This window comes from Actinomadura montaniterrae (genome assembly GCF_008923365.1).
In the GTDB taxonomy this organism is placed as follows: domain Bacteria; phylum Actinomycetota; class Actinomycetes; order Streptosporangiales; family Streptosporangiaceae; genus Spirillospora; species Spirillospora montaniterrae.
In genome coordinates this window covers 1,724-58,617 of record NZ_WBMR01000006.1, presented here as the reverse complement: position 1 = coordinate 58,617, position 56,894 = coordinate 1,724, and the positions used below count along the sequence as shown (strand labels likewise).

The window sequence follows — 56,894 nt, the reverse complement described above, 5'->3', positions numbered from 1 at the left end:
GTTGACGCCGCCGCGGTACCAGAACGGCGCGTCGCGGGACTCGTCGCTCAGGGCCCGGCCGTCGTAGCGGTTGCGGCGCAGCAGGATGTCGGCGGCGTAGATGGCCATGGCGGGGCCGAGCAGCGCGACCATCAGCTGGAGCATGTTGTTGACGGTGTCGAGGAAGTTGGAGACGAGCAGCGCGTACAGGGTGAGCGCGACGCCGAGGGTGCCGTCGAGGGCGACGCTGCGCGAGCGGCGGAGGCGGACGCCGACGGCCTGGAGGGCGAGGCCGGAGCTGTAGGCGGTCATGGCGTTGTTGGCGATGGTGCCGAGCACCACCGACAGCAGGAACACCGGCGTGAACCAGGACGGCAGGATCGTCGCGAGCGCGGTCTGCGGGTCGGACATGTCGAGGACGGTCCCGGCGAGGGCGCCGAGCGCGGTGAACACGACGCTGGGGATGAACGCGCCGAGCGCGGTCCATCCGGCGATGGCCTTCGGCGAGGCGCCGGACGGCAGGTACCGGGAGAAGTCGGCGCTGTTGGTGTAGGAGAGCGGGCCGGACGCGACGAGGGCAAGGCCCGCGGACAGGGCGGCCCACAGCGCGGCCCCGTGCAGGGCGTGCTGCGGCCGGTAGTCCCACTGCGCGTGCGTGGCGACGTACCCGGACAGGACGACGAACGCCACGGTGAGCACGCAGGTCAGCGGCCCGTACAGCTTCACGATGGTGGCGTGCCCGTAGACGCTGATGGCGAGCGTCGCGGCGGCGATCGCGACGATGGTGACGACCTTGACGGGCGTGCCCGGGTGGACGCCGAGCTCCTCCAGCAGCCCGAACGCGGCGAGCGAGGCCGCCGCCCAGTTGAGCGCGAGGTAGCAGACGGAGACGAACCAGCCGTTCACCGCGATGTTGACCCGGTTCCCGCGGATCCCGTACATCGCCCTCATGATCACTTCGCTGGGCGCGCCGGCCGCGGGGCCGCTCACCGCGAGCAGCCCGACGAGGATCCAGAACAGGTTCCCGAGCACGGTGAGGACGAGCGCCTGCGCGAGGTCCAGGCCCATGAGGACGAGGGCGCCGCCGATGACGAGGGCGAGGTAGCTGACGTTCGGCGCGGCCCAGACGGCGAACAGCTCGCGCGGCCGGCCGTGCCGTTCGGTCTCGGGGATGAAGTCGATGCCGCGCGCCTCGACGCGGCCGGCCCGGTCGGCGGCGTGCGGGGGCGCGGGGGCCTGCCCCTGGGGGTCTGGAATCGTGGACGCCATGCGTGTCCTCCGGAGGGTGGAGCACCGGAACCTTGTCTATTGGTCGCATAACCAATAACGTGGAGGCGATGTTGTCAAGAGCCGCACCGAAACGGGTCCGCAAGACGCCGGAGGCCCGCCGCGCCGAGATCGTCGCGGCGGCGTCCGCGCTCGCCCTGACGGAGGGCCTGGAGTGCGTCACGCTGCGCCGGGTCGCCGACGAGCTCGCCGTCCGCCCGGGCCTGATCAGCCACTACTTCCCCGCGGTGGAGGACCTGGTCGCCGAGGCGTTCGGCGCCGCGGCGACCGCCGAGCTGGACGACCTGATCCCCGCCGACCGGCCCGCCGGGAGCCCGCTGGAGCACCTCGCCCGCTTCTTCGTGCTCACGACCGGCGCCGGATACGACGGGGTCAGCCGGCTGTGGCTGAACGCCTGGCACCTCAGCCGCTACCGCCCGGCGCTGCGCGAGCGCGTCGACCGGCAGGAGACGCTGTGGCGCGAGCGGCTGGCCGGGCTCGTCCGGGACGGCGTGGAGGCCGGCGTCTTCCAGGCCCGCGACCCCGACGTGACCGCCCGGCGGATCCTGGTCGTCCTCGACGGGCTCGGCTCCCATGCCAACACCGACCGATCGGACCGCCCGCCCGAGGTGACGCACCTCGCCGTCGTCATCGCCGAGCGGGAGCTCGACCTGCCGGAGGGGAGCCTCGTCGCCCGGGTGACCGCGGCGCACGTGCCCCGCCCGGCCCGCGACGAAGGAGCCCCCTGTGCCCGCTGACCTGGTGCTGCTGTCCGCCCGGCTGCTCGATCCCGTGGACGGGCGGCCGTCGCCGCACACCGCGCTGGCCGCCGCCGGCGGCCGGATCACCGCCCTCGGCGACGACCGCGAGATCCGCGCGCTCGCCGGGCCGGGGACGGCGGTGCTCGACCTGCGCGGCGCCGTCGTCACGCCCGGGCTGGTGGACGGCCACATGCACCCGGTCGCGGGCGCCGAGCGGACGATGGGCGTCGACCTGTCCGGCTGCCGCGACCTGCCGGCCGTCCGGGACGCGCTCGCCCGCGCGGCGCGCGAGCTGCCGCCCGGCGGATGGCTGCGCGGCTGGGGCCTCGACCCCAACGTGTTCGGCGGCGAGGCCATCACCGCCGCCGCGCTCGGCCCCGCCTTCCAGGACGTCCCCGCCGCCGTCGACCTGTTCGACGCGCACTCCATGCTGGCCGGCCCGCGCGCGCTGGAGCTCGCCGGGATCGACGGGCCGCGCCGGTTCGAGCAGGGCGCCGAGATCGTCGTCGACGGCGACGGCCGCCCCACCGGCCTGCTGCTGGAGGACGCCGCCTGCGCGCTGGTGGAGGACGTCGCGCCCCGACCGACGCCCGCCGAGCAGCGCGAACGCACCGCCGCGGTGCTGCGCGGCATGGCCGCCGCGGGCCTCACCGGCGGCCACGTCATGGACGGCCACGGCCTGGACGTCCTCGCCGGCCTCGACGCTGACGGCGCGCTGCCGCTGCGCCTGCGCGTCGCGCCGTGGTGCCAGCCGGGCGGTGACGCCGGCGGCCTCGCGCGGCTCATCGCCGAGCAGGGCACCGGCGGACGGCTGTGGACGGTCGCCGGCGTGAAGCTGTTCATGGACGGCACCATCGACAACGGCACCGCCTGGCTGGAGCGCCCCGACTGCCACGGCGAGTCCACGCACGCCTTCTGGCCCGACCCCGACGCCTACACCCGCGTGATCGGCGAGCTGCACCGCGCGGGCGTCCCGACCGCCACGCACGCCATCGGCGACGCGGCCGTCCGGCACGTCCTCGACTCCGTGGAGAAGGCGGCGGGCGGGGAGGGCTCACCGGTCCGGCACCGCGTCGAGCACATCGAGACCGTGCCCGACGACACCGTCCGGCGCTTCGCCGCGCTCGGCGTCACCGCGTCCATGCAGCCGACGCACTGCTGCGAGTACACCCGCGCCGACCACACCGACAACTGGTCGCGCCGGCTCGGCGAGGAGCGGGCGTCCCGCGCGTTCCGCTGCCGGGACCTGTGGGACGCGGGCGCCACGGTCGTGCTCGGCTCGGACTGGCCGATCGCGCCGTTCCCGCCGCTCGCCGTCATGGCCGGGGCGCGGCACCGCCGGCCGGGCCGCGACCTGACCGAGCCGCCGCACGGCCCCGCGCAGGCCCTCACCCCGCTGCAGGCGTTGCAGGGCTGCACGGTCAACCCGGCGCGGGCCGCGGGCGAGGAGGCGGTGGCGGGCCGGATCGCGCTCGGGTACCGCGCCGACCTCACCGTCCTCGCCGACGACCCGCTCTCCGTCGCCGACACCGACCTCGCCGCGCTGCCGGTGCTGCTCACCGTCCTGGACGGGCGCATCACCCACCGCGACCCGGCGCTGTGAGCCTCTCGCCGGTCAGGCCCCGTCCTCGGGGGTGACGCCGTCGGGCAGGACGTTCGGGCGCGCCTTCTCCACCAGGGCGGGGATCACGTCGTCCAGCTCGTGCGGGTCCCAGCGCGCGCCCTTGTCGACGACCGGCCCGGCGCGCCAGCCCTCCGCGACGCTGATCCGCCCGCCGCGCACGTTGAACACCCGGCCGGTGATCCCGCGCGCCCCCGGGCTCGCCAGCCACACCACCAGCGGCGCGATGTTCGACGGGTCCGCCGGGTCGAACCCCTCGGCGGGGCGCTCGCGGCCCGGCACCAGGTTCTCGGTCATCCGGGTCAGCGCGGCGGGCGCCACCGCGTTCACGGTCACGCCGTAGCGCCGCAGCTCGCGGGCCGCGATCACGGTCAGCGCGGCGATGCCCGCCTTGGCCGCGCCGTAGTTGCCCTGCCCGGCGTTGCCGTAGATGCCCGACGACGAGCTGGTGTTGATGACGCGCGCGTCGACCTCGTGCCCGGCCTTGTGCCGCTCCCGCCAGTACGCGGCGGCGTGCCGCAGCGGCCCGAACGTCCCGCGCAGGTGGACGGCGATCACCGCGTCCCACTCCTCCGCGGACATGTTGACCAGCATCCGGTCACGCAGGATGCCCGCGTTGTTCACCAGGACGTGCAGGTCGCCGAACCGCTCGACGGTCGAGGCGACGAGCCGGCGGGCGCCCTCGAAGTCGGACACGTCGGTGCCGTCGGCGACGGCCTCGCCGCCCATCGCGCGGATCTCGTCCACCACCTCGCCCGCCGGGCCGTCGGACGAGCCCGTCCCGTCGACCTGCGCGCCCAGGTCGTTGACGACCACGCGGGCGCCGTGCCGGGCGAACTCCAGCGCGTGCTCGCGGCCGATGCCCCGGGCCGCCCCGGTCACGATGACCACCCGTCCGTCGGCGATCGCGGTCATGGTCGCTCCCTCCGTCCCGGGCGGCCGGGTGCCGGCACCGCCGCATGCTAGAAGCCATTTCTAGAATTGGCTTTCAAAACGATGCGACGGGAACCCTCTGATGTCAATGGGCTCCGGTCACGCGCCCGCGGCCCGGATCCGGATGAACGGGACACCGGCACCACGAAGGCCGATGAGATAGCTTTCCAACGGTGGAAAACGCTGGAGTGTCCGTCGGCGGGGCGCGGGGGCCCGGCCGGGGCGGCGGCACGGACGCCGGGGGCCCCGAGGGCGCCAGCGGCGCGGCGTCCTTCCGCGGGCGCCTGCTGGCCGGCCTCGCCGACTCGATCCGCGAGCGCGGCTACCGCGAGACCACCATCTCCGACATCGTCCGCCACGCCCGCACGTCCCGGCGCACCTTCTACGAGGAGTTCCCGACCAAGGACGCCTGCTTCGTCGAGCTGCTCCAGGTGACGAACCGGATGCTGCGCCGGCGCGTCGCCGAGGCGATCGACCCCGCCGCGCCGTGGGAGACCCAGATCCGGCAGGGCGTCGAGGCGTACGTCGACATGGTCGCCTCCGAACCCGAGATCACGCTGAGCTGGATCCGCGAGCTGCAGGCGCTCGGCGCCGGCACCGCCCGGCGGATGCAGCGCGAGGCGGTCGACACGCTGTTCCGGCTGCTGCGCGACGTGACCGGGAACCCGGAGATGGTCCGGGCCGGGGCGCATCCGATCACCCGCCCGTTCGCGCTGATGCTGATCGGCGGGCTCCGCGAGCTCACCGCCACCCTGGTGGAGGACGGCGCGGACGTCCGCGACATCACCGAGGTCGCCGTCGAGGCGACGATCGCGCTGTTCCGGCCGGTGCCGGAAAACCGCGGCGGCGCACCGTCCGCGGGCCGCTCCGGCGGTTTTCCGGATCCCCGGAACTGACCTTTCGGCCGCCGCTCGCGGCCCCGCCGAATTTCCCTTCTCCGGCACGGTAGGCGCGCGTACGGCACCGTGGTACCGTCCCGTACCACCATCTCCGTGCCCGTGGCACGCGAGGCCGCCATGCCGAGAGCATCGTCCAGAAGAGCGCGCGATGACCGACATTGACGAGGACGACTTCACCGATCACGCCGTCCACCTGGAATACACATGGCGGACCTGGCGGTACATGCTCACCAGCGCCGCCGCGCCGGCCCTGCTGTGCGTCAGCGCGAACGGCATCCTGCGGCTCGGCAGCTTCGTCGACTGCGCCGCCGCCGAGCGGGTGTTCTGGGACGTGGTCACGCTGGCCATCCAGGACGCCGGCGACCACCTCGCGGACATGCGCGTCAACAGCACCCGGGCCGCCGTCGTGCTGGAGGGCCCGCCGGACGGCCGCGCGCACCTCGCCGTCCGCTCGGCGTCCGGATTCAACCTCGCGCACTGCTACGACACCTCCTACGACGCGCTCGACGCGTGGGCGCAGATGGCGAGCGAACTGGCGCTCGGGCCGTGCGGATGATCGGCCCGGACCGCGCTTTCCGAAATGCGGGGAGAACGCCGGTGCCCGGGGAATTCGCCGCACCAGAAAAACGATCTCCGGAACGCGCGGTTCAGCGCCCCGAATCGCCGCTTCCCCACGGCCCGCTTCCGCTTGCTCCGCTTCCTCCGCTTCCTGACGGCCCGCTTGCCGATGGGCCGCGTCCCGCGGACACCAGTCCCGTCTCGTAGGCGAGCACCACGGCCTGCACCCGGTCGCGCAGGTCCAGCTTCGCCAGGATGCGCGCCACGTGCGTCTTGACCGTCGCCGCGCTGAGCGTGAGGCGGTCGGCGAGCTCGGCGTTCGACAGCCCGGTCGCGAGCAGCCCGAGCACCTCCAGCTCGCGGGGCGTCAGCCGGGACAGGTCGCGGTGCACGGCCGGACGCGTCCGGAGGTCGTCCTCCCGGGGCGCGAAGCGCTCGATGAGGCGGCGGGTGATGGCCGGCGCGAGCAGCGCGTCCCCGGCCCGGACGAGCCGGACCGACGCGGTCAGCCGCTCGGGCGTCACGTCCTTGAGCAGGAAGCCGCTCGCGCCCGCGGTGAGCGCCGCGTAGACGTAGTGGTCCAGGTCGTAGGTGGTGAGGATCAGCACGCGGGCGCCGCCGCCGGCCGCGGTGATCTCCCGGGTCGCCTCGATGCCGTTCATCTCCGGCATCCGGACGTCCATCAGCACGACGTCGGGACGGGTGCGGCGGACGGCGGCGACCGCCTCGAAGCCGTCCGCGGCCTCGGCGACCACGTCGATGCCGTCCGCGGCGAGGATCATCCGGAAGCCGGTGCGGACCAGCGCCTGGTCGTCGGCGATCACCACCCGCAGGGCCGCGCCGCGCGCCCCGCTCCCGCCGCCGGCGTCCGCGGCGGTCACGGCGTCCGCCAGGGGATCGTGGCGGCGACGCGGAACCCGCCGGCGAGGGTGCGGCCGGACTCCAGCGTCCCGCCGTAGACCGCGAGCCGCTCGCGCAGGTTGATCAGGCCGCGGCCGTCGCCCATCCGCGCGCCCGTCCCGGCGCCGGGCGCGCCGCCCGTGTCGGTGACCTCGATCCGCAGGTCGTCGCCGTCGCAGCGGACCGCCACCGCGGCGGACGCGCCCGACGCGTGCTTCATCGCGTTGGTCAGCGCCTCCTGCACCACCCGGTACGCGGTGAGGTCGACGCCCGGCGGCAGCGTCCCCGGCGGCGGGTCGATGTCGGCGGTGACGCGCAGGCCGGTGGCGCGGACCCGGTCGATGAGCGGGGCGAGCCGGTCCAGGCCCGGCTGCGGCACGGGCACGCCGCCGCCCGCCTCCCCGCCCCCGTCCCCGTCGCCCTCGCCGGACGGCGCCAGCAGGCCCATGACGTGCCGCAGCTCCGCCATCGCGGCGCGGCCGCTCGCCTCGACGTCCAGCATCGCCTTCTTCGACAGCTCGGGGTCGGCGTCCACCACCTTGCGGGCGGCGCCCGTCTGGATCACCATGACGCTCACGTTGTGGGTCACGACGTCGTGCAGCTCCGCCGCGATCCGGGCGCGCTCCACCTCGACCGCGCGGCGCGTCGCCTCCTGCTGCGCCCGCTCGATCTGGGCGAGCCGGCCCCGCCAGAACCGCACCGCCATCGCGAGGACGCCGGCGGCGAGCAGCACGAAGAACGGCGCCGACCAGTCCGGCAGGGAGGCGGCGGTGCCCCGGTAGGCGAGGCCGGCGAGGACGGCCGCGACGCCGAGGCTCGCGACGGCCTGCACGCGGTAGCGGCTGTAGGCGATCGCGCCGAACCCGGCGATCAGGCAGGCCAGCACCGTCACCCAGGTCATGCCGTGGCGCAGCGCCCACGCCGCCGTCAGCACCGCCCAGAACGCGGCGAGCGGGTACCGGCGCCGGAACGCCAGCGGCAGGGTCGTCAGCACGGTCAGGGTCCAGGACGGGTGGACGGGGTCGGGGTGCTCGCCGAACCCGGGCGGGACGGGGGCGTCGGGCGCGAGCGGCCCGCCGAAGTCCACCCTGTCGGGCTGGTCCCCGTTCCCCGTCTGCGCCGCCACGAGCAGCGCCACGGCGGTCACGGCGAGGGCGAACAGCGCGTCCGCGGCGAGGGCGCGGCGCGACGGCGGCTCCCCCGCCGGCTCCGGCCGGAGCAGGCCGCGCAGCCGCCCGCGCCCCTCGCGCGCCGTTTCCACGTGCATTTCCCCATTCTGTCCCCCGCCGCCCGGACCCGGTATCGGCTTCGCGGGCGGGGCGGTCGGCCGCGCGGCGTACATCGCGAGGATGACGCCCGGCGGGGTCGGCCGCGCGGTGTACGGAATGTCGGCGCGGCGGCGGACGACCCGGACGCCCCGCCGCGCATAGCTTCACGTCCGCTGACACCGGGCGGCCCGCACGCCGCCCGCACGCGGAGGGCGGGAGCCTCATGGGACATGTGATCGAGCTGGACGCCGCGGCGAAGGCCTACGGCGGCGCGGGCGCGCCGGCGCTCGGGCCGGTGTCGCTGGACGTGGCGGAGGGCGAGGCGCTCGCCGTCGTCGGGCCGTCGGGCAGCGGGAAGTCCACGCTGCTGAACCTGGTCGCCGGGCTGGACCGGCCGACCGCGGGGACGGTGACGGTGGACGGGCGGCGCGTCGACCGGCTCGGCGAGGCGGCCCTCGCCCGCTTCCGGCGCGAGCGGATCGGGTTCGTGTTCCAGTTCTTCAACCTGCTCGACGACCTCACCGTCGCCGACAACGTCCGGCTGCCCGCGCAGCTCGCGGGGACGCCGCGCCGGAAGGCCGCGGACCGCGCCGCCGAGCTGCTGGAGATCCTCGGCGTCCACCGGCACGCGGGCGCCTATCCGGGACGGCTGTCGGGCGGGGAACGGCAGCGCGTCGCGGTGGCGCGCGCGCTGGTGAACCGTCCGGCGCTGCTGCTCGCGGACGAGCCGACGGGCGCGCTGGACACCGCGTCCGGCCACGAGGTGCGCGAGCTGCTCGCCGAGGTGCACCGGGGCGGGCAGACGATCGTGCTGGTCACCCATGACATGGCGCTGGCGCGGTCGCTCGCGACCCGGACGGTCACGCTGGTCGACGGGACGATCGCGGCCGACGAGCGGGCGGGGGCGGCCCGATGAGCGCGCGGTTCGCCGGGTCGGTGCTGGGCCGGGTGGTCCGGTCGGGGGTGGGGCGGCGGCGCGTCCAGACGCTGGTGGTCGCGCTCGCCACGCTGATGGCGGTGGCGTCGGCGGTCGTCGCGGGGTCGCTGGTCGTCGCGTCGTCGGCGCCGTTCGACCACGCCTTCGCGCGCGCACACGGCGCGCACCTGACCGCGCAGATCGACGCGGGGAAGGCGACGGCGGCGCAGGCCGCGGCGACCGCGCACCTGCCGGGCGTCGCGGCGAGCGCCGGGCCGTTCCCGGTCACGGTCCTCTCGCCGACCGCGCAGCGCGGCGGCCCGCTGCCCGAGCTGACGGTCGCGGGGCGCTCCTCCCCCGGCGGTCCCGTGGACCGGCTGGAGGTCACGGCGGGACGGTGGCCGTCCGCCGGGAACGAGATCATGCTGCCGGCCGATCTCCCGCCGGACGTGGCGGAGACCGGGTCGGCGCTGACCCTGCCGGGCGGAGGGACCCTGACGGTCGTCGGCCGGGCCCGCTCGGTCACCGGCTCCGCCGACGCGTGGATGACGCCGGCCGGGGTGGCCGCGCTCCGTTCGGCGAAGGCGCCCGGGACGGACCAGATGCTGTACCGGTTCTCGGGGTCGCCGACGAAGTCGCGGCTGGCCGCCGACCGCGCGAAGGTCGCGGCGGCCCTGCCGAAGGGCGCGCTGGCCGGCACCCGGTCGTACCTGGACGCCAAGTACGTCGCCGACCGCGAGGCGGCCACGTTCGTGCCCTTCCTGATGGCGTTCGGCGCGCTCGGCCTGGGGATGTCGGTCATCGTCGTCGCCGGCGTCGTCGGCGGCATGGTCGGGGCGAACCTGCGCCGGATCGGGATCCTGAAGGCCATCGGCTGCACGCCCGCCGAGGTCGTCCGCGCCTATGTCGCGCAGGCGCTCGTCCCGGCCGCGGCGGGCACCGCGCTGGGCGTGGTGCTCGGGAACCTGATCGCGTACCCGCTGCTCGGCGACGTGCAGCAGGTGTACGGGACGACCGGCCTCTCGGTCGCCTGGTGGGTGGACGCCGCCGTCGCCGCGGGCGCGCTGCTGGTCGTGGCGGTCGCCGCGCTCGTCCCGGCGCTGCGGGCGGGACGGCTGCGGACCGTCGAGGCGATCGCGGTCGGCCGCGCGCCGGGCACGGGACGCGGCCGGTGGGCGCAGCGGTTCGCCGGGCGGCTGCCGCTGCCGCGCGCGGTGACGCTGGGGCTCGCGACCCCGTTCGCGCGTCCCGTCCGGTCGGCGTCGATGCTCGCGGCCGTGCTGTTCGGGACCGCCGCCGCGACGTTCGCGATCGGCCTCGCGGCGTCGCTGAACACGATCGGCGCCGCCCGCGACCCCGCCGCGAACGCCGCCGTCAGCGTGATGGGCGGAGGCCCCGCTCCGCAGGGACAGGAGCAGGCGCCCCCACAGGGACAGGGACCGGCGCAGGGACAGGGACCGGCGCAGGGGCCGGGGCAGGCGCCCGCGCAGGGGCCGGGGCAAGGGCCGGGCCCGTCTCCGGTGGACGGCGCGAAGGTGGAGGCCGCCATCGCCGCCCAGCCCGGCACGGCGTCCTACTACGGCGTGCGCAGGGCGCGGGTGACCGTGACGGGCGTCGTGGGCGGGGTCGACCTGCAGCTCTACCAGCACGATCTGCGGGCGGGCGCCTACGAGATCATCGCGGGGCACTGGATCACCGGCCCCGGCCAGGCCGTGGTGCCGACGCACTTCCTCGACGCGACCGGCCACCGCATCGGGGACACCATCACCGTGCAGGACCAGGGCGCCGCGGTCCGGCTGCGGATCGTGGGCGAGGCGTTCGACCTCGAGAACGACGGGATGCACGTACACGCTGCCGCCACCTCGTTCGCCGGAATCGAGAAGCGGGGCGCGGCCGACGAGTATCTCGTCCGGCTCAAGCCGGGGGTCTCGACGGCGTCCTACCTCAGCGGGCTGAACAGCGCGCTCAAACCGCTCGGCGCGCAGGCGACGGCCGCCGCCGACGACGTCAGCAGCACGATCGTCGTGCTGGACTCGCTGGCGGGGCTGCTCACGCTGATGCTGGTCACCGTCGCGGGCCTCGGCGTGCTCAATGCCGTCGTCCTGGACACCCGGGAGCGCGTCCACGACCTGGGCGTCTGCAAGGCGATCGGGATGTCGCCGCGGCAGACCGTCGCGATGGTGCTCGCGTCCGTCGCGGGCCTCGGCGCGGCCGGCGGGCTCGCGGGCCTGCCGGCGGGCGTCGCCCTGCACCACCTGGTGCTGCCGCTGATGGGGGACGCGGCGGGCACCCGGCTGACCGCGCACATGGTCGGGGTCTACCGCGTGCCGCTGGTCGTCCCGCTCGCGCTCGGCGGCATCGTGATCGCGGTGCTCGGCGCACTGCTGCCGGCCGGCTGGGCCGCGAAGGCCCGCACCGCCACCGCCCTCCGCACCGAGTGAACGCGCCGTCAGAGGGGACGGGTGTCGAGGACCTGGCGGAGCTTCTCCTGAGCGCGGGCGGCCTGGCGGGCGCGGTAGGCGATCGGCATGTAGCGGACGCGTTCCGGCAGCAGCGGCGTGCTGCGTCCGATGACCTGCCCGACGGCGCGCAGCCGCCGCTCGTCGGCCTTGCTCCAGGACAGGCCGAGCTTCTCGCGGGCCGCCGGAGGCAGGGTGCCGGTGGAGATGAACCGCCCGAGCCTCCCGGTCAGCCCGATCACGGGCGCGGCGACCGGACGCAGCGCGGCCGGCACACCGGGCGGGAGCTTGTCCATCCGGTCGAGGACCTCCAGGGCGACCTTGTGCGGGACGAGGGTGTTCTCCACCATGTCGTCGAAGTACGCCCAGTACTCGTCGATGGTCTTGGGCATCATCCGCTCGGGCACCTGCAGGATGCGGCCGAGGTTCATGAACTCGTCGAACACCTGCTGCTGCTCGTCCGCGTCCATCGGCTCGGGAGCGAAGTACTTCGACGCGGTGACGGCCGCGTAGAAGCCGGTGAGGTGTACCCACGCCCACGGCTCCGCCGACAGCGCGTGGTGGCTGCGGCCGTCCTCGTCCACCGCGCTGAGCGGCTTGTGCATCTGGCGGAGCCGCTTGCCCTCCTCGATCGCGGTCGTCCCGCCGTACACCCAGGTCTGCACGGACGCGAAGCTGCGCGCGGCGCGGCCGAGCGGGTCGCGGCGGAAACTGGACAGCCGGTCGACGACGGTGCCGATCGCCGGATGCATGGTCTGCAGGATGAACACGCTGTTGCCGGCGATCGCCGACGTGTAGAGCCCCATGGTGTCCCACAGGATCGAGCCGGGCTCGAACGGGACGGGCTCGGGGCGCGCGACGGCCCGTGCGGCGGGCGCGTTCTCGGTCACTGTCATGGTCTCGCCTCCCGATGGCGTCTCGGCTACAGTGAAACGCGAATAAGTAGTCGCTTACAAGTCGCGTCCGGGGAGGCCCCGCCGATGCCCCGCCCACCTGCCCTTTCACCGCGCAGGACGCCGCGCCAGGACCGGTCGCGGCACACCGTGGAACGGATCCTGGACGCCGCCACTCGCGTTCTGTCCGAGCGCGGGTACGACGGCGCGTCCACCAACCGCATCGCCCGCGCCGCCGGGATCAGCAACGGCTCGCTCTACCAGTACTTCCCGAACAAGGACGCCATCGTCATCACCGTCATCGACCGGTTCGCCGACCACCTCGCCGACCGGCTCGGCGCGCAGATCGAGTCGACCATGAACGACTCGTGGCAGGAGGCCGGCCGCGCGCTGCTCGACGTGCAGATGCGGCTGTTCGAGGAGCACGCCGACCTGCTGCGCGTCATCGTCGAGCAGATCCCGCGGCTCGGCCCGTTCGACAAGCTCGCCGCGCTGCAGCGCCGGCTGACCGACCTCGTCCGGGTGTACCTGCTGGTCAACCGGGACGCGTTCCGCGACGACCTGGACGTGGACGCGGCCCTGTGGATCCTCGCCGAGACCGTCGGCACGCTGTCGATCCGGTACGTGCTCGACCGGCCGCCGATCCCCCGCGAGCGGATGATCGACGAGCTCGCGGAGCTGGTGATCCGCTATATCCGCGGGTAGCGGCCCCGCACCGGCTCCCCCGCCCACAGCCGCCGGGTGAAGGGCTCCGCCGCCACCAGCCCGGCCAGCAGCACCGGGCCGAGCGCCAGGCTGAACAGCACGTCGGTCAGCCAGTGCTCGTCCGCCGCGGTCAGCGCCGCCCCGGTCAGGAACCCGGTGACCAGCGCGAAGTCGCGCCTGCCGCGCGCCGTCAGCCACCGGTCGAGGGCCGGGACGACGACGACCAGCAGCTCGATCCCGACCCAGACGAGCAGGAACCCGTTCAGCGTGTGCCCGGACGGGTAGGCGTCGCCGTGCTTCCACAGCACGTCGACGTCGCTGAGCGGATACGTCCGCGGGATCACCGACTTCACGCCCTCCTGCAGCAGCGACAGCAGGGCCACCACCACGATCGGCACCAGCACGGGACGCGCCGAGCGCGCGCGGACCGCCCCGAGGATCGCCAGAGGGACGAGGACGTACCCCGCGATGACGCCGCGCTGCCCGAGCTGGGTGAACACATGGACGGCCGACATCCACCCGCCCCGGACATGCGCGTCGCAGAACGTGTGGACCGTCCAGTCGAGACGCCGGAGCGGGCCGTCGGCGAGCACGTCCGCCGTGACACCGGCCATGACCGCGACGGCCACGAGGTACCAGCCCCACGACCGTCGGCGCATACACACGGTCTTCCCCGCTCACATCCCGTGACGCATGGGGTACGGAGCCATAACCGGGACGGGCAGGCATGGCCGCCCGGCACATTTCCCGCAGGACCCGGATCGGTTTGACTTCCGGATGGGCGCCCTCCTTCCCGATCTCCACCCCCGTTCGACCGATCCGGGAGAGCCCTTCATGCATCGACGATCCCCGCGCATTGTGCGGCGCCTCGCGAAACGGCTCGCGTCGTCCGCCGCCCTCGTCCTCCTCGCCGCCGCGTCCGGTGCGGCCGGCGCGGCCGCCACCGCCGCGCCCGCGCACGCCGAAACGGGCACCTACCGGCAGGTCACCGGTTTCGGGTCCAATCCCGGGAACCTGCAGATGTACGAGTACGTGCCGGCCGGGCTGCCGTCCGGCGCCCCGCTCGTCGTGGCCCTGCACGGCTGCACGCAGAGCGCCGACGACTACTACGGCCATTCCGGCTGGCCCAAGTACGCCGACCTGTGGAAGTTCGCGGTCGTGTTCCCGCAGACCAGCACGTCCAACAACATCCAGAAGTGCTTCCAGTGGTTCGATCCGGCGAAGGACGCGCGCGGCGGCACGGAGGCCTCGTCGATCGTCCAGATGGTGTCCTACGCCGAGCAGCAGCACGGCTCGGACCCGCACCGGGTGTTCCTCACCGGCCTTTCCGCGGGCGGCGGGATGACGGCGGATCTGCTCGCCGCCTACCCGGACGTGTTCGCCGGCGGCGCGGTCGACTCGGGACTTCCCGCGCAATGCGCGACCAGCCTCACCGCCGCCAGCGGCTGCCAGATGAACAACCAGAACCTGACGCCCGCGCAATGGGGCGACAAGGTCCGCAACTCCCATCCCGGATACACCGGCCCGTGGCCGCGCGTCGCCATCTGGCAGGGCACCGCCGATTACACCGTCTATCCGGTGAACGCCACGGAACTGCGCGACCAGTGGACGAACGTCTGGGGCATCTCGCAGACGCCGTCGAGCACGCAGAGCCTGCCGGGCGGCACCACGCAGAGCGTCTACAACGACGCGCACGGGAAACCCGCCGTCGAGGTCTACTCCATTTCGGGAATGGGCCACGGCCTCGCCGTCGACCCCGGATCGGGCGCCGACCAGTGCGGCAGCACGGGCGCGTACTTCCTCGACGCCATCTGCTCCACGTCCTACACGGCGAAGTTCTGGGGCCTCGACGGCTCGTCCGGCACCGACCCCGGCGATCCCGGTGACCCGGGCGATCCGGGCGGCTGGACGCCCCAGTGCTTCACCGCGACCAACTACGCGCAGGTGACGGCCGGACGGGCGCACACCAGCGGCGGCTACACGTACGCGAACGGCTCGAACCAGAACATGGGCCTCTACAACGTGTTCGTGACGCACACGCTGAAGGAGACGTCCGAGGGCTACTACGTCATCTCCGATTCCGGCTGCTGAACCGCGGGGCCGGGCCGTCCGCTCCGCGGCGGCCCGGCCTCGTGCCGGTCACGGCGTGATGACGAGCTTCCCGCGCGTGTGGCCGCTCCGGCTCTCGTCGAACGCGGCGCCGACGCCGTCGAGGGCGAACGTCTTCGCGACGTCAACGCGCAGCGCGCCGCGGTCGGCCATCGCCGCGAGGTCGGCGAGCTTGGCGCCGTCCGGGCGGACCCAGATCCAGTGGCCGCCGTGCTGCTCCACGCCGTTGTCGGCGACGGAGACATGCCGCCCGCCGGGCGCGAGCACGGCGAGCGTCGTGTCCAGCTGCCCGCCCACGAAGTCGGCGACCGCCGTGACGCCGTCCGGCGCGAGGTCGCGGACCCGCTCCACCAGCCCGTCCCCGTAGGAGACCGGTTCGGCGCCGAGCTCGCGCAGGTAGCCGTGGTTGGCCTCGGACGCGGTGCCGATGACGCGGGCGCCCCGGTCGACGCCGATCTGCACCGCGAAGCCCCCCACTCCCCCGGACGCCGCGTGTACCAGCAGCACGTCGCCCTTGCCGACCTCGAGCCGGTCGAGCGAGCGCTGCGCGGTCATCCCGGCGAGCGGCAGCCCGCCCGCCTGGTTCCAGTCGAGCGCCGCGGGCTTGCGCGCGCAGTGGACGGCGGGGACCGTGACGAGCTCCGCGAACGTCCCGCCGTGCACGACGCTCTTGCGGGCGTAGGCCATGACCTCGTCGCCGGGCGCGAACTCCGGGGTGTCCGGCCCGACCGCGCGGACGACCCCGGCGACGTCCCAGCCGGGGATCACCGGGAACACCGTGTCCATCATCCCGTCGAGCCCGCCGGACATCACCTTCCAGTCGACCGGGTTGACGCCCGCCGCGCGCACCTCGACCAGCACCTCGCTCGGGCCGAGCTTGGGGTCGGGCGCCTCGCCGGCGGTGAGGCGGGAGTTGTCGGAGGCATAGGAGTCGTAGGTGACGGCACGCATGCCCCTCAGCCTGCCTCCGGTCCCGCCCGCTAAACCCGCTGCGCGGCGGCCTCGCCGGGCGGCGCGGCGGGCCGGTCCCGCAGCCACGGCGCCAGCGCCGCGGTCACCGCGACCGACGCCGCCGCCATCACCGCCATCCCGGTCGCGGGCGAGGTGAGCTGGGCGGCGCCGCCCGCGAGCGCGGCGCCGACGCCCTGCATGCCGAGCATCCCGGACGAGTGCAGGCCGAGCGCGTGGCCGCTCAGCCCGTCCGGGGTCAGCCGCAGCAGCCGCTCCTGGAGCAGCAGCGTCGCGCAGTACCCGACGCTCGCCGCGGCGATCGCGGCCACCGCGACGGGCAGCGGCGGGCGCAGCGCGAAGACCAGGTACGGGACGGCCAGCAGCAGCCGCATCGGCGCGTCCAGCCGCCCGCGCCACCCGGGCGGGACGAACCGTCCGGCGAGGGCGTCCCCGGCGAGCATCCCGGCCGCGCCCGCCGCGAACAGCAGCCCCGCGTGCCCCGGCGCGTACGGGACGAACAGCGACTCGCAGCCGACGATCAGCCCGTTCGGCATCCACAGCGCGAGGAAGACGGCCCGGCGCCGCACCGACGACCACAGCCGCACGTTGTTGCGCCACGTCTCGCCCGCGGTCGCCCGGCCCGTGGCCCGCGGCGCGCGGCGGCTCAGCCCGAACCGTCCGGCGAGCGCCGCCGCGAGGTACAGGGCGGCGCCGGCGAGCAGCGTCCCGCGCGGCGACAGCGCGGAGACCATGACGCCGCCCGCCGCGAAACCCAGGATCTGCATGAGGCCGACGGACATGTTGAGCACCGACCGGCCCAGCACGTAGCCGTCCCGGTCGAGGATCTCGTTCAGCAGCCCGTACCGCACCCCGCCGCCCACGGCGTTCGCCGCCCCGAGCCCGAGGACGATCGCGAACACGCCCCACACCGGCAGGCCCGGGACGGCCTGCGCGGCGGTGCCCGCGGCGAACAGCAGCGACAGGCCCGCGAGCGCCGCGCGCGGCGGCAGCCGGTCCGCCGCCGACAGCAGCACGAGCGCCCCCGCCAGCTGGGCGAGCGCCGGACCGAACATCGCCAGCGACGACAGCAGCGGCGAGCCGGTCCGGGCGTAGACGAGCGTGGCGAGCGCGAGCCCGCTCACCGTCTGCGCCGCGACATTGCCCGCCGACGTCAGGAACAGCGGCGCGAACTCGGGCGTGCGGAACAGCTCCCCGTACGTGCGCATGATCGGAGTCTCCGGGGCGCCGCCGCCCGCCGGTTACTCTTTCGCGGGGAGGCGAAACCCTTGGGCTGGTGGGAGATCAACGCGGACACCCTCGCGAGCGGCCGGTTCGCCGTCTCGCCGCTGGCGGAGGCCACCGCGTGCCTGAAGGCGCTGCGCTGGCGGCGGGCCGCGAACCCGGGCGAGCGCGCCTGGCTGGACGCCCACCTGCCCGCGTTCCGCGCCCGGATGGCCGCCGACCCGGACACGGCCCTGCTCGTCCGGTCCGCCTTCGTGCCGGGGTGGAACGCCGACTTCGTCACGCCCGCCCAGACCGGCGAGCCCGGCGCGACGTTCGCCGGGGAGCTGGAACGGATCCGGGCCGCGCCGCCGGACGCCGCCCGCGCCGACCTGGCCGTGGCGCTGGACGGCCCGCTCCCGGCCGCCCTCGACCGCGACGACCTGCCGGACCGCGCCGCCGACCTGATCGCGTGGGTGTGGGCGGAGGCGGTCCGGCCGGACTGGCCGCGGCGGCACCGGATCATCGAGGCCGAGATCGTGGCGCGCGTCGCGCGGCTGGGCCGGGGCGGCTGGGCCGCCGCGCTCGCCGGCATGCGGCCCGGCATGCGCTGGCTCGGCGAGAACCGGCTCCAGATCAACACCCGGGACCACCCGCCGCGCGACCTGTCGGGCAAGCCGCTGGTGTTCGTGCCGGTCACGGTCGGCCAGAGCTGGTCCTCCTGGGACCGGGAGGCGTCCCGCTACGCGATCGTCTACCCGTGCTCGGGGGTGCTCGCCGGCGCGGGCGCGGGCGCGGTCCCGGTGCCGGGCGCGCTCGGGGCGCTGCTGGGGCCGGTCCGCGCGTCCGTCCTCGTCCTGCTGGACACGCCGAAGAGCACGACGCAGCTGGTCGCGCTGACGGGCCGGGGCCTCGGCTCGATCGGCCGGCACCTGAAGATCCTGCTGGACGCGCGGCTCGTCGGGCGGCGCCGCGCCGGGCGTTCGGTCCTGTACTACCGGACGGAGGCGGGCGAGGCCCTCGTCGCCGCCCAGCGCGACACGGCGCCCCGGCGCGGCTCGTCGGCCGGGGTCAGCAGCGGGCCGTCGTCAGCCTGATCCTCCCGGCGCGGTCCCAGTTCACGTCGGTGAGCGCGGTGCCCGCCGCGACGCACGCGGTCTCGGCGCCGGACCGGTCGTCGACCCTGGCGGCGGCGCCGCCCGCCTGCTCGTTGACGACCTTTCCCCGGCCATGCCAGTCGCTGAGGCCGTAGGTGCCGTACCGGTAGAAGTCGAAGACGCGATATTTACCGCCATAAGCGACGGTGGCACACACATGACCGGGGCGGCATTTCGGAATATCGTCCGCATTCCCGTAATATTTCGCCGGGACGGACGGGAAGGTGGCCGGGGCGGACGGAGCGCCCACCGGCGGCGCGGCGCCCATGGTCGCAGTCATGGCCGCACCCGCGGCCAGGGCGGCTCCAGCCCCGGGCCGCACGCGCCGGACGCCCCCACGAAATACCCTCAAGAATTTCCCGCCTTCACTTTCACGCGAGCCCACGGACCCGCAGCGATTCCCGCTCGATGAGCGATCGACATCGGTGACTATAAAGGCGTGCGACGCGCTTCGCAAAGGCACGTAAGGCATTTGACCAGGCGCCGGGAATTCGACTCCGCTTTTCCCGGAAAAGAGATGTCCGTAACCGCGGCCGGCGGCGGTCAGGTGGTCGCGGCGGCGCGGTCGAAGCGGCGGATCAGCTCGATCGCCGCGGCGATGACCTCCTGGGCCCCGGCCTCGTCCTCGCTGGTGGCGACCTCGCGTCCGGCCTCGCCGATGACGGTGGTGAGGACGGCGACGGTGAGGCGGTCGATGGGCTCGCCGCCGAGCGCGAGCAGCACGGCGTTCTGCCGGACCCAGTCGCGGCGGCGGGTGCGGCGCATCAGGTCGAAGCCGGGCGGGCCGTCGCCGTCCATGAACAGCCGGGCGAGGTCGCGGCGCTCCCAGGACCCGGCGAGGAACGCGCGGGCGCCCGCGATGAACAGCTCGACCGGGTCGTCGACGCCGGCGGCCTTGGCCTCGGCGACGCTCGCGGTGGCGGACTTCTCGTGCGCGCCCTCGTGCTCCTCCCACAGGGCGAGGAACAGCTCGGTCTTGCCGCCGAAGTGGTGGTAGAGGCTGCCGACGCTGGAGCCGGCGCGCTCGACGACCTCGGAGATCGCGGCGTCGGCGAACCCGTGCGCGCAGAACACCTCGCGCGCGGCCTCCAGCATGGTGCGGCGCGTCTGGGCGGTGCGGCTCCATTCCCATCCGCCCCTGCCGCTGGGCTTGCGGGCCATCGGTCCCCCGTCCGGTGCGGCGGCCGCCGTCCGGCCGTCGGTGGAACAGATTCTAGAAAGCGCGCGGGACGTCTTGACGCCGGGACCGCCCCGTGCGCAGCCTAGAACCGATTCCTAGAAATAGATTCTAGGATTGATCGGAGGGCCGGTCCATGGACTTCTCGCTGAGCGCCGAGGAACGACAGATCCGCGACACCGTCCGCTCCTTCGTCGAGAAGGAGGTCATGCCGCTCGAACCCGAGGTGCTGCGCAACGAGCGCGCCGGACGCCCGGGGCTCGACCCGCAGGTGCTGCGCGACCTGCGCGACAAGGCCCGCAGGTCCGGGTTCTGGGGCATCAACACGCCCGAGGAGTACGGCGGCGCCGCGCTCGGCCCGCTGATGTCGGCGATCGTCGCGATGGAGACGGGCCGCACGTTCGTCCCGTTCAGCTTCGGCGGCACGGCCGACAACATCCTCTACGCCTGCGACGAGGCGCAGAAGCGCGCCTACCTGATCCCGACGATCGAGGGCGAGCGGCGGTCCTGCTTCGCCATCACCGAGCCGGGCGCCGGGTCGGACGCCCGCAGCATCCGCACCCGCGCGGTCCGCGACGGCGGCGACTGGGTGATCAACGGCGAGAAGACCTTCATCACCGGCGGCAACGAGGCCGACTTCGTCATGGTGTTCGCCGTCACCGACCCCGACCTCGGCGCTGACGGCGGCGTGACGTGCTTCCTCGTCGACCGGGACATGGGGTGGAAGTCCGAGCCGATCCCGACCATGGGCGAGTGGGGGCCGGCGTCGCTGGTGTTCGAGGACGTCCGGGTGCCGGACGCGAACGTGCTCGGCGAGGTCGGCAAGGGCTTCGAGCTGGCGATGCGGTGGATCGGGCAGGGCCGCTACATGATCCCGGCGCGGGCGATCGGCGCGGCGGAGCGGATGCTGCAGATGGCGGTCGACTACGCCAAGGTGCGCGTGTCCATGGGCCACCCGATCGCCGACTACCAGGCCATCCAGTGGATGATCGCCGACTCGCAGGTGGAGATCGAGGCGGCGAAGTGGCTGACGCTGTACGCGGCGTGGCGGGTGCGGGAGGGCCTGGACGCGCGGCACGCCTCGTCCATCGCGAAACTGAACGGCGCGACGATGGCGAACAGCGTCGTGGACCGGGTGCTGCAGATCCACGGCGGCATGGGGTACACCAAGGAGCTGCCGATCGAGCGCTGGTACCGGGAGCTGCGGCTGCTGCGGATCTTCGAGGGCACCGACGAGATCCAGCGCCGGACCATCGCCCGCAACCTGCTCAAGGGCCACGTCCGCCTCGGCCTCGTCGGGGAGTGAGATGGGCTCGCGCGATCCGCGGGCGGGTGTCCGCGCGCTGTTCAACCCGGGGTCGATCGCGCTGGTCGGGGCGAGCGACAAGTCCGGCTGGTCGGTGAGCACGTTCGGGAACCTGCGGGCGCACGGGTTCGGCGGCCCGGTACACCTGGTCAACCCGCGCGGCGGGCTCGTCCACGGGCACGCCGCGTACCCGAGCCTGGCGGAGCTGCCCGGCCCCGTCGACCTGGCGTACGTGATGGTGCCGACCCCCGCCGTGCTGCCGGTGCTGCGGGACGGCGCCGCCGCCGGGATCAGGAACTACGTCGTGCTGACGGCCGGGTTCGGCGAGGCGGGCGAGGACGGCGCCCGGCTGGAGGCGGAGGTCGTCGCGTTCGCGCGGGAGGCGGGGCTGACCGTCCTCGGCCCGAACGGCAACGGCTACATCAACGCCGCCGCCGGCATCACCCCGTACGGGCTGCCGATCCCGCCGCCGCTGCTGCGCGGCCCGGTGGGCGTGGTGCTGCAGAGCGGCGCGCTGGCCAGCTCGGTGCTGGCGTTCTCGCAGGCCCGCAACCTCGGGCTCAGCCTGCTGACGTCGATGGGCAACGAGTCGCTGGTCACCGTCCCCGACGTGATCGACTACCTGGTGGACGACCCGGCGACGAAGGTCATCGCGCTGTTCCTGGAGTCGGTACGGGACCCGGACGCGTTCGCCCGCGCGGCGCGGCGGGCGCTGGAGGCGGGCAAGCCGGTCGTCGCGCTGAAGATCGGGCGCAGCCGGCTCGCGTCGCGGACCGCGCGGGCGCACACCGGCGCGCTCGTCGGCGACGACGCCGTGGTGGACGCGGCGTTCCGGCGGCTCGGCGTCGTCCGGGTCCGGTCGCTGGAGGACCTGATCGTCACCGCCGGGCTGCTGGCCTCCGCCGGGCCGCTGCCCGGGCCCCGGATCGGCGTGGTCACCCCGTCCGGCGGCGCGTCGGAGATCATCGCGGACCGGGCCGAGGACGAGGGCCTCGACCTGCCCCCGTTCGCGCCCTCGACGGTGGCGGCGCTCGCGGAGATCCTGCCGCCGTTCGCGACCGTGCAGAACCCGCTCGACGTCACCGGCTACGTGCTCATCGACCGGACGCTCCTCGGCCGCGCGCTGGACGTCGTCGCCGCCGATCCCGGCATCGACGCGGTGATGCTGCTGACCGACCTGCCCCGGTTCGCGCCGCCCGACCCGTCGGTGCCGATGGCGACGTTCGAGGCGCACGCCCGGCGGATCGCCGCGTCGCCGCGTCCGGTGGTGGTGGTCGGCAACACGCTGACCGACGTGTCGGAGTTCGGGCGCTCCGTCCAGGAGAAGACCGGGTTTCCGCACGTCGTCGGCGGGATCGAGCACGGCATGCAGGCGATCGGCGCGGCCGTGCGCTGGTCGGCCGGACGGGAGCGCGCGCTCGCGCGGCGTCCCGCGGCCGGCGAACGCGTCGCGGTGGACGGCGCGACCGGCGTGTGGGCCGAGCACCGCGCCGCCGCGCTCCTAGCCGGCGCCGGGCTGCCCGTGGTGCCGTCCGAGCTGGTCCACGGCGAGGACGCGGCGGTCGCGGCGGCGGACCGGTTCGGCTACCCCGTCGTCCTCAAGGCGGCGGCGGACGGCCTCGCGCACAAGAGCGACATCGGCGGCGTCCGCCTCGGCCTCGCCGGCCCGGACGCCGTCCGCGCCGCGTACCGCGAGGTGACGACCGCGCTCGCCGGGCACGACGGCGCGGGCGCGCTCGTCCAGCCGCAGCGGACGGGCGGCGTCGAGTTGCTCGCGGGGATCGTCCGCGACCCGTCCTGGGGCCTCACGCTCGCGGTCGGCCTCGGCGGCGTGTGGGTCGAGGTGCTGCGCGACTCCGCGCTGCGGCTGCTGCCGGTGGACGCGCGCGACGTCCGCGAGGCGCTCGGCGAGCTGCGCGGCGCCGCCCTGCTCGACGGCGCGCGCGGCACCAAGCCCGCCGACCTCGACGCCGTCGCCGGCGTCGTCGCCAGCGTCGCCGCGCTCGCCGCGTCCCTCGGCGACCGCCTCGAATCCCTGGAGATCAACCCGCTCCGCGTCGACGGCGCCGAGGTCGAGATCCTCGACGCCCTCGTCACCTGGACCTGAGACGCGAATCTGCGGCGTGCCGCCCCGATGACGGCCGGCCGAGGGACGGCACGCCGCGGCTCAGTATCCCTCTGGGGGGCGACCCCCCAGACCCCCCGGGCAAGAGCCGCTGACCCGCTCCTTCGCTGGCGCTCAGTCGACGGCTCAGCGGTGCGAGGCCAGCACCAGGACGGCGGCGGACATGAACATGCCGCCGTTGCCGAGCACCACGCTGACCTCCGCGTCCGGGACCTGCGCGGCGGCCTCCTTGCGGAGCTGGCGGACCGCCTCCTGGATCGCGAACATCCCGTACATGCCGGTGTGGGTGTAGGACAGGCCGCCGCCGTTGGTGTTCAGCGGGAGCCGCCCGCCGGGCGAGGTGTGGCCTTCGGCGATGAACGCGCCCGCCTCGCCGCGCCCGACGAAGCCCATGTCCTCCAGCCCGTAGATCGGCAGGTGCGCGAACGCGTCGTAGATCATCAGGTGGTCGACGTCGCCGTGCCCGATCCCCGCCTCCGCGAACGCGGCGCGGGACGCCCGCCGGAACCCCGCCGAGCTGGTCAGGTCGGCCATCTGCGAGATGATCGGCGACTCGGCGGACTCCCCCGCCCCGAGCAGGTGGACGAGGGGGCGGCGGGTGCCGAGCGCGCGGGCGCGGTCCTCGGACGTGACGACGAGCGCGCCGCCGCCGTCGGTGACGAGGCAGCACTCCAGCAGGTGGAACGGGTAGGCGACCATCCGGGACGCGAGGACGTCCTCGATGGTGATGAGGTCGCGGTACATCGCGCGCGGGTTGAGGTTCGCCCAGCGGCGCTGCGCGACCGGCACCTCGGCGAGCTGCTCGTGCGTGAGGCCGGTCTCCTTCATGTACCGCAGCGCGGTGAGGGTGAACGCGCTCGTCGGGCCGAACACACCGTAGGGGGCCTCGAACTGGCCGCTCAGCGAGTCGGGAGTGCGGGCGTAGCGGGGCGCGCCGACGCGGGAGCGGCCCGACTCGCCGTGCGTGATGAGGACGGTCCGGCACATCCCGGCGCGGATCGCGGCGGCCGCGTGCCGGACGTGGAACAGGAACGACGAGCCGCCGACCTGCGTGCCGTCCAGCCAGGCGGGCTCGATGCCGAGCGAGTGCGCGATCTCGACGGGGCCGGGGGTGCCGACGGTGGCGACGCCGTCGACGTCGTCCTTGGTGAGGCCGGCGTCGGCGAGGGCGTTGCGCGCGGCCTCGAGATGCAGCTGCCGGGTGGAGTGGCCGGGCAGCCGGCCGATCTCGTCGGTCTCGGCCGCGCCCGCGATGACGATGTTCACCGGGCCTCCGCGGGCGTGAAGAGCGGGAGGCTCACGTCGCCGCGCGGCTCGAAGACGACGCGGAGCGGCAGGTCGAGGGGCAGGTGCCCGGGGTCGGCGGGCACGCCGACGAGGTTGCTCATCATCCGGACGCCCTCCTCGAGTTCCACGATGGCGATGACGTAGGGCGCCTCGTCCTCGAAGCCGGGCGCCGGACGATGGTTGATCACGTACGAGTGCAGGGTGGCGCGCCCGGTGGCGGTCACCCAGGCGACGTCGCCGGAGCCGCAGTGCGGGCACGCGGGACGCGGGTAGAAGAAGTGCCGGCCGCAGCCGCCGCAGCGCTGGATGCGCAGCTCACCGGCGGCGGTGCCGTCCCAGAACGGCCGGGTGTCGGGAGTCGGCCGCGGGACGGCCTTGGACGGTGCGGGCCTGGAGGCGGTGGACATCGCCCTCCTCGAAATAGTTCTAGATCGAGATTCTAGAACTTAGCTCTGGAAAATTTAAGGACCCGAACCTAGAGTTCGCTTCAAGAACCACCGGGCCCGAAAGCCCCCCGCCGGGACAACCGGAAAGAGGTGCCATGACCACCCTCGATCACCCGGCCGCCCCCGAGCCCAGAGCCGCGATCGACCGCCTCTGGAAGCGCGACCTCGACCACTACCCCGAAACCGGACCCCGCGTGTGGTACCTCGCGGTGGTCGTCCTCGCCACGATCGTCCTGTACTGCGAGCAGTACGTGACCGGCGGCGTGGCGCCGCTGGTGCTCGCCCACTTCGAGATGTCGTTCCTCTTCTACGTCAACGCGCTGGTCATCGGGGGCCTGGTCGGCGCGTTCGGTGCGCTCGCCGCGGGGCTCTGCGACAGGTGGGGCCGCGCCAACCTGGTCGCCTACGGGCTCGGCGTCACGGGCGTGCTGACGCTGCTCGTCCCCTCGATGCCGAACAAGTGGGCGTTCGTCGTCCTGCTCACGGTCATCGGGATGGTCGAGGGCGTGATCCTGGTGGCCACGCCCGCGCTGGTCCGGGACTTCTCGCCGCAGCTCGGCCGCGCGTCCGCGATGGGCTTCTGGACGCTCGGCCCGGTCGTCGCGAGCCTCATCGTCAGCTTCGTCGCGAACCGGACGCTGGAGCGGCTCGACAACAGCTGGGCCAGCCAGTACTACATCATGGGCGCCTTCGGGCTCGCGGTGTTCGCGATCGCGCTCGTCGGCCTGCGGGAGCTGAACCCAGGCCTGCGCAGCCAGGTCATGGTCAGCGCCGAGGACCGCGCGAAGGTGGAGGCGCGCGCGGCGCAGGCCGAGGCGAGCGCCGACCTGGGCCGGCCGTGGGCGCAGATGCTCAAGTTCGACATCCTGGCCCCGGCGGCCGGCATCTCGATCTTCCTGATCATCTACTACACCGCGGTCGGGTTCTTCACCATCTACCTGACCACCACGTTCGGGTTCTCCACGTCCCGCGCCAACGGCATCAACACCTGGTACTGGGCGATGGACGCTATCGCGCTGGTGGTCGTCGGGCTCGTGTCCGACCGGCTGCGGGTGCGCAAGCCGTTCATGGCCGGCGGCACCGTCCTCGCGGTGGTCATGACGTACGTGTTCCTGACCCGCGCCACCCACCCGCACACGAGCTTCGCGGCGCTCGCGACCATCGTCAGCCTGCTCGCGGTCGGCCTCGCCATCGCGTACGCGCCGTGGATGGCCGCGTTCACCGAGACGGTCGAGCGGCGCAACCCGGCGCTGATGGCGCACGGCCTCGCCGTCTGGGGCTGGACGACCCGGATCGCGGTCGCCGGGTCCGTGTTCGCGCTGCAGTACGTGGTGAGCAGCGCGAACACCCTGGTCAGCGCCCCCGAGAAGCTCGCGGAGGCCAAGGCCGCGCAGCAGTCCGGGCACGCGCCGTCGGCGGGCCTGATGCACCAGCTCGCCGACATCAAGCAGGCGGCGGCGGACGCGCCGCACCAGTGGCAGCACTGGTGGTGGGTGTGCATCGCCGCGCAGCTGCTGTTCTTCGCGCTGATGCTCCCGCTCGCCGGACGCTGGAGCCCGCGCGCCGCGAAGGCCGACATCGAGGCGGCCGTCAGTGGTGCGCGTGGGCGCGGGCCCACAGGGCCGTCCAGCCGCCCGCGCCGAGCCAGGACGCGGGGACGCGCAGCCCGTGCCCGGCCGCCGCGTCCCAGAAGGACCCGGTGTCGGCGCCGAGTTCGGCGGCGTCGGGCAGCGCGCGCTGCCACGGTCCGTCCTCGTCCTTGAGGGTGGTCGCGGGGTAGCCGGGCACGCGGATCTTGCGCGGCGGGACGACGGTCGCGAGCGGGATCTCCGGTGCGGCGCAGGTGACCAGGACGGCGAGCGCGCACAGCAGCGGCGCGGTCGTCCGGTGCGCGACCGCGCGGGCGACGACCGGGTCGTCCTGCACGGCGAGCCGCCCGAGGGCCGCCCGGACCCGCCGCCCGGCGAGGTCGAGCGCGTACGGGTCGGCGATCGCGGGCAGCTTGACGAGCCTGCGCAGCGTCTTCGGTAGCGGCGGCTCGCCGAGCAGCAGGGGCAGCTGGTCGTAGCAGTCGCGCAGCGCCGGGTCGAGGCCGCCGAGCGCCTCGGCGAGCGGCCGCGTCCCCGTCGCGTCCCACAGCCGGACGAGCGGGACGGCCCTGGTGTCGAGCGTGCGGCGGACGGCCGCGGTGAGCTGCGCGGACCCGAGCCGGCGCAGCCGGGTGAGCGCCGCGTCCGGCGGGGTCGCGGCGACCGCGGCGAACACCTCCAGGGCCGCGGCGCCGGACGCGTCCCACGCCGTCCGGGCGAGGTCGCCGAGGGCCGGGCCCACGTCCTCGACCAGGCGCGGCGCCGCGCGCCGCCGCGCCGGCCGCGCGGGCGGGAGCTCCTCCGGCACCGGCTCCTCGGGCGGCCTGGTGCCGGGAAGCGCGTCCACCCACGCGCGGAACGCGCGCTCCAGCTCCTCGCCGGGCGCCCCGTTGAACCGCGCCGCGATCTCCGACACCCGCCAGCCGCGCGACTGCGGCCGCAGCGGGCTCACCTCCGCGTTGACGACGAGCACGCCCTTGTCGTCGTAGAGGCCGAGCAGCGCGACGCGTCCCGCGCGGGCGTCCTCGATGTACACCGGCCCGGCGATGCAGTTGCCCATGTAGTCCGACCATCCGGCGAGGTCGCGTGCGCTGCGGGCCACCTTCACGCGGACCTTCGCGCCGGGCACCGCCGCACCGTCGGCGGCGGCGACCGGGGGCGGCACCGCGAACTCCCCGGTCAGCGCTTCGGCGATCGCCGTCCCCGTGCTCAGCCCCGCGGTGAACGCGGTCCAGCCGCGCGCGCCCTTCGGCGGGACGCCGCCGAGCGCGACGAGCTGCGCGGCGCCGGACACGGCGAGCGTCACCGAGTCGAGCCGCGGCGTGAGCGGCTCGGGGTCCGCGGGCGGCGGGTCGTGGTCGAACCAGGGGGCGCCGGTGCCGTCCACCGAGCGCGCCGCGTCGTGCCCGTGCAGCTGGGCGAGCGCGTCGATCAGGTCGACGTACCAGAGCAGGTCGCCGAGGAGCTCCTCGCGGTCGCGCAGCGGTTCGCGGTCGCCGAGCAGCGGGCCGGTCCACGGCGGGATGCCGTCCCATCGCTCGGGCGGCCGCACCGGGCCGTACCCGGCGGCGGCACGCCAGTCGCGCAGGTCGCCCGCGCCCCACTCGCGCAGCACGTCGCCGCAGTGCGCGACCATCCCGTCCATCACCGTCTCGACGGTCTCGATGACGAGGAGGGCGAACTCCCGCGCCCGCGTCAGCCGCGGCTTCACGTAGCCGATCAGCCGGGCGTCGACCGGCTTGCCGGCCGACAGCCTGCCGTGGATCTCGCCCACGTGGACGGTGGGCCTCGCGGGCAGCCCGCCGTTGCGGGCGCGCCCGCCGGCCCACGCGGGGCACTGCTGGACGACGGCGCCGAGAAGCGCGGCCGAGCGCGCCAGGCCCTCCTCGTAGCCGTGGTCGGCGACCGCGATTGCCGTGCGCAGCAGGGCGGTGGCGGCGATCGCGTCGTGGAACGTCCGGGCGAGCTGGTCGCGCCAGTAGCCGTCGGGCGGGGTCCAGCGCGCGGCGTCGGCGAGCGTGGGCTCGCGGCCGAGCCCGCCCCTCAGCCATCCGACGACCAGCTCGTCCTCGCAGCGGGAGCGGCGTTCGCGCAGGTCGGCGAGCCGGTCGCGGCGGCCCTGCGTGGCCATGCGGCGGGCGCGGGCGCCGGACCGGTCGCGGTCGGCGAGCACCAGCGCCCACAGGTCGAGGAGCAGGTCGAGCCTGCGCGGGCGCGGCACCCCGTCGAACACCTGCCGCAGGTATCCGGCGAGCACGGACGGCGCCCCGGGGACGGCGTCGTCGGGGCCCTCCAGGGCGAGGACGCACTCCAGCTGCTCGGGCCCGAGGACGTCGCTCGCAGCGGACGCCAGGTGCAGCGCGGCCCACCGGCCGGCGGCGGCCGCCTTCGCCGCCGCCGCGCCGACCCGCTTGGTGACCGCCGGGCCGAACAGCGCGACGAGGAACCCGGCCCGGTCCCCGAGCCGGTTCGCGTTCTCCAGGCCGAGCGCCCGCAGCGCGGCGAGGACCGCGTCGCGCTGGTCGCCGCGCGCCCCGTCCAGCCGGGCGGAGCGGAACCCGGCGCCGAGGTCGACGCCCGCGCCGGCGGCGGCCACCCCGCCCGCCTCGACCAGCGCGGACAGCTCCGCGAGCGCGCTCCGGACGTCCTCATCGGCGGCATCGGCGGGGCCCAGCGCGACGGCCGCGCCGGGCTGCGCCGACGAGCCGCCGGTGACCCGCTCCGGGCCGGACGGCCGGGCCGTCCACACGGCCAGGTCCGCCGCCACCACGCCGCCCGCGAGCCGAACCTTCACGCCGGTGATTCTGCTCGCCCCGCCCTTGTCCCGTCGACCCGGTTTCGGGCGGTTCGGGGGTCAGGGCCGGTACGGGACGGCGAAGAGGGCGGCGAGGAGCGCGGCGCAGCGGGACAGGTCGGCGGCCTGGATGTGCTCGTCGGCGGCGTGCGCGCCGCGCCCGCGCGGGCCGAGGCCGTCGAGGGTCGGCAGGCCGCGCGAGCCGGGCAGGTTCGCGTCGCCCGCGCCCGCCGCCGGACGGCCCCGGACGGTCTGGCCGAGCGCGGCGCCCACCCGCGCCAGGTGCGCCAGCAGCGGGTTGGCCGGGTCCTCCTGCCAGGTGGGCCGGGACGTCAGCACCTCCGTCTCGACCCGCGCGCCGTCCCGGAGCGGGCGGGCGCCGCGCAGCGCGTCCAGCATCCGGCGCTCGGCTCCGGCGTCGGTAAAGCGGAGGCCGATCTCCGCCCAAGCGTCCCCCGCGATCACGTTGGCGCGGCGGCCGCCCTCGATCCGGCCGATGTTGCACAGGGTCGTGCCGTCGTCCGGGACGGCGGCGCGGACGGCGGCGAGCTGGTCGAGCAGCTCGTCGATCGCGGACACGCCGCGGCCCGGGTCGAGGGCGGCGTGCGCCTCGCGTCCCCGGACGCGCAGCGCGACGCGGGTGCTGCCGCGCCGCGCGGACTTCAGCGCGCCGTCGGGGTGCGGCGACTCCAGCCCGATGACCGCCGCGGCGCCCTCCATCTCGGCTTCGACCAGGTCGCGGCCGGTGGGGCTGCCGACCTCCTCGTCGGCGACGACGACCGCGCGGACGGGCGCGGGCACGGCGATCCCGGCGGCGTCGAGCGCCTGGAAGGCCGTCACCAGCGCGACGAGGCCGCCCTTCATGTCGAAGACGCCGGGGCCGGTGATGGTCGTGCCGTCGTCGGTGTAGGGCATGCCGTCGAGGCGGCCGACCGGCCAGACGGTGTCGTAGTGGCCGACGACGAGGAGGTGCCCGGGGCCGTCCGGCCCCCAGGAGGTGACCAGGTGGTCGCCGCTCGGGGACGGCACCCGCCGCACCCGCCCGCCCGCGGCGGCCTGCCCGGCCTCGACCAGGCCGGCGCAGCGGGCGAGGGCCGCCGCGTCGCCGCTGGGCGACTCGGCGAGGGCGTACTCGCGCAGGCGCGCGCGGGCGGGGTCCAGCAGGGCGGCGGCGGCCTCGGTGATGCGGGCGGCGTCGCCGGGGTCGAGTACGGCGGGCTCGGGCGCGGTCATGTCCCTCCAGGTCCAGGAAGATCATTGACGAACATACGAATCGTATAACCGTCACGATCTTGGCGATATTTGACGCTGACAAGGCATGATGCTACAACGATGGCATAGATCTACAACATATCTAGGTCAGGACATGTGCTGACGGATAGCGATGCGATGCCTGTGAGATCCCCGGCCGTACACGTGCGGCCCCTGTCCGGGCCCGCGGAGATGCGCGCCGCGGTCGCCCTCTACCGCGAGGTCTTCCGGCTCGGCGAGACCGACCCCGCGGTCAGCCCCCGCCTGCTCATCTCCCTCGCGCACAACGGCGGCTCGGTCGTCGGCGCGTTCGACGGCGGCGAGCTCGTCGGGTTCGCCTACGGCTTCGGCGGCGTCGACCCCGCCGGCCGCGTCTACCACTACTCGCAGATGGCCGCCGTCCGCGACGACCAGCAGGGCCGCGGCGTCGGCCGCGCCCTCAAGCTCGGTCAGCGCGAGCAGGTGCTCGCCACCGGCGTCACCGCGATGCGCTGGTCGTTCGACCCGGTCCGCACCCGCAACGCGCACTTCAACCTCGACGTCCTCGGCGCCGCCGCGCGCTGGTTCGAGCCGAACCTGCTCGGCGTCGAGGACGTCGGCCGGGACCGCGGCATGCGCACCGACCGGCTCATCGTCGAATGGGACCTGACCGCCCCCCTCCCCGCCGGCCGCGACCGGGCGCCGAAGCCGCCGCCCGTCGCCTGGGGCGAGACCGCCCGCGACGGCGACGCCGTCCTGTTCGGCCTGCCCAGCGACTGGGAGGCGCACGTCGCCGCCGACCGGGACGCCTCCGTCGCGCTCCGCGAACGGGTCGCCGGCACGATGGGCCGCCTCGTCGCCGACGGCTACGCCGCGGTGTCGTGCGAGGTCTCCGCCGCCCGCGACACCGCCGTCTACCGGTTCGTCCCCGACCCGCAGGAGAAGCACTGATGCCCGCCGTCGCCGCCGTCGAGGCGTTCCGGCTGAGCTTGCCGCTCGTCCACACCTTCCAGACCAGCTCGCACCGCAAGTCGCACCTGGAGCACATCGTCGTCCGTGTGACCGACGCGGGCGGCGCGTCCGGCTGGGGCGAGATCGCCTCGCCGAGCGACCCGTACTACTGCCCCGAGACCGTCGACACCTGCTGGGTGATGCTGCGCCGCTACCTCGCGCCCGCGCTCGTCGGCACCGGATGGGACCACCCGTCCGAGGCGGGCCGCGCCTGGGCGCGGATCCGCGGCCACCACTTCGCCAAGGCCGGGCTCGACATCGCCTGCTGGGACCTGTGGACGCGCGCGTCCGGCACCCCGCTCGCCACCGCGCTCGGCGGCACCCGGCAGCGCATCGCCGCCGGCGTCAGCCTCGGCATCGAGCCGACCGTCGACGACCTGCTCGCGCAGGTGGAGCGGCACGTCGCGGACGGCTACCGGCGCATCAAGCTGAAGATCGCGCCCGGCTGGGACGTCGCGCCGACCCGCGCCGTCCGGGAGGCCCATCCGGACCTCGCCGTGCAGGTCGACGCCAACGGCGTCTACCCAGAGACGCTCGAAGCGCTCGCGACCATGCGCGAGCTGGACGACCTCGGCCTGCTGCTCATCGAGCAGCCGTTCGCGCCGGGCGCCCTCGCCGCGCACGCCCGGCTCGCCGCCACGATCGGCACGCCCGTCTGCCTGGACGAGTCGGTGGACGACCTCGACCAGCTCGACACGGCGATCGCGCTCGGCGCCGGGTCCATCCTGAACGTCAAGGTGTCGCGGATGGGCGGCCTCACGGCGGCCCGCACCGCGCACGACCGCGCCGTGGCGGCGGGCTGGAAGGTGTGGTGCGGCGGCATGCACGAGTTCGGCGTCGGCCGCGCCGCGAACGTCGCGATCGCGTCCCTGCCGGGCTTCGACCTGCCGAGCGACGTGTCCGGCTCCGACAAGTACTACGCGCACGACATCGTGACGCCGCCCATCCGCGCGAAGGACGGCATGGTCCCCGTCCCCACCTCGCCCGGCCTGGGGCACGAGGTCGACGAGGACCTGATCCGCGCCCAGGCCACCGATACCTTCCACACCTGACCCGCACCTGGCCGGGTCAGAGGAGGGCGGTGTAGGCGGCTCGGCCGGTTTCGGCGATCAGGGTGGCGGCCTCGGACTCGCTGTCGATGCCCTCCGTCATGGCCACGAGGACGATCGGCTCGCGGCCCTTCGCGAGGACGATCCCGGCGTCGTGGCAGACGGCCGCCAGCTCGCCCGTCTTGTGCGCCAGCGTCACGCCCGGCGGGAGGTGGCGGGGCAGGCGGTCGTTGAGCTGCTGGCGGGACAGCGCGTCGAGCGCGAACGCGGTGGCCCGCTCGCCGAGCAGCTCGCCCCTGACCAGGCCGGTCAGCAGGGCCGCGACGTCCGCCGGGGTCGTGACGTTCTCCTCGCCGCGCTCGCGGGCCGCCGCGTCCATCATCACGCGGGCCAGCACGGTGCCGCGCAGCCCCTTGCGGGCGCACCAGGCGTTCACCGCGTCCCTCCCGACCAGGTCGATCAGCAGGTTCGTGGCGGTGTTGTCGCTCACGATGATCATCAGGGTGAGCAGGTCGCGGACGCTGAACTCCGCCGCGTCCGCGAGGTCCTTGATGACGCCGCTGCCGGGGACGCGGGCGTCCGGCGGGGCCGGCAGCCGGTCGTCGAGGGACCGGCCGCCGGCCTCGGCCTCCGCCAGCACCGTCGCCATGATCGCGATCTTGATCACGGACGCGGACGTGAAGCGGCGCTCCGCGTTCACCTCCGCGCGCTCCCCGGTGCCGAGGTCGTGCGCGACGACGCCGAGCGTCCCGCCCAGGCGGGACGCCCGCCGCACCAGTTCGTCGAGTTCGTCGCGCACGCCGGACCTCCGGGAGCAGGGCCGCCCCGGGTCGGCCCCGGGGCGGCGTCGTCGGGACTAGAGCAGGATCGCGAACAGGACCAGGAACCCGGCCGTGTTCGCGACCATGATGGCCCAGCCGTTGAACAGCATCATCCGCAGATCGCTGGAGCGGGCGAGACCCATCTGCCCCATCATGTCCGCGGTCGGGTACGGGCCGAGCTGATCGATCTGCGCGGTGCCGAGCAGCGACACCGCCCACGCCGCCGGCGGCACGCCGAGCGACGTCACCAGCGGCCCGAACAGCTTGTTGATCAGGACGACCTGGGCGACCGCCGCGCCGGGCACCGCGTGCACGTACCCGAGCAGGACCACCAGCAGCAGGAACACGTACGGGCCGACGTCGGGCATGACGCCCTTGAGGTGATCGAAGATCGTGTCGAACGCGCCGGTCTTCTGCACCAGGGTCAGCAGCGGGTCCAGCAGCCAGAACAGCATGAACAACCAGATCAGCCGGGCCGCGCCCGCGTAGACGGCCTCCGCCGTGCCCTTCGCGCCGAGACCGCCGGCGAGGCCGGTCGCGGCGGCCGTGACCACCATGACGACCAGCGCGTACGAGTACCCGGCCTTGACCCACACGCCGTACACGGCGAGCGCGACGAGCACGCCGATGAAGGCGAGCGCCGCCCACTGGCCGCGCTTGTTCGGCGCGGCGTCCGCGTCGTCGTCGTCCTTCGCGGCGTCCTCGGGCGCGTACTCCTGGTCGGTGTGCTTCTGGATCCAGCGGGCCATGAAGAACCCGGTCACGATCGTGATCGCGCCGACCGGCAGGCCCGCGTGCAGCAGGTAGTCGCCGTACGACAGCCTCGCCGCGGCGGTGATCGTCACGACCGGCGGGGTGAACGGGCCGAGCATCAGCCCGGCCGCGCCCGCCGCGTGGAACATCGCCGCGACGGCCGGGGGCCGCCAGCCCATCCGCGCCGCGATCGGGATGACGATCGGCGCGATGATCGCGTTGCCGCCCGCGAGGGTGCCGAGCGCACCCACGATGACCAGCGACGACACCATGACGCCGAGCTGGACGCGGGTGGGGGTGCTGAGCCCGATGCGGCCCATCACCGTCCGGACGAGGGTCTGCGCGGCGCCGGTCTCCTGCGCGACGTGGCCGAGGCCGGCGCCGAGCAGGATGATCAGGCCGATCACCGCGACCAGCGAGCCCATGGAGGTGGCGAGCTGCTCGCCGAGCGGGACGGGCGCGGTCCTGGTCATGATCGCGGCGACGATGACGGCGCCGATGGTGGCCAGCACGACGTCCACGCCGAGCAGGGCCAGCACCGCGTACATGATGATGGGGACGAGGCCCCAGATGCCGGCCTTGCCGCCTGCGACGGCCAGCACGATGCCCGCGACGACGCAGACCGCGAAGCAGGCCACCGAGGTGAGCTGCCTGCGGTCCAGCCGTCCGCCGAGCGAGATGGCGCTGCTCAATCGCGCTCCTGTTCAACGGGGATCCGGGGGGATCCGGTAACGACGTGCTCAGCCGGCACGGCGCAGCACGCGTCCGGGACGCGCGCCGGTGGCCGTGCCGTCGCGCAGCACGGAGACGCCGCGCACGAGCACGTGCCGCACACCCGTGGCGAGCCGCCACGGGTCTGCGAAGTCGGAGGTGTCGGTGACCGCGTCGGCGTCGAACACCGCGATGTCGGCGACGCGGCCGGCGCGGATCTCGCCGCGGTCGGCGAGCCCGAGCCGGGCGGCCGGGAGGGAGGTCATCTTCCGGACGGCCTCGGGCAGCGTGAGCAGCCCGTCCTCCCGCACGTAGCGGCCGAGGACGCGGGCGAACGTGCCGAAGCTGCGCGGGTGCGGGCGGCCCTCGCCGGCCGGGGCGAGGGTCCAGCCGTCGCTGGCGACGCTGACGAGCGGGTGCGCGAGGACGGCCGACACGTCGTCGGCGGACATGGCGTGGTTGACGATCGAGACGGTCGCGTTGTGCGCGGCCAGCAGCTCGAGCGCCGCCTCCGCCGGGTCCATGCCGGTCTCAGCGCCGATGTCGGCGAGGCTGCGGCCGGTGAACCGGGAGTAGGGGCCGTCCGGCATCTCGGCGACGACGACTCCGGCGGGGTCGATGTCGCGGCCGAAGCGGGCGCGCAGCTCGGTCGCGATGCGCGTCCGGGTGGAGCGTTCCATCAGGCGTTCGAGCAGCCGCGCGGCGCCGCCGTCCATCGCCCAGCCCGGCAGCCGGGACGTCAGCGTCGTGGACGACGCGGTGTAGGGGTACACGTCGGCGGTGACGTCCACCCCCTCGGCGCGGGCCGACTCGATCTTCGCGAGCGCCTCGTGGACGGTCCCGTGGTTGGCTGGGCCCATCGCCTTCAGGTGCGAGATCTCCAGCCGCGCCCCCGACCGGCGCGCCGCGTCCAGCGCCTCGTCGACCGCCGCGAGCAGCTCGTTGCTCTCGTTGCGCATGTGCGTGGAGTAGAGGAGCCCGTGCCGCGCGGCCTCGGCGGCGAGCGCGGCGACCTCGCCGGGCGGCGCGTACGACCCGGGCGCGTAGATCAGCCCGGTGGAGAAGCCGAACGCGCCCTGCTCGGCGGCGGCCGCCAGCAGCGACCGCATCGCCGCCAGCTCGTCCTCGGTGGCGGGCCGCTCGTCCGGGCCCATCACGAGGGTGCGCAGCGCCTGGTGCCCGACCTGCGTCGCCAGGTTGATCGCGGGCCGGTCCGCGTCGACGGCGCGGGCGTAGCCGTCGAGGTCGGTCCACTGGAAGTCGACGCCGGACGCCAGGAACCCGGCGGCGCCGCGCAGCTCCTCCGCCGCGGCGACCGGGAACGGCGAGAACCCGCAGTTGCCGCCGAGCAGCGTCGTCACGCCCTGGTGGACGGCCGTGTCGGCGGACGGGTGCTCCTGGACGGTGAAGTCCGCGTGCGAGTGCAGGTCGATGAAGCCCGGCGCGACCACCAGGCCGGCGGCGTCCAGCTCCGGGCCCTCGTGCGTCTTGCCGGGCGGGACGACGTCCTGGATCCGGCCCTCGCGCACCACCACGTCGGCGCGCCGCGCCGGCGCGCCGGTGCCGTCCAGCACCTGGCCGCCGGTGATGACGACGTCGTCGGTCTCGTACGCCGGGTGTCTCATCGGTGCGCGCCCCTCATTCGTCGGAGTAGATCGCCAGCGCGTGGGCGAGCCCCTCGCGCCGGGCCAGCCGCCGCCGCGCGCCCTTCGCGCTGGCCGCGGTGAGCGTGGCCAGCGCGTGCACGACGGCGGAGATCGCGGTCGGGGAGTCGGCGAACGACGCGCTGCCGGTGCCGACCACCACGGTGGTGTGCGCCGCGGCGGCGAGGGGGCTGCCGGCGTCGTCGGTGATGGCCACGACGTGCCCGCCGGCGGCGGCGAACTCGCGCGCCACGACGATGGTGGGGCGGGCGTACCGGCGGAACGAGAACGCGATGAGCACGTCGGTCGGCCGCACGTCGCTGAGCACGTCGATGGCCCGGACGGCGGCCTCGTCGATCAGGGTGACGCCGGCGAGGCTGGCCGACAGCTCCAGGTGCAGGAGGGTGGCGTGCGCGCGGCTCTTGGCGCTGCCGAGGACGAACCGGCGCCGGGCCGCGACGACCCGTCCGGCGGCCTGCTCCAGCGTCCCGTCGGCCTGGAGCGCGGCCATGGTGCGCGCGAGGTTGGCGCGGTCGGCCTCGATGACGGCGTTCAGCAGCACCGACGCCGAGGACTGCCGCCGCAGGCGCGCGCCGTAGCGGGCGTCCGGGCTGGTCAGCCGGCGGTTCTCGGCGGCCGCCTCGGCCTGGCGGTCCGCTGCCGGAGGCCGGGGGGACTCCTCGCTCACAGGCCTCTCCCGTCCGTGGATACGTAACCTATGTTGCCGCGCCCCGTTTCTAGCAGTATGGCGCAGCGCACGTCAATGATGCTGCTCATCCAAATCTATGCAGGTCATCCCGCGGAGGCCAAACCGCCGCCGCCTGATGGCGATATGGAACGTATCTGGGCGATTCCGGGAGATCGCGGCGGCCCGGTCCGCTAGCGGCGCTAGAACTTCGCGCCCCTCTCTTCGTGATCTGTGGGCGTGGCGCGCCGCGCGCGAACCTTGGGGTTTCCTGGAGAAGTTGACGAAATTAGTGGCGTTTCTTCCTACTAGGTCTAGCCTGTCGGGATGATCCCGCCATTAGGTGTTTCCACCCCAACGGCGCGCCTCACATGGCTGGACGTGCTGCGGGGGTGGGCGGCACTGGTGGTGGCCCTGCACCACGCGAGCTACGTGTACCTGCCCGACGTGCGGATCGCGCTGCAGGGCTGGTTCGACCCCGGCACCTACGGGGTCCTCGTGTTCTTCCTGGTCAGCGGCTACATCGTGCCCGCGTCGCTGGAGCGGCGGGAGAGCGTGCGCGGGTTCTGGATCGGCCGGTTCTTCCGCATCTACCCGCTGCTCGCCGTGGCGTGCCTGCTCGCGATCCTGCCGTTCCTGCTGGGCGTCCGGGGCCTGCGCGCCGGCCTGGAGCAGTACCACCCGGTGACGGCGGTCCTCGCGCACGTCACGATGATGCAGGACCTCCTCGCCGTCCCGAACGCGATGAACGTGCTGTGGACGCTGTCCTACGAGATGGCCTTCTACCTGCTGGTCGTGGCGCTGTTCGTGGTCGGCGCGCACCGCCGGTCGGCGCCGGTCTCCGTCGGGCTGGCGGCGGCGGCGCTGGTGGTCGGCGGGCTGGTGCCGACCTGGCTGCTGTCGGGGCTGCTGTCCCGGACGGCCGGCGTCGGCGTCGTCGTCGCGGCGTGCTTCACCGCGCTGGTGGCGGCGATCGCGGCGGCGGTGTCGGGACGCGCGGGGGCGCGGATCGCGGGCGGGCTCCTCGGCGGGCTGCTCGCGGCCGTCCTGGTGCTGCTGAACGGCCGGGTCGGCGCCTGGCAGGGCCTGGCGATGATGGCGCTGATGTTCGCGGGGACCGCCGTGTACCGCGCCGAGCACGGGCAGATCCCGGCCCGGTCCGGCATCGCCGCCGCCGTCCTGGTGCCGGCCGGCTCGCTCGTCGCGGGCGTCTGGAACATGCACGGCTACTGGCACGCCCAGCTCGTCTGGGCCGGGACGGTCCTCACCGCGGCGGCGACGTTCGCGGCGGGCTGGCTGCTGCGGCACCGCCGGTTCCCGCGCTGGGCGACGGGCCTCGGCACCGCGAGCTTCTCGATCTACCTGCTGCATCCGCTGCTGCTGATGGTCGCCGCCCAGTTCCTCGGCACGTCCGGGCCCGCGAACGTGCCGGGCCTGCTGGTCTTCGTCGTCGTGCTGCTGGCCGCCGGCTGGGCGTCGCAGCGCTGGATCGAGGCGCCCGCGCAGCGGCTCGGCCGCCGCCTCGCGCGCCGCGCCCCGTCCACGGCCGCCGAGCCCCCGGTCCTGGCGGCCTCCTCCTGAGACCGCGATTCGCCCGGGGCCGGGTCGCAGGCCCGATGGGGCGGCGGTACAAGTGATCGGTGCGCGGCGGAGAGAGTGCGAGAGGTACGCAGCCGTGGGGCGCGATGGTCATGGCCACGGGCATCGTCGCAGTGGGGCTGGATCTCGCCGGGTTCCCGTGGGCGACGCGCGTGCTGCTCGCGGTCACGGCGGCGCTGTGGACCGTGATGGCGGTGACGTTCGGCCTGCGGCTGCGCGGTGACCGGGAGGGGCGGCGCGCGGCGAGGCGCGAGCCGGTCTCCCTGACCACCGTCGCGGGCAGCGGGGTGCTCGGCGTCGGCCTCCTGCTGTTCCGGCACGAGATGGCGGCGGAGGCACTGCTCGCGCTCATGGCGGTCGCGTGGCTGCTCGCGGGCGCGCTGTCCATCTCGGCGCTGGCCTGCGCGAAGCTCGCCGCGGCGGCCGGCGCGCCCGCGCCGCCGCCGCTGGAAGCGCTGATGCTCGTGATCCTGGCGGCGGCGTTCGCCTGGTACCTGCTGCTGGCCTGCGCGGAGGCCGCCCGGCCCCGGACGGGCTACGACGGGCGCCGCTGGTCGACGGTCTTCCCCCTCGGCATGACGGCGGCGGCCGCGATGACGGCCGGGACGGTGTCCGGCCTACACTGGCTGGACGTCCTCGGGCGCGTGCTGCTGTGGCCGGCGCTCGCCGCCTGGTCGGTCGTCGCGGTCGGGGCCGTCCGCCATGCCGCGGCCTCCCGCACCTCCGCCTGAGTCCGCACCGCTTGAGTCAGCACCGCCTGGGTCAGCGCCGGGTGCGGGGCAGGAACGCGACCAGCGCGGTGCCCGCCGCCGTGATGACCGCCGCGATCAGGAACGCGGTCGCGTAGCCGTCCGCGAGGTCGGAGCCCGACCGGGCCGCCGCGGTCGCGAGGATCGTCAGGCCGATCGCGCCGCCGATCGTCCGCGAGGTGTTGACGACGCCCGCGACGGCGCCCGCCTCCGCCCGGTCCGCCCCGGCCGTCGACGCCTCCACCAGCGGCGTCATCAGCAGGCCGAACCCGGTCGCCATCACGATGCCGGGGCCGAGGATCGACCCGGCGAACGTCCCGCCCGCGTCCAGGACGGCGCTCTGCCACGCGAACCCGGCGGCGGCCATCAGCCCGCCCCCGGCGGCGAGGAGCCGGGCGTCCATCCGGGCCATCAGCGTCGGCGCGAGCTTCGAGCCGAGGATGATGCCGGCGGTGTGCGGCAGGAACGACACCCCGGTCCGGACGGCGCTGTAGTGCAGGACGTTCTGCATGTAGAGCGACAGGAAGTACCAGAGCGCGAACCCCGCCATCGTGCTGACGAGGGTGGCGAGGTTGCCGACCGCGACGCTGCGCAGCCGGAACAGCCGGAGCTGGACGAGCGGCTGCGCCGTCCGCGCCTCGACGGCGACGAACAGCGCCAGCAGGACGAGCCCGGCGAGCAGCGGGACGAGCGAGTCCGCCGACGTCCAGCCGTGGTGCTCGGTCCGCCCGATGCCGAAGGCGAGCAGGCCGACGCCGCCGGTGACGAGCACCGCGCCGGGCACGTCGAGGCGCTGCCGGGCGGCGGCCGCGCCCTCCTCCCGCAGCCACCGCGCCGCGACCACCGCGACGGCGGCGCCGATCGGCACGTTGATCAGCAGCACCCAGCGCCAGCTGAGGTAGTCGGTGAGCAGCCCGCCGACGAGCCCGCCGGTCGCGCCGCCGGCGGTGCCGACGGCCGTCCACATCGCGATCGCCTTCGTCCGCGCCGGTCCCTCCGGGAACGTCCCGGTGATCAGCGACAGCGTGACGGGCGCGAGGATCGCGGCGCCGAGGCCCTGGACGGCGCGGGCGCCGATGAGCATCCCGGCGTCCTGCGCGAGCCCGCCCGCGAGGCTGGCCGCGGTGAACAGCCCGAGGCCGGTGATGAACACCCGCTTGCGGCCGAACAGGTCGGCGGCGCGCCCGCCCAGCAGCAGGAACCCGGCGAACGCCAGCGAGTAGGCGTTGACGACCCATTGCAGGCTCGTGGCGCCGAGCCCGAGCCCGGCGCGCATGCCGGGCAGGGCGACGTTGACGACGGAGATGTCGAGGACGACGAGGAACTGGCCGATGGACGCGGCGAGCAGCGCGGCCCACGGCGGGGTCCCGCCCGCCCGCCGGTCCGCCGCCTGGACGGCGCCGCCTTCGTGGATCGTGGTCATGGATCTCATGCTGGCGGCGGGCCGCCCGCCGCGCGTCGGCCGCCGGACCCAATCCGCCGGGTCCGATCGTCCTAGGACCCGGCGGATCGGGTCAGTGCGCGGGCCGGTGGCGGACGCCCACGGCGGCGATGACGGCGCCCGCCACGCACAGCACCCCGGTGACCAGCGCCGCCACATGGACGCCGTTCATGAACGCCTGCCCGCTCGCCTCCACGACGGCCGCCCTGACCTGCGCGGGCATGGCACCGGACGTCGGCGCGACGCCCATCGCCACCGCGTCCCGGGCGCCCGCGAGACCGCCCGCCACGGGCGCGGGCACGCCCGCGGACGCCAGCTCGCCGGCATAGGTCGCGCCGACGCGCGCGCTGATCAGCGACACCAGCACGGACGTGCCGAGCGCGCCGCCGATCTGCAGCACGGTCGCCTGCAGGCCGCCCGCGACACCGCCGTCCCGGACCGGGGCGTTCCCGACGATCGCGGCGGACGACGCTGACAGCACCATCCCGGCGCCGAGTCCGAGCGCGACGAACGGCGGCCACATCACGGCGAACGCGGAATCCGCGTCCCAGGCCAGCATCACGAAGCAGGCCGCGGCCTGCAGCGCCATGCCGAGCGGCATCGTGAACCGCGGCCCGAACCGCTCGGTGAGCGCGGCGCCGAGCGGTGACGCCACGACCGAGGCGAGGCTGAGCGGCAGCGTCCGCACGCCCGCCTCGACCGGCGAGAACCCCTGGACGTTCTGCAGGTACAGCATCACGAAGAAGATCACGCCGAGCAGCACGAAGAAGTTCAGCGCGGTGATGACCGCGCCGACCGTCAGGGCCGGGCTGCGGAACAGCCGCATCGGCAGCAGCGGGTGCGCGACCCGGGTCTCGACCCAGCCGAAGAGCAGCAGGACCGCGATGCCCGCGCCGATCGCGCCGAGCGTCCCCGCCGACGACCAGCCCCACGTCTCGCCCTTGACGACGCCGAACACCACGGCGAGCAGGCCGAGCGCGAGCAGCACGACGCCCGGCAGGTCGAAGCGCTCCTTCGCGGCGCCGTCCTGCCTGCTCTGCGGCAGGACGAGCGCGCTGACCGCCAGCGCGACGATCCCGATCGGCGCGTTGATGTAGAAGACGGACTCCCAGCCGACGTGCTCGACGAGCAGCCCGCCGACGATCGGGCCGAGCGCGGTCGACACCGTCGACACCATCGCCCAGATGCCGACCGCCATCCCGAACTTGCGCGGCGGGAACACGGCGCGCAGCGACGCGATGGTGTTCGGCATCAGCAGGGCGCCGAACAGGCCCTGCAGGGCGCGGAAGACGAGGACGCCCTCGATGGATCCGGCGAGCCCGATCGCGACGGACGCCGCGACGAACCCGGCGACGCCCGCCAGGTAGAACGTGCGCCGCCCGAAGCGGTCGCCGAGCTTGCCGCCGAGGATCAGCGCCGCGGCGAGGGCGAGCAGGTAGGAGTTGGTGACCCACTGCAGGTCGGCGGTGGACGCGTGCAGGTCGCGGCCGATCTCGGGGTTCGCGATCGACACGACGGACGCGTCGAGACCGACCATGAACAGGCCGAACGCGACGGCGATCAGGGTGAGCCACGGGTTGGCCCGCAGGGCCCCGCGCTTCCCGTGCACGGGCCGCGAGCGCGGCCCGGCGGATTCCACGGACGTGGACGACATGAAGAAGACCTCTGTTCTCGCAGGACATGACGGCGGCCCGGCACGGCACGGCACGGCGCGACACGGCGCGAAGGGCGTGACGTGGGGCGGCTCGGGCGGCTGCCGGGTGATGGTGACGAGGTGGGGCGCCGCGCGCGGCCGGCCGGACGTCCTGTCCGGCCGGCGCGGTCAGCGGGGGCGCCGGGAAGGCGTCAGGAGTTGAGGGCGCCCAGGGCCGAGCCGAGGGCGTCCTTCGCGCCGTCGCTCAGGGCGCGCGGAGCCGCCGCGCCGCGCGTGCCCTCGACGGGCCCGGGCGCGGACGTGCGGGTCGTCCACCTGCGCGTCGGCATGGCGCTCAGCCGACCCCGCCGGCCGGGACTTCGGTGCCCGGGACTTCGGTGCCAGGGGCTTCGGTGCCCGGAGCTTCGGCGGCCGGGGCTTCGGCGGCCGGGGCTTCGGGTTCGACGTGCTCGGGGGACGACGGAAGTTCGGCGGCGGCGCGTTCGAAGGCGTCCGCGAGGAGGGTGAGGGCTTCGACGACCCGCTCGCGGTCGGCGCCGAGGCCCGCGACCAGCCGGGACTCGATGCCGACCTGGCGCGGGAACAGGGCGTCGACCGCGGCGCCGCCCGCCTCGGTGATGGAGACGAGGGAGGCGCGGCGGTCGGCGGGGCTGGGGACGCGCTCGATGAAGCCGCGCCTCTCCAGCTTCGCGAGCGCCTTGCTGACGCCGGCCCGGGACATGTGCCGGTGCTCGGCGATGCGGCGGGCGATGACGGGCTGCTCCATGTGCCGCAGCGGGATGAGGAGGTCGAGCTCGGGCGCGGTCAGCGGCGCGTCGTCGTAGAGGGGCTCGATGGCGGTCTCCAGCTGGGCGCCGATCCGCTTGACGAGCTCGGCGATCTGCATCGCGGAGGCGTCCATGTCGGGGAAGCGGGCGGTCCACTGTCGGCGGACCTCCGGCGGCCGGGGCAGCATCCGCGCACCTCCCTTTTGTCAACCAGCGAACTACTCGTTACCGTTTCGCCCATGGTATCCAATCCCCCGGACCAGGGCACGGCGGAGCACGCGACCGGCCGTCCCCACCCCGCGGGCAGGGCGCGCGCGGGCGTCCTCCTCCTCGTCCTGGGCTCGCTTACCGCGGTGGCGCCGCTCGCCATCGACATGTACGTGCCGGGCTTCCCCGAGATGGGCTCCGCGCTGCACACCAGCGGCTCCGCCGTCCAGCTGACGATGACGGCGTTCCTCGCCGGCCTGGTCGCGGGCCAGATCGTGATCGGGCCGGTCAGCGACGGCCTCGGCCGGCGCCCGCTGCTGATCGGCGGCGCCATCGGCTTCATCGCGTGCTCGGCCTGCTGCGCCCTCGCGCCGTCCGTCGGGGTGCTGATCGCGGCCCGGTTCCTGCAGGGCGTGGCGGCGGCCGCCGGGATGGTGCTGGCCCGCGCCGTGATCACCGACCGGTTCCACGGCCCCGACATCCCCCGCTACTTCGCGCTGCTGTCGCAGATCCTCGGCGTGGCGCCGGTCGCCGCGCCCGTCCTCGGCGGCGCGATCCTGTCGGTGTCGACGTGGCGGGCCGTGTTCGCCGCGCTGTGCGTGGTCGGCGCGCTGCTGCTGGCCGGCGTCCTGGCGAAGGTGCCGGAGTCGCTGCCGCCGGAGCGCCGCCACGCCGGCGGCCTCGCCGGGACGTTCCGCGCGATGGGACGGCTCGCCCGCGACCGCCCGTTCATGGGGAACGTGCTGGTGCTCGGCCTGGCGTCGGCGGCGCTGTTCACCTACATCAGCGGCTCCAGCTTCGTCTTCGAGCGGATCCACGGCGTCTCCGCCGGCGTCTACTCGCTGATCTTCGCGGTCAACGCCGCCGGGATCCTGACGGCCGGCACCGCGTTCGGCCGGCTCGCCCGCCGGGTGCGCCTCAACACGCTGCTGACCTGCGCGCTGTCGGTGTCGTCCGCGGGCGCGCTGGCGCAGGTGCTCGCCGTCGCGGTCATCGGGGAGAGCTTCGCCGCCACCTGGATCACGCTGTTCGTGACGGTGTGGGGCGTCGGGATGCTCGTCCCCGCGACGATGAGCCTCGCGCAGAACCTCGGACGCGCCGCCCCCGGCGCCGCGTCCGCGCTGCTCGGTGGCCTGCAGTTCGGCTTCGGCGCGCTGGCCGCGCCGCTCGTCGGGCTGTTCGGCGAGTCGAGCTCGGCGCCGATGGCGGTGATCATGCTCGTGGCGCTCATGCTCGCCCTGCTCGCCCTGGCCGTCCTCGTCCGCCCCCGGCGGGGCCACGGCGAGATCGGCGCTCGCTGACGAGCCGCACGCGGCGGTGCCAGACGAGCAGCGCCACCGCGGCGAGGCCGATGGCGTAGGCGAGGGCGTGCAGGACGAGCGGCAGCGCCGCCGGGGACGGCCGCGTCACGTCGGTGAACCGCAGCAGCGCGTAGAACGGCAGGTAGTCGCCCAGCGAGCCCGGTGCGGTCGGGGCGATGCCCGCGAACCCGATCAGCAGCAGCGTGGCCTCCAGCTCGTGCGGGACGAGCACCGCGATCGCCCAGCCGAGCATCACCGACACCAGGCCGCCGAGGACGAGCCCGAGGAACAGGTCGCGCAGCCGGTCCGGGCGCGAGCAGGCGACGATGAGGACGCCGAACGCGGCGGCGACCGCCAGCGCCACGCCGAGCAGCACGGCGAGCCGGCCGATCGCGAGGTCGACGGGCCGGTACCCGGCCTGGACGAGGCGCGGGTCGGCCCGCCGGGCGCCCAGCACGGCGAACAGCGCCGCGGCGCCGCTCGTCCAGCCCATGGCGAGCGCCCCCGCGCCGATCGCCCAGGGCCGGCCGGACGCCAGCTCCGCGAGGTACCAGGTGGCGGGCAGCGCGAACAGCAGCGCCAGCGCGGGCCAGCGGCCCGCGAGGTCGCGCGCCTGCATCTCCGCCGGGAGCAGCCACCGGTTCACGCCGCCACCTCGATCACCCGGTCGGCCCGCCACAGCTCGGCGAGCATGTGCGTCACGACGACGACGGCCTTCCCGTCGTCGCGCCAGGTCCCCGCCAGCTCCCAGAACCCCGCGTAGGAGCCGTGGTCGAGGCCCTGGTACGGCTCGTCCAGCAGCAGGACCCCGGGGTCGCCGAGCAGGCTCAGCACGAGGTTGAGCTTCTGCCGGCCCCCGCCGGACAGCCGCCTCGCCGGGACGCGGGACCGCCCGGCGAACCCGAGGGCCTCCAGCAGCCGCGTCCCGGTGCTCAGCGACCGCTCCCGGTCCCAGCCGGCCGCGCCGCCGAACAGGACGAGGTGGTCGCGGGCGCTCAGCCGTTCCAGCAGCACCGGCTCCTGCGGGCAGTACCCGACCCGCCCGGACCGGACGACGCGTCCGGTGTCCGGGCGCAGCAGCCCGGCGCAGACGCGCAGCAGGGTGGTCTTGCCGGCACCGTTCTCGCCGACGACCGCGACGATCTCGCCGGACCGGGCGGACAGGTCCGCCCCGTCCAGCACCACCCGGCGGCCGAAGCGCTTGCCGATGCCGGACGCCGCGAGCACCGGGCCCGAGTCCGCGCGCGCGGGGCCGGGCGCCGCGGGCGCCGGCCCGGAGGTCACGCCGCCGCCCTCGCCCCGCGCGCCGACCAGAGCGCGCCGGCACCGCTGAGGCCGAGGACCATCCCGGCCCCGACCGTGACGTACACCCAGGCGGGCGCGCCGATGAAGTACGTCGGCACGTCGAGAACGGCCGCCGAGGCGAGCCGGGTGCCGATCGCGAGCGGCACGCCGCCGCGCCGCCCGCGCAGGGCGAGCAGGACGCCGGCGAGCGTGCCGAGGCCGAGCACCGCGCTCAGGATCCCGACGAACGCGGGCGGCGCGTCCGACTCGCCGAGCGCGATGACGCCGTCGGCGTTGAACGCCGCGGACAGGGCGCACAGCGTGAGCCCGGTGGTGGTGCGGTTCATGACGGTTCCCTTTCGTGCCGGATCGGGACGCGGGACCGGGGGCCGGGGGCAGAGGACCGTCCCACGGTGGCCACCCGCTTTCCCCCGTTCTCCATGGAGACGACGCTAGGAATCGGGCACGCTACGGACATCTGTGGAACCACTCATCGGGGTACTCAATGACGACGTTCGTCGGGCGCGAGCGCGAGATGGCCTTCCTGTCCGGGCGGCTCACCGAGGCGCTGGCCGGTGACGGCGGCGCGGTGCTCGTCGAAGGCGACGCGGGCGCGGGCAAGACCGCCCTCGCGCACGCCCTGGTGCGCCGCGCCCGCGCGGACGGCGTCCGCACCGCCTGGGGCGCGTGCCTCGAAGGCGAGGGCGCCGCGCCCTACCGGCCCTGGACGCAGGTCTTCCGCGCCCTCGGCCTCCCTTCCCCCGACCTGGCGGGCGGCAGCAGGACCCGGCTGTTCGACGAGGTCGCCGGGCAGGTCCGCGACGCCGCCGGGCCGGGGCTGCTGCTGGTCCTGGACGACCTGCACTGGGCCGACCCGTCCTCGCTGTCGCTGCTGCAGGTCGTGGCCGCCGAGGCGCCGGACGTGCGGCTGCTGCTCGTCGGCCTGTACCGCGGTCCGGAGGCTCCGGCGGCGCTGCGGCCCGTCCTGCGCGGGCGCGCCTGCTCCCCCATGGTCCTCGGCGGCCTGACGCCGGGCGAGACCGGACGGCTGGCGGCGGACGAGCTCGGCCACGAGCTCGCCGACCGCGACCTCGCCGGCCTGCGCGAACGCTCCGGCGGCAACCCCCTGTTCGTGCTGGAGCTGCTGCGGCTCCGCAAGGCGACCGGCGACACCGCCGGCCTGCCGAGCGGCGTCCGCGACGTGATCGAGCAGCGCGCCGGGCAGCTCGGCCCGGCCGCCGCGGCGGCGGTGCGGCGCGCCGCCGTCCTCGGCCGCGAGTTCACCCTGCCGGTGTTCACCGCGGTCACCGGCGAGCCGCCCGAGGCGCTCGACGAGGCGGTCGCGGCGGGACTCGTCCGCGTGGACCCCGCCGGGACGGCCCGGTTCTCGCACGCCCTCGTCCAGGAGGCGCTCTACTCCGGGCTCGGCACGGCCGAGCGGGAACGGCTGCACGCCCTGGCCGCCGAGGCCGTCCGGGCGGACGGCACCGCCGAGGCGCTCGCCTACCACCTGCGCGAGGCCGGCGACGCCGACCGGGCTTTGGAGGCGACCCTCGAAGCCGCCCGGCAGGCCGTCTCGCGGCTCGCGCACGAGCACGCCGCCGCGCAGTACCGCGCGGCGCTCGCCCTGCCCGGCGCCGCCGCCGTCCGCGCCGGGCTGCTGGTGGAGCTGGCGCGCTGCGAGTTCCGCAGCGGCGAGGTGGAGGAGGGCTGGCGGCACTGCCGCGAGGCCGCCGACCTCGGCCGTGCGACCGGCGACGCGCGGGTCGTCGCCGACGCCGCGACGGTGCCGCGCGACCTCGCGTTCTCCCCGCTGACCCCGCTGGTCCACGCGCTGTGCCGGGACGCGCTGGCGCTGCTCGACGGCGCCGACCCCGTCCGGGAGACGCGGCTGCTCGCCCAGCTCGCGGTCACCGCCGACCCGTGGGCGAGCACCGCCGCCGGCTCCGGTCCGGCGCTCGGCGAGCGGGCGCTGGCGGCGGCGGAGAGCACCGGCGACCCCGACGTGCTGCTGCTGGCCCTGCAGGCCCGGCAGACCGAGCTGGCCAACGGGCGCCACGTCCAGGACCGGCTGGCGCTGGGCGAGCGCGCCGCGCTCCTCGGCCGGACGCTGCCGGAGGCCGCGCTCTGGGGGCACACCTGGCGGATGGACGGGTTCGCCGAGCTGGGACGCCGCGTCGACTTCGACGCGGAGCTCGCCGCGTTCACCGGGCACGTCGAACGGTCCGGCGAGCCGCTGTGGCGGTGGCGGCTGCTCCTGCTCCGGGCCGCCGTCGCGCTCGTCGAGGGCCGCTTCGCCGACGGGCGCGCCCTCGCTGCGGACGCCCTCGCGCTCGGCCGGCGCTGCCGGCACGGCGGCGCCGAGCACCTCGACCTGGTCTTCGCCGCGCACGCCGCGATGCTCACCGGCGAGGGCCTCGCCGAGGTGGAGCCGCTGGTCCGCCGGCTCAGCGAGCACGGCCCGTTCTTCGCCCGGTCCTGGCTCGCGGTCGTGCTCGCCCACCTCGGGCGGCGGGACGAGGCCGCCATGATCTGGCGGAGCGTCGCCCCGCACCTGGACCGGGTGCCCGCGCCCGCCGCCGAATGGCTGATCATCTCGGCGGGGCACGCGGAGCTGCTGAGCCTGCTCGGCGAGACGGCCGGGGCGCCCGCCGTCTACGCGACGCTGCTGCCGTTCGCGGGCCGCCAGTCGGTCGGCCCCGCGCACACGCCGTGGGGCGGGCCCGTCAGCCTGCACCTCGGACGGCTCGCCCTGCTCATGGAGGACACCGGGGCCGCCGGCGCCCACCTCACCGCCGCCCTGGCGGAGAGCGGGGCGCTCGGCTCGCCGCCGTACCAGGCCATGACCCACCTGGAGCTGGCCCGCCTGTGCGCGCTGCGCCGGGGCCCCGGCGACGTCCGGGCCGCGGCGACGCACCGGGAGACGGCCCGCGACCTGGCCGAACGCCTCGGCATGGCGCCGCTCGCGGAGCAGGCCCGCGCGCTCGCCTCCGCCGGTGGGCCGGGCCCGCTGTCGTCCCGGGAGCTGCAGGTCGCCGCGCTGATCGCCGAAGGGCTCAGCAACCGCCAGATCGCCGGCCGCCTGCACCTGTCCGAGCGGACCGTGGAGAACCACATCTCACACATCCTCGACAAGCTCGGCGTCGGCAACCGCACCCTCATCGCGTCCTGGCACCGGCGGACCGGGGCATGACCGGCCAGCCGTGAGCGGTCAGTACGGCACGCCGATCTTCCGCCACCGCCGGCCGCCCGTCCCCGGCTCGGGCGGCGGGCCCGCGCGCCGGTCCCGGTAGACGACGTAGGGCCGCCACAGGTACCACAGCGGGTAGCTCCAGGCGTGGACGAGCCGGCTGAACGGCCACACCGCGAAGATCATCCAAGCGGCGGTGGCGTGTACCTGGTACATCACCGGTGCGTCGCCGATCGCCCGGTGGTCCGGGTCGCCGGCGAACAGGCTGCGGAACCACACCGACACGGTCGTCCGGTAGTCGTAGCCGCTCCCGAACTCCTGCACGCCGAGCGTCAGGTAGATGCCGAGCAGGCTGATGACGCCGAGCAGCACCAGCGCGAGGTAGTCGACGGCGCTCGTGGTCGCGCGGACGCGCGGCACCCCCATCCGGCGGAAGACCAGGATGCCCGCGCCGACCAGCACCCCGATCGCCGCGACGGACCCGGCGATGCCGGAGAACAGGGTGTACGCCCGTTCCGGGACGCCGAGCCACTCGGTGAACGACCGCGGGACCAGGATGCCGATGACGTGCCCGGCGATCGCCGCGAACGCCGAATAGTGGAACAGCGGCGCGCCCCACTTCAGCAGCCGGCGCTCCTGCAGCTGCGTCGACCGGCTCGTCCAGCCGAACTGGTCGTAGCGCCAGCGCCAGATGTGCCCGACGACGAACACGACCATCGCCGCGTAGGGCAGGATCACCCACCACCACAACTCGAAGCCGCTCACCGCCGTGCCCCCGTTCCGCTTCCGTCGAGGTATCCGGGCGGGGCGAACGGCTCCAGCCCCACCTCCTCCTCCGGTGGTCCCTTCTCCCAGGCCCGGCCGACCAGCGCCAGGTCCCGGCGGCCCAGCTTCGGCAGCCGCGCGCACACGGCCGCCACCACGTCCGCGTAGGGGGTCCCCGCGTCGGCGAGCGCGCGGCGCAGCAGCTCCAGGTCGGCGCGGTGCCCGCGCAGCAGCCTCTCCCCGCGCGGGGTGAGCGCCGCGAAGTCCAGGACGAGCGGCAGGTAGTCGGGCAGCTCGTCCTCCGACGGCTCGAACCCGGCCGCGCGGTACGCGGCCTTGAAGGTGAGCATCGCCATCCCGCGCTTGCGGGTGTCGCCGTACCGGTAGTACGTGAGGTACAGCGCGCAGCGGCGGCGCAGGTCGAACGTCTCGACGTAGTGCTGCGCGACCTCGGTCGGCGGGGTGGCGCGCAGCCAGCGCAGGAAGCGGGCGAAGCCGTCGCGGCTCGCGCGCGGCGCGGTCGCCGCCGCGGCGGCGTCGAGGTGGCCGAGCCCGTCGAACAGCGCGAGGGTCGGGTACTGCAGCAACACGGAGGCGAGCTTGTACGGGCCGACCCCGCCGCCGGCCCTGCTGTCGACCCCGCCGCCGGCCCGGGCGCGGCTCACGGCTCGCCCGCCTCGGGGAAGAGGTGCGGGGCGTCGCCGCGGCCGTTCCAGCCGAGCAGGTTGAAGTGCGTGCGGCCGTCGCCGGCGCGGAACGTGCTCCCGCCGCCGGAGGCGTTCGCGGACCTGCCCGGATGGAAGCTCTCGAAGCTCGGCGGGCCGTCCCCGCCCATGCCGGGGCCGCCCTCGCCGTCCAGGCTGCAGAACAGCTGCTCGTGCTGGGCCATCAGCCGGCCCGCGTCCTCCGCGTGCGCCTTCGGGACGACGTAGCGGTCCTCGTACTTGCCGATGGCGAGCAGCCGGTACAGGTCGTCGAGGTCGTCGGGGGTCGCGCCGACCGACGCGGGCAGGTCCTCGTCCAGGTCGAGGCCGAGCTGCCCCGCCCGCATGACGGCCCGGACCGCGGCCAGCTTCCGGAGCACGTCCCGGACCGTCTCCGCCTTCCCGGCGGTGAACAGGTTCGCCAGGTATTCGATGGGAATCCGCAGGTCGTCGATGGTGGCGAACACCTTGTCGGGGTCGCCGTGGTCGTAGCCGCCGGCGTGCGCGACGTCCGCGACCGGGGACAGCGGCGGGATGTACCAGACCATCGGCAGCGTCCGGTACTCCGGATGCAGCGGCAGCGCCACCCGGTGCCGGACGGCGAGCGCGTACACCGGCGACCGCCGCGCCGCGTCCACCCAGTCCGCCGGGATGCCCGCCCTCGCGGCCTCCGCCCGCACCTCCGGGTCGGACGGGTCGAGGAACACCGACAGCTGCGCCTCGTAAAGGTCCTGCTCATCGGGGGTCGCGGCGGCCTCGGTCACCCTGTCGGCGTCGTACAGGAACAGCCCGAGGTAGCGGAGGCGGCCCACGCACGTCTCCGAGCAGATCGTCGGCTGCCCCTCCTCGATGCGCGGGAAGCACAGCGTGCACTTCTCCGCCTTGCCGGTGCGGTGGTTGAAGTACACCTTCTTGTACGGGCAGCCCGACACGCAGAACCGCCAGCCCCGGCAGCGGTCCTGGTCGACCAGCACGATCCCGTCCTCGGACCGCTTGTACATCGCGCCGGACGGGCACGACGCGACGCACGACGGGTTCAGGCAGTGCTCGCAGATCCGCGGCAGGTAGAACATGAACACCTGCTCGAACTCCATCTTGACCCGGTCCTCCAGGCCCGCGAGGTTCGGGTCGGACGGCGCGGTCTCGGGCGCGCCCGCCAGGTCGTCGTCCCAGTTGCTGCCCCAGCGCGGGTCCATGTCCCGGCCGGTCAGCGCCGAGACCGAGTGGACGCTCGGGTTCCGCGTGCCGAGCGGCGCGTTCACCACCGTCTGGTAGTCGTAGGTCCACGGGTCGCCGTAGTCGTCGATCGACGGCAGGTTCGGGTTGTAGAAGATCGACAGCAACTTCAGCAGCCGCCCGCCCGCCTTCAACTGGAGGCGTCCCCTGCGGTCGAGCTTCCAGCCGCCGTTCCACCGGTCCTGGTCCTCGTACCGCTTCGGGTACCCGACGCCCGGCTTCGTCTCGACGTTGTTGAAGTACACGTACTCGGTGCCCGGACGGTTCGTCCACGTCTGCTTGCACGTCACCGAGCAGGTGTGGCAGCCGATGCACTTGTCGAGGTTCATCACCATCGCGACCTGCGCCATCGGCCTCATCAGAACCGCACCTCCTGGGACCGCTTGCGGATCACCGCGATCTCGTCGCGCTGGTTGCCGGTCGGGCCGTGGTAGTTGAACGCGTAGCTGAGCTGCGCGTAGCCGCCGATCATGTGGGTCGGCTTGATCACCAGGCGGGTCAGCGAGTTGTCGGAGCCGCCGTGCCAGCCGGAGATCTCCGACCGCGGCGTCATCAGGTGCCGGTCCTTGGCGTGGTACATGAAGACGGTGCCGCGCGGCATCCGGTGGGTGACCACGGCCCGGCAGGCCACCACCCCGTTGCGGTTGTACGCCTCGATCCAGTCGTTGTCCTTCACGTCGATCCGGGCGGCGTCCTGCGGGCTCATCCAGATCGTCGGGCCGCCGCGGAACAGCCGCAGCATGTGCAGGTTGTCCGCGTACTCCGAATGGATCGACCACTTCGAATGCGGCGTGAGGTACCGGACGGTGACCTCGGGACGCCCCTCCTCGCGCGCCCCCAGCTCCCCGGCGAAGTGGCGGACGTGGTTCAGCGGCGGGCGGTAGGCCGGCAGCGCCTCGCCGTACTCATGGATCCAGTCGTGGTCGAGGAAGAAGTGCATCCGGCCCGTCAGCGTGTGCCAGGGCCGTTTCCGCTCGACGTTCACCGTGAACGGCGAGTACCTGCGCCCGCCCGACTCGCTGCCGCTCCACTCCGGGCTGGTGATCACGGCGCGCGGCTGCGTCACGGTGTCGCCGAACGAGATGTGCTCCCCGGCCCGCTCCCCGGCGAGGTCCGCCAGCGGCATCCCGGTGCGTTTCTCCAGGTCCTTCCACGCCTGGACGGCGACGCGCCCGTTCGTCGTCCCGGACAGCGCGAGGATCGCCTCGGCCAGGTACACGTCACGGGACAGCGCGGGACGGCCGTCCGCCACCCCGCCGCGGACCGTGCCGTTGGACCTCCGCAGGTACTCGACGGCGTCCTCCGGCACCCACGTCATGCCCTTCACGGACGTGCCGAGCGAGTCGACCAGCGGGCCGAGCGCCGCCATCTTCTCCGCGACCGCCGTGAAGTCGCGCTCGATCGTCACCAGCTTCGGCATCGTCACGCCCGGGACGGGCGCGCACTCGCCCGCCTTCCAGTCCAGGACCCGGCCGCCCGGCTGCGCCAGCTCGTCCGGGGTGTCGTGCATCAACGGCACCGGCAGCACGTCGGTGCGGGTGCCGAGATGGTCTTTCGCGAGGCGGGAGAAGTCCTCGGCGATCAGCCGGAACGCGTCGAAGTCGGTGCGGGTCTCCCACGGCGGCGCGATCGCCGGATTGAACGAATGCACGAACGGATGCATGTCCGTGCTCGACAGGTCGTGCTTCTCGTACCAGGTCGCCGCCGGCAGCACGACGTCCGCGTAGGTACACGAACTCGTCATCCGGAAATCGATCGTGGTCAGCAGGTCGAGCTTGCCGCGCGGCGCCTCGTCCCGCCACGCCACCTCCGCCGGGCGCAGCTCCGGCGGCGACTCCTCCGCGCGGACGGCGTCGTCCGTCCCCAGCAGGTGCCGCATGAAGTACTCCATGCCCTTGCCCGACGAGCCCAGGACGTTCGCCCGCCAGATCGTCATCACCCGCGGCCAGTTCTCCGGCGCGTCCGGATCCTCGCCCGCGAACCGCAGCCGCCCCGCCTTCAACTCGTCCACGACGTGATCGGCCACCGGACGTCCCGCCGCCCTGGCCTCGTCGGCGAGATCGAGCGGGTTGCGGTCGAACCCGGGATGGCTCGGCGTCCAACCCAGGCGGGACGCCTGCGCGAGGCAGTCCGCGAACGTTCTGTTCCGGAACAGGCCCCGGCCGAGCGGCGTCGCCAACTCGCTGGGGCCGAACGTCTCGTACCGCCACTGATCGGTGTGCAGGTAGAAGAACGACGTGCCCGTCATGTGCCGGGTCGGACGCTGCCAGTCCAGCGCGAACGCCGTCTGCTGCCAGCCCGTCAGCGGACGCACCTTCTCCTGCCCGACGTAGTGCGCCCAGCCGCCGCCGTTCACACCCTGGCAGCCGCACAGCATCACCAGCGTCAGGAACGTCCGGTAGATCTCGTCGGAGTGGTACCAGTGGTTCGTCCCGCCGCCCATGCAGATCATCGACCGGCCGCGCGACACCTCCGCGTTCCGGGCGAACTCCCGCGCCACCCTGACCGCCGCCCCGGCCGGAACCGTGGTGATCTCCTCCTGCCAGGCGGGCGTGCCCGGCTGGGACGCGTCGCCGTAGCCATCCGGCCACTCCCCCGGCAGGCCGTCGCGGCGCACCGCGTACTGCGCCATCAGCAGATCGAGGACCGTCGTCACCAGCCGCCCGCCGACCCGCGCCACCGGCACCCCGCGCCGCACCACCGCGCCGCCCTCCGTCTCGCCGACGTCGAAACGCGGCAGATCGACCGGCCGCGTCTCCTCGTGCCGGCCGTACAGGGTGAGCAGCGGGTCGACGCCACCGAGATCGAGATTCCACCGGCCCATCCCCGACTCGGTGAAGCGGAACCCCAGCGACCCGTTCGGCGCCACCGGCTCACCTGTGGTCGAGTCCAGCAGCACCGGCTTGTGCGTCGCGCCCTCCCCCTCGTCGCCCAACTCGGCCGCCGTCAGGAACCGTCCCGGGACCACCGCGTCGCCGCGCTCCTCCAACGTCACCAGGAACGGCAGATCTGTGTAGGACTTGGTGTACTCCGCGAAATACGGCACCTGCCGGTCGCGGAAGAACTCGGTCAGCACCACATGGCCCATCGCCATTCCGAGCGCCCCGTCCGTGCCCGGCGCCGCCGCCAGCCAGTCGTCGGCGAACTTCGTGTGGTCGGAGAAGTCCGGCGACACCACCACGACCTTCTGACCCCGGTACCGCGCCTCCGTCATGAAATGCGCGTCCGGCGTCCTCGTGATCGGCAGATTCGTGCCCCAGACGATCAGATACGACGAATTCCACCAGTCGCCCGACTCCGGGACGTCCGTCTGGTCCCCGAACACCTGCGGCGACGCGATCGGCAGATCCGCGTACCAGTCGTAGAACGACAGGATCGTCCCGCCGATCATCGACAGGAAACGGGTGCCCGCCGCGTACGACACCATCGACATCGCCGGGATCGGCGAGAAGCCGACCACCCGGTCCGGGCCGTACTCCTTCACCGTGTGGACGTGCGCGGCCGCGATCAGCTCCGTGACCTCCGCCCACGTCGACCGCACGAACCCGCCCTTGCCGCGCGCCCCCTTGTAGAGCGCCGACCGCGCCGGATCGCCCGTGATCTCCGCCCACGCCGCCACCGGATCCCCGAGCCGCCGCCTGGTCTCCCGCCACATCTCCAACAGCGGCCCGCGCACGTACGGATACCGGACGCGCGACGGCGAATACGTGTACCAGGAGAACGACGCGCCGCGCGGGCAGCCCCGCGGCTCGTACTCCGGAGAGTCCGGGCCGACCGACGGATAATCGGTCTGCTGCGTCTCCCACGTGATGATGCCGTCCTTGACGTACACCTTCCACGAGCACGATCCCGTGCAATTCACGCCATGAGTCGAACGGACCTCCCGGTCGTGACGCCACCGCTCCCGATAGAATTCTTCGGCGTTCCGTCCGCCGCGCCGATGCAGCCGCCGATAATCGCCGGACGGTTTCCCCGGGACGAAGAACTGCGCCTGGCGCAGCACCTTCTCGATCGGCTCACCACCGGCCAGCAACGGCGCCATCGTGCCGCTGTGTGGGGCCGCACTGGTCTTTGTCACGCTGGTCTTTGTCGCGCGGGTCTTTGGGGTCGCACTGCTCTGCGGGTTCGTGTCGTCCGACCCCAGCGGCCCGGTTGCCGATGCCATGCGTTCCCCTCGTCCCCCGAGACCGATGCCGCAGCCGCACGCCACCCACACCCCAGACGCGCGCATACGGCCGGGTAGCTACCCGGCTCGAGAACGCTCAACCAACCCGCCTACAGCCGACGAAACCGCAGGCAAGAGCGCACACAGGCAAGAGCCCAGGCAGGCAAGACAGCACATGGCGCGAGAGGTCGCGTGCAGGAGACGGAGGCTCGGGCGAACGGCGCTCGAAGTGAGGGAAACGCTTCGTGAAGTTGCTGCCCCCAAGGTGAGGGAGGTACGGGGCGGGGTTGTGGCGTCAGGACGACGTCGGCGTGAGCTCGCTTGGCCCGAGAACGACTGGCCGATGAGGCGGCGTACGGAGGCGCGCGCGGAGGGGCGTACGGATGGGCAGGGCGCGAAAGTCTTGAAGAAGATGCGAGAAGGGCATAAGGAGGGCTCGTTTATCGAAGAAAGGGTGTTCGGGTGGTGGGGTGGCGCTTGCGTACGGGGCCGCCCCTCCAAAGTCAAGGGCGCCTTCGGCGTCGCTACGCGATGGACTTCGTCCACCCTTGACTTTGGAGCCTCTGCGGCCCCTAGGCAGGTGATGGGGGCAGGCTCCGCCTGCCCCGC

Annotated in this window: 46 protein-coding genes (1 of these 46 cut by a window edge); 18 read left to right on the top strand and 28 right to left on the bottom strand. The window is 74.5% G+C overall.

Annotated elements, in window-relative coordinates; all coding sequences use genetic code 11:
* A protein-coding gene (locus F9B16_RS04145) for a purine-cytosine permease family protein (RefSeq protein WP_151538468.1) crosses the window boundary here: on the bottom strand, positions 1-1,248 show its 5' portion. The gene continues 183 nt to the left of window position 1, outside the view; only the first 1,248 of its 1,431 coding nucleotides appear in the window; it begins with the start codon at positions 1,246-1,248; its stop codon lies beyond the left edge, outside the window.
* 68 nt (positions 1,249-1,316) lie between these two features.
* On the opposite strand from F9B16_RS04145, the gene F9B16_RS04140 reads away from it, so the two are divergent.
* Entirely contained in the window at positions 1,317-2,003 is a 687-nt protein-coding gene (locus F9B16_RS04140; RefSeq protein ID WP_151538467.1) for a TetR/AcrR family transcriptional regulator, read from the top strand.
* Positions 1,993-3,609 (top strand): amidohydrolase, encoded by a 1,617-nt coding sequence (locus F9B16_RS04135; protein WP_151538466.1) that lies wholly within the window; start codon positions 1,993-1,995, stop codon positions 3,607-3,609. Before F9B16_RS04140 ends, F9B16_RS04135 begins: the two co-directional genes overlap by 11 nt.
* Before the next feature lie 12 nt (positions 3,610-3,621).
* Here F9B16_RS04135 and F9B16_RS04130 read toward each other — a convergent pair whose 3' ends face one another.
* Positions 3,622-4,542: an SDR family oxidoreductase gene (locus tag F9B16_RS04130; protein WP_151538465.1), complete on the bottom strand. Its 921-nt coding sequence runs from the start codon at positions 4,540-4,542 to the stop codon at positions 3,622-3,624.
* Positions 4,543-4,733: 191 nt separating this feature from the next.
* Between F9B16_RS04130 and F9B16_RS04125 the strand changes: the two genes are divergently transcribed.
* Together F9B16_RS04125 and F9B16_RS04120 are read left to right on the top strand one after the other, a co-directional pair.
* A complete protein-coding gene (locus tag F9B16_RS04125) occupies positions 4,734-5,456 on the top strand; it encodes a TetR/AcrR family transcriptional regulator (protein ID WP_225991335.1) in 723 nt (240 codons plus the stop codon).
* A 151-nt stretch (positions 5,457-5,607) separates the two neighbouring features.
* Complete coding sequence (locus F9B16_RS04120; RefSeq protein WP_151538464.1) at positions 5,608-6,015, top strand: hypothetical protein; 408 nt, start codon at positions 5,608-5,610, stop codon at positions 6,013-6,015.
* Positions 6,016-6,106: 91 nt separating this feature from the next.
* Here F9B16_RS04120 and F9B16_RS04115 read toward each other — a convergent pair whose 3' ends face one another.
* Both F9B16_RS04115 and F9B16_RS04110 read right to left on the bottom strand, forming a co-directional pair.
* Positions 6,107-6,898 (bottom strand): response regulator, encoded by a 792-nt coding sequence (locus F9B16_RS04115; protein ID WP_225991334.1) that lies wholly within the window; start codon positions 6,896-6,898, stop codon positions 6,107-6,109.
* Positions 6,895-8,184 carry a sensor histidine kinase gene (locus F9B16_RS04110; protein WP_151538463.1) on the bottom strand — a complete coding sequence of 430 codons (1,290 nt, stop codon included), beginning with the start codon at positions 8,182-8,184 and terminating at the stop codon, positions 6,895-6,897. The genes F9B16_RS04115 and F9B16_RS04110 overlap by 4 nt, the downstream gene beginning before the upstream one ends.
* 224 nt (positions 8,185-8,408) lie before the next feature.
* Here F9B16_RS04110 and F9B16_RS04105 point away from each other — a divergent pair, with 224 nt between their 5' ends.
* Together F9B16_RS04105 and F9B16_RS04100 are read left to right on the top strand one after the other, a co-directional pair.
* Positions 8,409-9,101, top strand: a complete 693-nt coding sequence (locus F9B16_RS04105; protein WP_151538462.1) for an ABC transporter ATP-binding protein — start codon at positions 8,409-8,411, stop codon at positions 9,099-9,101.
* Positions 9,098-11,542: an ABC transporter permease gene (locus F9B16_RS04100; protein ID WP_151538461.1), complete on the top strand. Its 2,445-nt coding sequence runs from the start codon at positions 9,098-9,100 to the stop codon at positions 11,540-11,542. The genes F9B16_RS04105 and F9B16_RS04100 overlap by 4 nt, the downstream gene beginning before the upstream one ends.
* Before the next feature lie 8 nt (positions 11,543-11,550).
* On the opposite strand, the gene F9B16_RS04095 is transcribed toward F9B16_RS04100, so the two are convergent.
* Positions 11,551-12,456 carry an oxygenase MpaB family protein gene (locus tag F9B16_RS04095; protein ID WP_151538460.1) on the bottom strand — a complete coding sequence of 302 codons (906 nt, stop codon included), beginning with the start codon at positions 12,454-12,456 and terminating at the stop codon, positions 11,551-11,553.
* 84 nt (positions 12,457-12,540) lie between these two features.
* Between F9B16_RS04095 and F9B16_RS04090 the strand changes: the two genes are divergently transcribed.
* The gene (locus tag F9B16_RS04090) at positions 12,541-13,158 is read left to right on the top strand and encodes a TetR/AcrR family transcriptional regulator (RefSeq protein WP_192808615.1); all 618 of its coding nucleotides are present in this window, start codon (positions 12,541-12,543) and stop codon (positions 13,156-13,158) included.
* Here F9B16_RS04090 and F9B16_RS04085 read toward each other — a convergent pair.
* Positions 13,143-13,817: a phosphatase PAP2 family protein gene (locus F9B16_RS04085; protein WP_151538458.1), complete on the bottom strand. Its 675-nt coding sequence runs from the start codon at positions 13,815-13,817 to the stop codon at positions 13,143-13,145. The two genes, F9B16_RS04090 and F9B16_RS04085, sit on opposite strands and share 16 nt — an antisense overlap.
* Before the next feature lie 175 nt (positions 13,818-13,992).
* Between F9B16_RS04085 and F9B16_RS04080 the strand changes: the two genes are divergently transcribed.
* Positions 13,993-15,249 carry an extracellular catalytic domain type 1 short-chain-length polyhydroxyalkanoate depolymerase gene (locus F9B16_RS04080; RefSeq protein WP_151538457.1) on the top strand — a complete coding sequence of 419 codons (1,257 nt, stop codon included), beginning with the start codon at positions 13,993-13,995 and terminating at the stop codon, positions 15,247-15,249.
* Between the two features lie 48 nt (positions 15,250-15,297).
* Here the strand turns inward: F9B16_RS04080 and F9B16_RS04075 are convergent, their stop codons facing one another.
* Both F9B16_RS04075 and F9B16_RS04070 read right to left on the bottom strand, forming a co-directional pair.
* On the bottom strand, positions 15,298-16,218 hold the full coding sequence (locus F9B16_RS04075; protein WP_151538456.1) for an NADP-dependent oxidoreductase: 921 nt from the start codon (positions 16,216-16,218) through the stop codon (positions 15,298-15,300).
* 29 nt (positions 16,219-16,247) lie between these two features.
* The gene (locus F9B16_RS04070) at positions 16,248-17,444 is read right to left on the bottom strand and encodes an MFS transporter (RefSeq protein WP_151538455.1); all 1,197 of its coding nucleotides are present in this window, start codon (positions 17,442-17,444) and stop codon (positions 16,248-16,250) included.
* A 60-nt stretch (positions 17,445-17,504) separates the two neighbouring features.
* On the opposite strand from F9B16_RS04070, the gene F9B16_RS04065 reads away from it, so the two are divergent.
* Positions 17,505-18,536, top strand: coding sequence for an ArsR/SmtB family transcription factor (locus tag F9B16_RS04065; RefSeq protein WP_151538454.1), 1,032 nt, complete (start codon positions 17,505-17,507; stop codon positions 18,534-18,536).
* Here the strand turns inward: F9B16_RS04065 and F9B16_RS04060 are convergent.
* Both F9B16_RS04060 and F9B16_RS04055 read right to left on the bottom strand, forming a co-directional pair.
* On the bottom strand, positions 18,511-18,876 hold the full coding sequence (locus F9B16_RS04060; RefSeq protein WP_151538453.1) for a hypothetical protein: 366 nt from the start codon (positions 18,874-18,876) through the stop codon (positions 18,511-18,513). The genes F9B16_RS04065 and F9B16_RS04060 overlap by 26 nt on opposite strands.
* Before the next feature lie 263 nt (positions 18,877-19,139).
* Positions 19,140-19,757 carry a TetR/AcrR family transcriptional regulator gene (locus F9B16_RS04055; RefSeq protein ID WP_151538452.1) on the bottom strand — a complete coding sequence of 206 codons (618 nt, stop codon included), beginning with the start codon at positions 19,755-19,757 and terminating at the stop codon, positions 19,140-19,142.
* Between the two features lie 152 nt (positions 19,758-19,909).
* Between F9B16_RS04055 and F9B16_RS04050 the strand changes: the two genes are divergently transcribed.
* Positions 19,910-21,079, top strand: a complete 1,170-nt coding sequence (locus F9B16_RS04050; protein ID WP_151538451.1) for an acyl-CoA dehydrogenase family protein — start codon at positions 19,910-19,912, stop codon at positions 21,077-21,079.
* A 1-nt stretch (position 21,080) separates the two neighbouring features.
* Positions 21,081-23,186: an acetate--CoA ligase family protein gene (locus F9B16_RS04045; protein WP_151538450.1), complete on the top strand. Its 2,106-nt coding sequence runs from the start codon at positions 21,081-21,083 to the stop codon at positions 23,184-23,186.
* Between the two features lie 144 nt (positions 23,187-23,330).
* Here the strand turns inward: F9B16_RS04045 and F9B16_RS04040 are convergent, their stop codons facing one another.
* Both F9B16_RS04040 and F9B16_RS04035 read right to left on the bottom strand, forming a co-directional pair.
* Entirely contained in the window at positions 23,331-24,470 is a 1,140-nt protein-coding gene (locus tag F9B16_RS04040) for a thiolase C-terminal domain-containing protein (protein ID WP_151538449.1), read from the bottom strand.
* Entirely contained in the window at positions 24,467-24,898 is a 432-nt protein-coding gene (locus tag F9B16_RS04035; RefSeq protein WP_151538448.1) for a Zn-ribbon domain-containing OB-fold protein, read from the bottom strand. The genes F9B16_RS04040 and F9B16_RS04035 overlap by 4 nt, the downstream gene beginning before the upstream one ends.
* Positions 24,899-25,032: 134 nt before the next feature.
* On the opposite strand from F9B16_RS04035, the gene F9B16_RS04030 reads away from it, so the two are divergent.
* Positions 25,033-26,700, top strand: coding sequence for an MFS transporter (locus F9B16_RS04030; RefSeq protein ID WP_151538447.1), 1,668 nt, complete (start codon positions 25,033-25,035; stop codon positions 26,698-26,700).
* 2,680 nt (positions 26,701-29,380) lie between these two features.
* On the opposite strand, the gene F9B16_RS04020 is transcribed toward F9B16_RS04030, so the two are convergent.
* Complete coding sequence (locus F9B16_RS04020; RefSeq protein WP_151538446.1) at positions 29,381-30,553, bottom strand: M20/M25/M40 family metallo-hydrolase; 1,173 nt, start codon at positions 30,551-30,553, stop codon at positions 29,381-29,383.
* A gap of 156 nt (positions 30,554-30,709) precedes the next feature.
* On the opposite strand from F9B16_RS04020, the gene F9B16_RS04015 reads away from it, so the two are divergent.
* The gene (locus tag F9B16_RS04015) at positions 30,710-31,501 is read left to right on the top strand and encodes a GNAT family N-acetyltransferase (RefSeq protein ID WP_151538445.1); all 792 of its coding nucleotides are present in this window, start codon (positions 30,710-30,712) and stop codon (positions 31,499-31,501) included.
* Positions 31,501-32,613, top strand: coding sequence for an o-succinylbenzoate synthase (menC, locus tag F9B16_RS04010; protein WP_151538444.1), 1,113 nt, complete (start codon positions 31,501-31,503; stop codon positions 32,611-32,613). Before F9B16_RS04015 ends, menC begins: the two co-directional genes overlap by 1 nt.
* 16 nt (positions 32,614-32,629) lie before the next feature.
* On the opposite strand, the gene F9B16_RS04005 is transcribed toward menC, so the two are convergent.
* From F9B16_RS04005 to F9B16_RS03990, 4 genes are read right to left on the bottom strand one after another with little or no spacing between them, the layout of a single operon-like run.
* On the bottom strand, positions 32,630-33,409 hold the full coding sequence (locus tag F9B16_RS04005; RefSeq protein ID WP_151538443.1) for a serine hydrolase: 780 nt from the start codon (positions 33,407-33,409) through the stop codon (positions 32,630-32,632).
* A 57-nt stretch (positions 33,410-33,466) separates the two neighbouring features.
* Positions 33,467-34,876 carry an SLC13 family permease gene (locus tag F9B16_RS04000; RefSeq protein ID WP_225991333.1) on the bottom strand — a complete coding sequence of 470 codons (1,410 nt, stop codon included), beginning with the start codon at positions 34,874-34,876 and terminating at the stop codon, positions 33,467-33,469.
* A 48-nt stretch (positions 34,877-34,924) separates the two neighbouring features.
* Positions 34,925-36,520: an N-acyl-D-amino-acid deacylase family protein gene (locus F9B16_RS03995; protein WP_151538442.1), complete on the bottom strand. Its 1,596-nt coding sequence runs from the start codon at positions 36,518-36,520 to the stop codon at positions 34,925-34,927.
* Positions 36,521-36,533: 13 nt separating this feature from the next.
* Complete coding sequence (locus F9B16_RS03990) at positions 36,534-37,226, bottom strand: MurR/RpiR family transcriptional regulator (protein WP_192808614.1); 693 nt, start codon at positions 37,224-37,226, stop codon at positions 36,534-36,536.
* A gap of 324 nt (positions 37,227-37,550) precedes the next feature.
* Here F9B16_RS03990 and F9B16_RS03985 point away from each other — a divergent pair, with 324 nt between their 5' ends.
* Positions 37,551-38,804: an acyltransferase family protein gene (locus tag F9B16_RS03985; RefSeq protein WP_225991332.1), complete on the top strand. Its 1,254-nt coding sequence runs from the start codon at positions 37,551-37,553 to the stop codon at positions 38,802-38,804.
* Between the two features lie 110 nt (positions 38,805-38,914).
* Positions 38,915-39,553 (top strand): SLAC1 family transporter, encoded by a 639-nt coding sequence (locus F9B16_RS03980; RefSeq protein WP_225991331.1) that lies wholly within the window; start codon positions 38,915-38,917, stop codon positions 39,551-39,553.
* A 31-nt stretch (positions 39,554-39,584) separates the two neighbouring features.
* Here the strand turns inward: F9B16_RS03980 and F9B16_RS03975 are convergent, their stop codons facing one another.
* The 4 genes from F9B16_RS03975 to F9B16_RS03965 form a co-directional block, all read right to left on the bottom strand.
* Positions 39,585-40,994: an MFS transporter gene (locus tag F9B16_RS03975; protein WP_151538440.1), complete on the bottom strand. Its 1,410-nt coding sequence runs from the start codon at positions 40,992-40,994 to the stop codon at positions 39,585-39,587.
* Positions 40,995-41,085: 91 nt separating this feature from the next.
* A complete protein-coding gene (locus tag F9B16_RS03970) occupies positions 41,086-42,666 on the bottom strand; it encodes an MFS transporter (RefSeq protein WP_151538439.1) in 1,581 nt (526 codons plus the stop codon).
* A 191-nt stretch (positions 42,667-42,857) separates the two neighbouring features.
* Positions 42,858-42,995 carry a hypothetical protein gene (locus F9B16_RS50675; RefSeq protein WP_192808613.1) on the bottom strand — a complete coding sequence of 46 codons (138 nt, stop codon included), beginning with the start codon at positions 42,993-42,995 and terminating at the stop codon, positions 42,858-42,860.
* A gap of 5 nt (positions 42,996-43,000) precedes the next feature.
* Entirely contained in the window at positions 43,001-43,621 is a 621-nt protein-coding gene (locus F9B16_RS03965; protein WP_151538438.1) for a MarR family winged helix-turn-helix transcriptional regulator, read from the bottom strand.
* Between the two features lie 51 nt (positions 43,622-43,672).
* Between F9B16_RS03965 and F9B16_RS03960 the strand changes: the two genes are divergently transcribed.
* Positions 43,673-44,941, top strand: a complete 1,269-nt coding sequence (locus F9B16_RS03960; RefSeq protein ID WP_151538437.1) for a multidrug effflux MFS transporter — start codon at positions 43,673-43,675, stop codon at positions 44,939-44,941.
* On the opposite strand, the gene F9B16_RS03955 is transcribed toward F9B16_RS03960, so the two are convergent.
* The 3 genes from F9B16_RS03955 to F9B16_RS03945 are packed head-to-tail and all read right to left on the bottom strand — an operon-like array spanning position 44,868 to position 46,572.
* On the bottom strand, positions 44,868-45,587 hold the full coding sequence (locus tag F9B16_RS03955) for a hypothetical protein (RefSeq protein WP_151538436.1): 720 nt from the start codon (positions 45,585-45,587) through the stop codon (positions 44,868-44,870). The genes F9B16_RS03960 and F9B16_RS03955 overlap by 74 nt on opposite strands.
* Positions 45,584-46,225 (bottom strand): ABC transporter ATP-binding protein, encoded by a 642-nt coding sequence (locus F9B16_RS03950; RefSeq protein ID WP_151538435.1) that lies wholly within the window; start codon positions 46,223-46,225, stop codon positions 45,584-45,586. The genes F9B16_RS03955 and F9B16_RS03950 overlap by 4 nt, the downstream gene beginning before the upstream one ends.
* Complete coding sequence (locus tag F9B16_RS03945; RefSeq protein ID WP_151538434.1) at positions 46,222-46,572, bottom strand: hypothetical protein; 351 nt, start codon at positions 46,570-46,572, stop codon at positions 46,222-46,224. The genes F9B16_RS03950 and F9B16_RS03945 overlap by 4 nt, the downstream gene beginning before the upstream one ends.
* A 158-nt stretch (positions 46,573-46,730) precedes the next feature.
* On the opposite strand from F9B16_RS03945, the gene F9B16_RS03940 reads away from it, so the two are divergent.
* Positions 46,731-49,418 (top strand): ATP-binding protein, encoded by a 2,688-nt coding sequence (locus F9B16_RS03940; RefSeq protein WP_151538433.1) that lies wholly within the window; start codon positions 46,731-46,733, stop codon positions 49,416-49,418.
* A gap of 18 nt (positions 49,419-49,436) precedes the next feature.
* Here F9B16_RS03940 and narI read toward each other — a convergent pair whose 3' ends face one another.
* From narI to F9B16_RS03920, 4 genes are read right to left on the bottom strand one after another with little or no spacing between them, the layout of a single operon-like run.
* Complete coding sequence (narI, locus tag F9B16_RS03935; RefSeq protein ID WP_151538432.1) at positions 49,437-50,180, bottom strand: respiratory nitrate reductase subunit gamma; 744 nt, start codon at positions 50,178-50,180, stop codon at positions 49,437-49,439.
* Positions 50,177-50,845 (bottom strand): nitrate reductase molybdenum cofactor assembly chaperone, encoded by a 669-nt coding sequence (gene narJ, locus F9B16_RS03930; protein WP_151538431.1) that lies wholly within the window; start codon positions 50,843-50,845, stop codon positions 50,177-50,179. Before narJ ends, narI begins: the two co-directional genes overlap by 4 nt.
* Complete coding sequence (gene narH / locus F9B16_RS03925) at positions 50,842-52,479, bottom strand: nitrate reductase subunit beta (RefSeq protein ID WP_151538430.1); 1,638 nt, start codon at positions 52,477-52,479, stop codon at positions 50,842-50,844. Before narH ends, narJ begins: the two co-directional genes overlap by 4 nt.
* Positions 52,479-56,162, bottom strand: a complete 3,684-nt coding sequence (locus F9B16_RS03920) for a nitrate reductase subunit alpha (RefSeq protein ID WP_151538429.1) — start codon at positions 56,160-56,162, stop codon at positions 52,479-52,481. Before F9B16_RS03920 ends, narH begins: the two co-directional genes overlap by 1 nt.
* Positions 56,163-56,894 lie beyond the last annotated feature (732 nt).

Coding starts and splice junctions, on each gene's coding strand:
- F9B16_RS04140 (WP_151538467.1), top strand. CDS start 1,317: ATGTTGTCAAGAGCCGCACCGAAACGGGTCCGCAAGACGCCGGAGGCC.
- F9B16_RS04130 (WP_151538465.1), bottom strand. CDS start 4,542: ATGACCGCGATCGCCGACGGACGGGTGGTCATCGTGACCGGGGCGGCC.
- F9B16_RS04120 (WP_151538464.1), top strand. CDS start 5,608: ATGACCGACATTGACGAGGACGACTTCACCGATCACGCCGTCCACCTG.
- F9B16_RS04110 (WP_151538463.1), bottom strand. CDS start 8,184: ATGCACGTGGAAACGGCGCGCGAGGGGCGCGGGCGGCTGCGCGGCCTG.
- F9B16_RS04105 (WP_151538462.1), top strand. CDS start 8,409: ATGGGACATGTGATCGAGCTGGACGCCGCGGCGAAGGCCTACGGCGGC.
- F9B16_RS04100 (WP_151538461.1), top strand. CDS start 9,098: ATGAGCGCGCGGTTCGCCGGGTCGGTGCTGGGCCGGGTGGTCCGGTCG.
- F9B16_RS04095 (WP_151538460.1), bottom strand. CDS start 12,456: ATGACAGTGACCGAGAACGCGCCCGCCGCACGGGCCGTCGCGCGCCCC.
- F9B16_RS04090 (WP_192808615.1), top strand. CDS start 12,541: ATGCCCCGCCCACCTGCCCTTTCACCGCGCAGGACGCCGCGCCAGGAC.
- F9B16_RS04085 (WP_151538458.1), bottom strand. CDS start 13,817: ATGCGCCGACGGTCGTGGGGCTGGTACCTCGTGGCCGTCGCGGTCATG.
- F9B16_RS04080 (WP_151538457.1), top strand. CDS start 13,993: ATGCATCGACGATCCCCGCGCATTGTGCGGCGCCTCGCGAAACGGCTC.
- F9B16_RS04075 (WP_151538456.1), bottom strand. CDS start 16,218: ATGCGTGCCGTCACCTACGACTCCTATGCCTCCGACAACTCCCGCCTC.
- F9B16_RS04070 (WP_151538455.1), bottom strand. CDS start 17,444: ATGCGCACGTACGGGGAGCTGTTCCGCACGCCCGAGTTCGCGCCGCTG.
- F9B16_RS04060 (WP_151538453.1), bottom strand. CDS start 18,876: ATGACTGCGACCATGGGCGCCGCGCCGCCGGTGGGCGCTCCGTCCGCC.
- F9B16_RS04055 (WP_151538452.1), bottom strand. CDS start 19,757: ATGGCCCGCAAGCCCAGCGGCAGGGGCGGATGGGAATGGAGCCGCACC.
- F9B16_RS04050 (WP_151538451.1), top strand. CDS start 19,910: ATGGACTTCTCGCTGAGCGCCGAGGAACGACAGATCCGCGACACCGTC.
- F9B16_RS04045 (WP_151538450.1), top strand. CDS start 21,081: ATGGGCTCGCGCGATCCGCGGGCGGGTGTCCGCGCGCTGTTCAACCCG.
- F9B16_RS04035 (WP_151538448.1), bottom strand. CDS start 24,898: ATGTCCACCGCCTCCAGGCCCGCACCGTCCAAGGCCGTCCCGCGGCCG.
- F9B16_RS04030 (WP_151538447.1), top strand. CDS start 25,033: ATGACCACCCTCGATCACCCGGCCGCCCCCGAGCCCAGAGCCGCGATC.
- F9B16_RS04020 (WP_151538446.1), bottom strand. CDS start 30,553: ATGACCGCGCCCGAGCCCGCCGTACTCGACCCCGGCGACGCCGCCCGC.
- F9B16_RS04015 (WP_151538445.1), top strand. CDS start 30,710: ATGCCTGTGAGATCCCCGGCCGTACACGTGCGGCCCCTGTCCGGGCCC.
- menC (WP_151538444.1), top strand. CDS start 31,501: ATGCCCGCCGTCGCCGCCGTCGAGGCGTTCCGGCTGAGCTTGCCGCTC.
- F9B16_RS03995 (WP_151538442.1), bottom strand. CDS start 36,520: ATGAGACACCCGGCGTACGAGACCGACGACGTCGTCATCACCGGCGGC.
- F9B16_RS03985 (WP_225991332.1), top strand. CDS start 37,551: ATGATCCCGCCATTAGGTGTTTCCACCCCAACGGCGCGCCTCACATGG.
- F9B16_RS03980 (WP_225991331.1), top strand. CDS start 38,915: ATGGCCACGGGCATCGTCGCAGTGGGGCTGGATCTCGCCGGGTTCCCG.
- F9B16_RS03975 (WP_151538440.1), bottom strand. CDS start 40,994: ATGACCACGATCCACGAAGGCGGCGCCGTCCAGGCGGCGGACCGGCGG.
- F9B16_RS03970 (WP_151538439.1), bottom strand. CDS start 42,666: ATGTCGTCCACGTCCGTGGAATCCGCCGGGCCGCGCTCGCGGCCCGTG.
- F9B16_RS50675 (WP_192808613.1), bottom strand. CDS start 42,995: ATGCCGACGCGCAGGTGGACGACCCGCACGTCCGCGCCCGGGCCCGTC.
- F9B16_RS03965 (WP_151538438.1), bottom strand. CDS start 43,621: ATGCTGCCCCGGCCGCCGGAGGTCCGCCGACAGTGGACCGCCCGCTTC.
- F9B16_RS03960 (WP_151538437.1), top strand. CDS start 43,673: ATGGTATCCAATCCCCCGGACCAGGGCACGGCGGAGCACGCGACCGGC.
- F9B16_RS03945 (WP_151538434.1), bottom strand. CDS start 46,572: ATGAACCGCACCACCACCGGGCTCACGCTGTGCGCCCTGTCCGCGGCG.
- F9B16_RS03940 (WP_151538433.1), top strand. CDS start 46,731: ATGACGACGTTCGTCGGGCGCGAGCGCGAGATGGCCTTCCTGTCCGGG.
- narH (WP_151538430.1), bottom strand. CDS start 52,479: ATGAGGCCGATGGCGCAGGTCGCGATGGTGATGAACCTCGACAAGTGC.
- F9B16_RS03920 (WP_151538429.1), bottom strand. CDS start 56,162: ATGGCGCCGTTGCTGGCCGGTGGTGAGCCGATCGAGAAGGTGCTGCGC.